General features: G+C 40.8%; 52 protein-coding genes and 1 pseudogene (2 of these 53 only partly in view). 8 read left to right on the top strand and 45 right to left on the bottom strand.

Annotated elements, in window-relative coordinates:
• From ACIRUQ_RS15050 to vanR, 5 genes are all read right to left on the bottom strand, one after another.
• Positions 1-1130: the 5' portion of an ABC transporter permease subunit gene (locus tag ACIRUQ_RS15050; RefSeq protein WP_055290347.1), read on the bottom strand. 112 nt of this gene lie to the left of the window's left edge; only the first 1130 of its 1242 coding nucleotides appear in the window; the start codon lies at positions 1128-1130; the stop codon falls past the left edge of the window.
• Between the two features lies 1 nt (position 1131).
• Positions 1132-2019, bottom strand: a complete 888-nt coding sequence (locus tag ACIRUQ_RS15045) for an ABC transporter ATP-binding protein (RefSeq protein WP_055290348.1) — start codon at positions 2017-2019, stop codon at positions 1132-1134.
• Positions 2020-2158: 139 nt separating this feature from the next.
• On the bottom strand, positions 2159-3223 hold the full coding sequence (locus ACIRUQ_RS15040) for a sensor histidine kinase KdpD (RefSeq protein ID WP_055290349.1): 1065 nt from the start codon (positions 3221-3223) through the stop codon (positions 2159-2161).
• A 13-nt stretch (positions 3224-3236) separates the two neighbouring features.
• Positions 3237-3746, bottom strand: a complete 510-nt coding sequence (locus ACIRUQ_RS15035) for a VanZ family protein (RefSeq protein ID WP_055290350.1) — start codon at positions 3744-3746, stop codon at positions 3237-3239.
• A 16-nt stretch (positions 3747-3762) separates the two neighbouring features.
• On the bottom strand, positions 3763-4458 hold the full coding sequence (gene vanR / locus ACIRUQ_RS15030; RefSeq protein ID WP_070103968.1) for a VanR-ABDEGLN family response regulator transcription factor: 696 nt from the start codon (positions 4456-4458) through the stop codon (positions 3763-3765).
• Positions 4459-4784: 326 nt separating this feature from the next.
• Here vanR and ACIRUQ_RS15025 point away from each other — a divergent pair, with 326 nt between their 5' ends.
• Positions 4785-5141 (top strand): helix-turn-helix domain-containing protein, encoded by a 357-nt coding sequence (locus ACIRUQ_RS15025; protein WP_055290352.1) that lies wholly within the window; start codon positions 4785-4787, stop codon positions 5139-5141.
• 104 nt (positions 5142-5245) lie between these two features.
• Here the strand turns inward: ACIRUQ_RS15025 and ACIRUQ_RS15020 are convergent, their stop codons facing one another.
• From ACIRUQ_RS15020 to ACIRUQ_RS15005, 4 genes are all read right to left on the bottom strand, one after another.
• Positions 5246-6967, bottom strand: coding sequence for a lysozyme family protein (locus tag ACIRUQ_RS15020; protein ID WP_055290353.1), 1722 nt, complete (start codon positions 6965-6967; stop codon positions 5246-5248).
• A 25-nt stretch (positions 6968-6992) separates the two neighbouring features.
• The gene (locus ACIRUQ_RS15015) at positions 6993-7400 is read right to left on the bottom strand and encodes a DUF6075 family protein (RefSeq protein WP_055290354.1); all 408 of its coding nucleotides are present in this window, start codon (positions 7398-7400) and stop codon (positions 6993-6995) included.
• Between the two features lie 81 nt (positions 7401-7481).
• Entirely contained in the window at positions 7482-9821 is a 2340-nt protein-coding gene (locus ACIRUQ_RS15010; RefSeq protein WP_055290355.1) for a VirB4-like conjugal transfer ATPase, CD1110 family, read from the bottom strand.
• The gene (locus ACIRUQ_RS15005) at positions 9802-10194 is read right to left on the bottom strand and encodes a PrgI family protein (protein ID WP_055290356.1); all 393 of its coding nucleotides are present in this window, start codon (positions 10192-10194) and stop codon (positions 9802-9804) included. The genes ACIRUQ_RS15010 and ACIRUQ_RS15005 overlap by 20 nt, the downstream gene beginning before the upstream one ends.
• Before the next feature lie 80 nt (positions 10195-10274).
• Here ACIRUQ_RS15005 and ACIRUQ_RS15000 point away from each other — a divergent pair, with 80 nt between their 5' ends.
• Entirely contained in the window at positions 10275-10655 is a 381-nt protein-coding gene (locus ACIRUQ_RS15000) for a hypothetical protein (RefSeq protein ID WP_055290357.1), read from the top strand.
• A 28-nt stretch (positions 10656-10683) separates the two neighbouring features.
• Here ACIRUQ_RS15000 and ACIRUQ_RS14995 read toward each other — a convergent pair whose 3' ends face one another.
• The 26 genes and pseudogenes from ACIRUQ_RS14995 to ACIRUQ_RS14870 all read right to left on the bottom strand — a co-directional run bounded on the left by ACIRUQ_RS14995 (position 10684) and on the right by ACIRUQ_RS14870 (position 34209).
• Positions 10684-11520 carry a hypothetical protein gene (locus tag ACIRUQ_RS14995; RefSeq protein ID WP_055290358.1) on the bottom strand — a complete coding sequence of 279 codons (837 nt, stop codon included), beginning with the start codon at positions 11518-11520 and terminating at the stop codon, positions 10684-10686.
• Between the two features lie 90 nt (positions 11521-11610).
• Entirely contained in the window at positions 11611-11976 is a 366-nt protein-coding gene (locus ACIRUQ_RS14990; RefSeq protein ID WP_055171589.1) for a hypothetical protein, read from the bottom strand.
• 33 nt (positions 11977-12009) lie between these two features.
• Positions 12010-13806: a VirD4-like conjugal transfer protein, CD1115 family gene (locus ACIRUQ_RS14985; protein WP_055290359.1), complete on the bottom strand. Its 1797-nt coding sequence runs from the start codon at positions 13804-13806 to the stop codon at positions 12010-12012.
• On the bottom strand, positions 13793-13996 hold the full coding sequence (locus ACIRUQ_RS14980) for a hypothetical protein (RefSeq protein WP_055290360.1): 204 nt from the start codon (positions 13994-13996) through the stop codon (positions 13793-13795). Before ACIRUQ_RS14980 ends, ACIRUQ_RS14985 begins: the two co-directional genes overlap by 14 nt.
• Before the next feature lie 26 nt (positions 13997-14022).
• Positions 14023-14997 (bottom strand): hypothetical protein, encoded by a 975-nt coding sequence (locus ACIRUQ_RS14975; protein WP_055290361.1) that lies wholly within the window; start codon positions 14995-14997, stop codon positions 14023-14025.
• Between the two features lie 5 nt (positions 14998-15002).
• On the bottom strand, positions 15003-15884 hold the full coding sequence (locus tag ACIRUQ_RS14970) for a DUF3801 domain-containing protein (protein ID WP_055290362.1): 882 nt from the start codon (positions 15882-15884) through the stop codon (positions 15003-15005).
• Positions 15859-17301: a relaxase/mobilization nuclease domain-containing protein gene (locus ACIRUQ_RS14965; protein WP_055290363.1), complete on the bottom strand. Its 1443-nt coding sequence runs from the start codon at positions 17299-17301 to the stop codon at positions 15859-15861. Before ACIRUQ_RS14965 ends, ACIRUQ_RS14970 begins: the two co-directional genes overlap by 26 nt.
• Positions 17292-17630, bottom strand: a complete 339-nt coding sequence (locus tag ACIRUQ_RS14960; protein WP_055290364.1) for a plasmid mobilization protein — start codon at positions 17628-17630, stop codon at positions 17292-17294. Before ACIRUQ_RS14960 ends, ACIRUQ_RS14965 begins: the two co-directional genes overlap by 10 nt.
• The gene (locus ACIRUQ_RS14955; protein ID WP_028087750.1) at positions 17627-18601 is read right to left on the bottom strand and encodes a DUF5688 family protein; all 975 of its coding nucleotides are present in this window, start codon (positions 18599-18601) and stop codon (positions 17627-17629) included. The genes ACIRUQ_RS14960 and ACIRUQ_RS14955 overlap by 4 nt, the downstream gene beginning before the upstream one ends.
• Positions 18602-18733: 132 nt before the next feature.
• A complete protein-coding gene (locus ACIRUQ_RS14950) occupies positions 18734-18826 on the bottom strand; it encodes a DUF3789 domain-containing protein (RefSeq protein WP_080656577.1) in 93 nt (30 codons plus the stop codon).
• 194 nt (positions 18827-19020) lie between these two features.
• Positions 19021-19320: a hypothetical protein gene (locus ACIRUQ_RS14945; RefSeq protein WP_055290378.1), complete on the bottom strand. Its 300-nt coding sequence runs from the start codon at positions 19318-19320 to the stop codon at positions 19021-19023.
• 15 nt (positions 19321-19335) lie between these two features.
• Complete coding sequence (locus ACIRUQ_RS14940; RefSeq protein WP_156330973.1) at positions 19336-20322, bottom strand: DUF3991 and TOPRIM domain-containing protein; 987 nt, start codon at positions 20320-20322, stop codon at positions 19336-19338.
• 112 nt (positions 20323-20434) lie between these two features.
• Positions 20435-22081: a P-loop NTPase fold protein gene (locus ACIRUQ_RS14935; RefSeq protein ID WP_055290366.1), complete on the bottom strand. Its 1647-nt coding sequence runs from the start codon at positions 22079-22081 to the stop codon at positions 20435-20437.
• 36 nt (positions 22082-22117) lie between these two features.
• Positions 22118-22819, bottom strand: a complete 702-nt coding sequence (locus tag ACIRUQ_RS14930) for an RloB family protein (protein ID WP_055290367.1) — start codon at positions 22817-22819, stop codon at positions 22118-22120.
• A gap of 2 nt (positions 22820-22821) precedes the next feature.
• On the bottom strand, positions 22822-24177 hold the full coding sequence (locus ACIRUQ_RS14925) for an ATP/GTP-binding protein (protein ID WP_009268661.1): 1356 nt from the start codon (positions 24175-24177) through the stop codon (positions 22822-22824).
• Between the two features lie 232 nt (positions 24178-24409).
• Entirely contained in the window at positions 24410-24883 is a 474-nt protein-coding gene (locus tag ACIRUQ_RS14920) for a JAB domain-containing protein (RefSeq protein WP_006426187.1), read from the bottom strand.
• Positions 24884-24981: 98 nt separating this feature from the next.
• On the bottom strand, positions 24982-25296 hold the full coding sequence (locus ACIRUQ_RS14915) for a hypothetical protein (RefSeq protein WP_082432805.1): 315 nt from the start codon (positions 25294-25296) through the stop codon (positions 24982-24984).
• Positions 25268-28336, bottom strand: a complete 3069-nt coding sequence (locus ACIRUQ_RS14910; protein WP_404856506.1) for a VaFE repeat-containing surface-anchored protein — start codon at positions 28334-28336, stop codon at positions 25268-25270. Before ACIRUQ_RS14910 ends, ACIRUQ_RS14915 begins: the two co-directional genes overlap by 29 nt.
• 256 nt (positions 28337-28592) lie before the next feature.
• Positions 28593-29504 carry a ParB/RepB/Spo0J family partition protein gene (locus ACIRUQ_RS14905; RefSeq protein WP_242853609.1) on the bottom strand — a complete coding sequence of 304 codons (912 nt, stop codon included), beginning with the start codon at positions 29502-29504 and terminating at the stop codon, positions 28593-28595.
• The gene (locus tag ACIRUQ_RS14900) at positions 29482-30309 is read right to left on the bottom strand and encodes a ParA family protein (RefSeq protein WP_055181152.1); all 828 of its coding nucleotides are present in this window, start codon (positions 30307-30309) and stop codon (positions 29482-29484) included. The genes ACIRUQ_RS14905 and ACIRUQ_RS14900 overlap by 23 nt, the downstream gene beginning before the upstream one ends.
• Positions 30310-30436: 127 nt before the next feature.
• The gene (locus ACIRUQ_RS14895) at positions 30437-31999 is read right to left on the bottom strand and encodes a caspase family protein (RefSeq protein ID WP_055181154.1); all 1563 of its coding nucleotides are present in this window, start codon (positions 31997-31999) and stop codon (positions 30437-30439) included.
• A gap of 20 nt (positions 32000-32019) precedes the next feature.
• Positions 32020-32532, bottom strand: a complete 513-nt coding sequence (locus tag ACIRUQ_RS14890; protein WP_055181156.1) for a hypothetical protein — start codon at positions 32530-32532, stop codon at positions 32020-32022.
• Positions 32533-32768: 236 nt separating this feature from the next.
• A pseudogene (locus ACIRUQ_RS14885) lies at positions 32769-33032 on the bottom strand (DEAD/DEAH box helicase family protein); the annotation flags it as partial.
• 179 nt (positions 33033-33211) lie between these two features.
• Complete coding sequence (locus tag ACIRUQ_RS14880; protein ID WP_242853610.1) at positions 33212-33499, bottom strand: hypothetical protein; 288 nt, start codon at positions 33497-33499, stop codon at positions 33212-33214.
• 25 nt (positions 33500-33524) lie between these two features.
• Positions 33525-33788 carry a CRISPR-associated endonuclease Cas3'' gene (locus ACIRUQ_RS14875; protein WP_021740733.1) on the bottom strand — a complete coding sequence of 88 codons (264 nt, stop codon included), beginning with the start codon at positions 33786-33788 and terminating at the stop codon, positions 33525-33527.
• Between the two features lie 79 nt (positions 33789-33867).
• Positions 33868-34209: a DUF2085 domain-containing protein gene (locus tag ACIRUQ_RS14870; protein WP_167618730.1), complete on the bottom strand. Its 342-nt coding sequence runs from the start codon at positions 34207-34209 to the stop codon at positions 33868-33870.
• A gap of 813 nt (positions 34210-35022) precedes the next feature.
• On the opposite strand from ACIRUQ_RS14870, the gene mgtE reads away from it, so the two are divergent.
• Entirely contained in the window at positions 35023-36414 is a 1392-nt protein-coding gene (gene mgtE / locus ACIRUQ_RS14865; protein WP_055290370.1) for a magnesium transporter, read from the top strand.
• 81 nt (positions 36415-36495) lie between these two features.
• On the opposite strand, the gene ACIRUQ_RS14860 is transcribed toward mgtE, so the two are convergent.
• The 4 genes from ACIRUQ_RS14860 to ACIRUQ_RS14845 form a co-directional block, all read right to left on the bottom strand.
• The gene (locus ACIRUQ_RS14860) at positions 36496-38874 is read right to left on the bottom strand and encodes a GH39 family glycosyl hydrolase (protein WP_207642780.1); all 2379 of its coding nucleotides are present in this window, start codon (positions 38872-38874) and stop codon (positions 36496-36498) included.
• A gap of 165 nt (positions 38875-39039) precedes the next feature.
• Positions 39040-43227 carry a glycoside hydrolase family 3 C-terminal domain-containing protein gene (locus tag ACIRUQ_RS14855; protein ID WP_055290372.1) on the bottom strand — a complete coding sequence of 1396 codons (4188 nt, stop codon included), beginning with the start codon at positions 43225-43227 and terminating at the stop codon, positions 39040-39042.
• Positions 43228-43508: 281 nt separating this feature from the next.
• Complete coding sequence (locus ACIRUQ_RS14850; RefSeq protein ID WP_021740738.1) at positions 43509-43706, bottom strand: DUF6472 family protein; 198 nt, start codon at positions 43704-43706, stop codon at positions 43509-43511.
• Between the two features lie 160 nt (positions 43707-43866).
• Complete coding sequence (locus ACIRUQ_RS14845; RefSeq protein ID WP_021740739.1) at positions 43867-44667, bottom strand: DAPG hydrolase family protein; 801 nt, start codon at positions 44665-44667, stop codon at positions 43867-43869.
• Between the two features lie 210 nt (positions 44668-44877).
• Here ACIRUQ_RS14845 and ACIRUQ_RS14840 point away from each other — a divergent pair, with 210 nt between their 5' ends.
• Both ACIRUQ_RS14840 and ACIRUQ_RS14835 read left to right on the top strand, forming a co-directional pair.
• Positions 44878-45609, top strand: a complete 732-nt coding sequence (locus ACIRUQ_RS14840) for a response regulator transcription factor (protein WP_021740740.1) — start codon at positions 44878-44880, stop codon at positions 45607-45609.
• Complete coding sequence (locus tag ACIRUQ_RS14835) at positions 45593-47032, top strand: HAMP domain-containing sensor histidine kinase (RefSeq protein WP_021740741.1); 1440 nt, start codon at positions 45593-45595, stop codon at positions 47030-47032. The genes ACIRUQ_RS14840 and ACIRUQ_RS14835 overlap by 17 nt, the downstream gene beginning before the upstream one ends.
• Positions 47033-47175: 143 nt before the next feature.
• Here ACIRUQ_RS14835 and secA read toward each other — a convergent pair whose 3' ends face one another.
• Positions 47176-49740, bottom strand: coding sequence for a preprotein translocase subunit SecA (secA, locus tag ACIRUQ_RS14830; RefSeq protein WP_044964958.1), 2565 nt, complete (start codon positions 49738-49740; stop codon positions 47176-47178).
• Between the two features lie 529 nt (positions 49741-50269).
• Here secA and ACIRUQ_RS14825 point away from each other — a divergent pair.
• Both ACIRUQ_RS14825 and ACIRUQ_RS14820 read left to right on the top strand, forming a co-directional pair.
• The gene (locus ACIRUQ_RS14825) at positions 50270-50527 is read left to right on the top strand and encodes a TIGR03905 family TSCPD domain-containing protein (protein WP_022035578.1); all 258 of its coding nucleotides are present in this window, start codon (positions 50270-50272) and stop codon (positions 50525-50527) included.
• A 1293-nt stretch (positions 50528-51820) separates the two neighbouring features.
• The gene (locus ACIRUQ_RS14820; RefSeq protein WP_022035579.1) at positions 51821-52678 is read left to right on the top strand and encodes a DegV family protein; all 858 of its coding nucleotides are present in this window, start codon (positions 51821-51823) and stop codon (positions 52676-52678) included.
• 169 nt (positions 52679-52847) lie between these two features.
• Here ACIRUQ_RS14820 and ACIRUQ_RS14815 read toward each other — a convergent pair whose 3' ends face one another.
• The 4 genes from ACIRUQ_RS14815 to ACIRUQ_RS14800 form a co-directional block, all read right to left on the bottom strand.
• Positions 52848-53165: a YbjQ family protein gene (locus ACIRUQ_RS14815; protein WP_022035580.1), complete on the bottom strand. Its 318-nt coding sequence runs from the start codon at positions 53163-53165 to the stop codon at positions 52848-52850.
• Between the two features lie 97 nt (positions 53166-53262).
• Positions 53263-54105, bottom strand: a complete 843-nt coding sequence (locus tag ACIRUQ_RS14810) for a hypothetical protein (protein WP_022035581.1) — start codon at positions 54103-54105, stop codon at positions 53263-53265.
• Positions 54099-54797: an ABC transporter ATP-binding protein gene (locus tag ACIRUQ_RS14805; protein ID WP_022035582.1), complete on the bottom strand. Its 699-nt coding sequence runs from the start codon at positions 54795-54797 to the stop codon at positions 54099-54101. The genes ACIRUQ_RS14810 and ACIRUQ_RS14805 overlap by 7 nt, the downstream gene beginning before the upstream one ends.
• On the bottom strand, positions 54787-55164 hold the full coding sequence (locus tag ACIRUQ_RS14800) for a GntR family transcriptional regulator (protein WP_022035583.1): 378 nt from the start codon (positions 55162-55164) through the stop codon (positions 54787-54789). The genes ACIRUQ_RS14805 and ACIRUQ_RS14800 overlap by 11 nt, the downstream gene beginning before the upstream one ends.
• Before the next feature lie 339 nt (positions 55165-55503).
• Here ACIRUQ_RS14800 and tig point away from each other — a divergent pair, with 339 nt between their 5' ends.
• On the top strand, positions 55504-56448 hold the full coding sequence (gene tig, locus ACIRUQ_RS14795) for a trigger factor (protein WP_055290373.1): 945 nt from the start codon (positions 55504-55506) through the stop codon (positions 56446-56448).
• A 358-nt stretch (positions 56449-56806) separates the two neighbouring features.
• Here the strand turns inward: tig and ACIRUQ_RS14790 are convergent, their stop codons facing one another.
• Positions 56807-57671, bottom strand: the 3' portion of a protein-coding gene (locus tag ACIRUQ_RS14790; protein ID WP_021738389.1) for an MATE family efflux transporter. It continues 500 nt past the right edge of the window; the window shows 865 of its 1365 coding nt (coding positions 501-1365); the start codon falls outside the window, past its right edge — the gene reads right to left on this strand; it ends in the stop codon at positions 56807-56809.

The following is a 57671-nucleotide window of genomic DNA, read 5'->3' as shown; positions in this document are numbered from 1 at the left end:
ATATTCAGGTAATTGAAATCTGCAAGCTGAGAAAGGAAATTGTTCTGCATACCAATTCCGGCAGATGGAAGTATGGTAGAGAGCCATGTTGCTCCCATCGCCACATAAGCAAAAAGCGGCATGAGAAGAACTACAATAGAGATCAGCAAAACTGTCAATGTGTCTTTACATTTTGCAGACAGGAACAACGTACAGCTAACCGTTGCTAATACAGAAAGTAAGCCCGCTGCTGCGAGAATTATCTGCAACTGCCCCAGATTGATGTTTGGCAGATTAATGATAGAGTATCGCATCTGAAACGATGTTTTTAAGCAATCCGTCCCGAACGCTGCATCTAAAATCAGAATGTGTACCGTGATCCCGACAAGGAAAGTAACAACGAAAAGTGTAAATGCCGCCAGAATTTTGGTAATTGCTAATTGTTTATGCCCATATTTGGTGGTTCGCAGGATGCTATCACCGCCCGTTTGATATTCTCCGGCGAAAGTAGGTGCTGCGATTGCCACACACAAAATAGCAAGGAACAAAATATAAAACTCAATATAATCAAATGCATCTTTAGAAATTCCAGAATGAAGATAAAATGGCGTATCAAGTTCTGAATATTTTTCAAGAGCTTTCTGCTGTGCGGTTTCGTTTTCTCTTTGCTCATTCCGCATGACATCCTGTAAATGTTCTGCGCACTTTTCGTAATAGGCTCCGTCAATGTCATTCGGGTCAATATCCATTAAATCAGCACCAATGCCTGTTGATGGATCAGCAAACGCTTCGGACAGACCCATCAGCAAGTGACGGAACGGGACGATTTTTTCAATATATACCGTCAGAGGAAAGCCATCTTCCTCGACCGGCCCATATTCTCGAACGCAGCTTTGATAAGTTTCCAAAGCCGATTTGATCCTATCCGGGGTCACTTCACCAGCGGATGTTTTATATAAATCTTGTTTGTACTTGATAGCTGCCAAGCCATCTAATTCTGTAACCGTGCCATCTTCGTTTGGACGGTTAATACCCTCAAATGAAATAGGCAGGTATGCCATGGCTACGGAAAGCAAAAGTGCGATTGCAAGTAAAATCATGGTACGCCGTGACTTCAAAATACGTTTTAGTTCAAGTCTAAAGAGCCGCATATTATCTGTCCTCCTTTTCCAAGTCTGTCTGCGGGAACAACCACAGATACAGATCTTCCAATCGTGGCTCCGTTGTAACAGACCCATCAATTTCCGAATGTTCGGACAGATAACGAATAGAAACCTGATTGTGATCTTCGCCTCGCTGATTGATAATGCGCAGCCGCATTTCACATTCCGGCAGCTTTGAGGTCGGAATTATGCAATTCCAAACCTTGCCCTCAATCCGCTTGACAAGTTCTGCGGTAGTTCCGACATCAACAATTTCTCCGGCTTTCATAATTGCGTTGCGCATAGAAATATATTCTATGTCAGATACGATATGGGTGGAAATCAACACGATTCGATCATGCGAAAATTCGGAAATGAAATTCCGCAGACGCACGCGCTCTCCGGGATCAAGTCCTGCTGTCGGTTCGTCCATGACAAGTATCTCCGGGTCGTTCAACATAGCCTGCGCAATACCAACACGACGCTTCATGCCGCCTGACAGATTGGAGATTTTTTTCTTTTTCACATCGGAGAGCGAAAGAATGTCCAACAAATAATTGATCTTTTTGGTAGTTGCCCTTGTAGGAATATCTTTCAGCGCAGCCATATACTCCAAATAATCTTTGACCGTAAAATCCCGGTGATACCCAAAATCCTGCGGTAGAAAGCCAAACTTGCTTCGGTAGACTTCACCTAACTCTCGAATGTCTTTTCCGTCATAGTAAACCGCTCCGTTGGTTGGTGTCATAATATCAGCAATCATGCGCATGAGCGTGGTTTTCCCTGCACCATTCGCCCCCAAAAGTCCCCAAACGCCGGGAGTCAACGTCAGATTGACATCATTTACTGCTGTTTTGTCTTTGAACTGCTTGCTTAAATGCTCTATTTTCAGTTCCATGCTTACACTCCTTTCTTTTGCTTCAGCTGAACAATAAAAAGCCCTTGTTCGATATCATTGTACCGAACAAAGGCTTTTCAATCTCAAAAATCACACGCTTAAATTCCTAAGTAATTCCTAAGATCACATTCTTATTTTCCTAAGCGGAAAGGGGTAATGTAATCACAAAGTCTATGGTTTCATTTTGACTGGATGCAGTAATCTTTCCACCATGTAAATGTATAATTTCTTCCGCAATAGAAAGGCCAAGCCCCGCACCACCTGTATTAGAAAGCCGAGCATCATCCAAGCGATTGAATTTTTCAAATATACTGTTAAGCTGTTCCTGTGGAATTGTTTTTCCACGATTTTCAAAATTGATCTGTATATCATGCTCTAACCGTTTGGCGGATATAGTAATCTCTGTCTGCGGGTAGCTATATGACGCTGCATTTCGTAAAAGGTTACTGAAAACTCTCGCCAGCTTTTCGGGATCAGCGTTCACAGATAAGTTGTCCTCCGCAGTAAATACCGCCGTGTTGCCATTTGCAGAGAGTGTCGGGTATATTTCATCTATTACCTGCGCAATCAAACAATGTAAATCTATATTTTCTTTTTTGATAATGACCGTATGTGCATTGTACTTGGTAATTTCAAAAAGTTCATTGATGAGCTTTTCAAGGCGTTCTGCCTTATTCAACGCAACTTTTACATACTTTTCCTTTTGCTGTTCAGGCATGTCAGGGGCTTCATGGAGCAGGCTCAAATAGCCGATTACCGTTGTGAGAGGGGTGCGTATATCATGTGCCAGATACATAATAATTTCATTTTTCTTTTCTTCTGCCTGCTTTGCAGCCCGTTTGCTCAACAGAACAGACATTTTGATTTGATTGAGTTGTGCCTCCAATTCTTTCAGTGGGTCAGACAATGATACGGTATGATTGTTCTGCTCATAGACCGTTTGGGTCGCATCAATTACTTCATCCAGATAGCCCCACGGCTTTTTCCAATAGTAATTGAAAATACATACAAAGCCGATCATCAGATACAAAATAAAAAGCAGATCGAGCCGCCAGTAGAGCCATGCAAAAATACCGTTGTCAAATTTTGAAAAGATGTAGTCCAAGATAAGGGTCAAACCATATCCAACAACGGTATAAACCAGCAATGATAGGTATAAGCGCACTTTAAGGCGCTTTTCTGTTGTCATTTCTTTCTTCGACATGAGAATACACCTCCTACCGATTAGCAAACAGAAGACAGCCAAGTAGGCCAATCACGACAACACTTACTATGCCTGCCAGAATGGAAAACAGTCTGTTTGCTTTTATTCTATTTCCGATTAACCGGGCTGCCATCGAATATACAGCAAGCCCCAAAAGACCACCTGCCGTATTTGTGAGTACATCAGTAATATCAGAACGTCCGACTGCTAAGATATACTGCATAGTTTCCAATAAAAAACTTGTTCCAGCAATCAGCATGAACTTCACATATAATTTTGTTCTTGGCAGAAGCATTTGAAGATAAATACCCATAGGAACAAAAATCAAGAAATTTTCGAGTACCTCTGTTAAGTGAAATGCTGCTCCAATTTCCTTGTCATAGTGAAAAGGAATAAGGTTTATACTCCTTACTTTATCCAGATCACTGATTGAAAACTGTAGTTTGAACAGTATGATCCAAACCAGAAGTGCCAGATAAATTAAGAATAAAATAGTTGCCAAACAATTTGATTTTCTCTTCATAGCGTTCTCCTTTCGCTTAAATTTTGTAGCCGACACCCCAAATCGTTTTAATATACTGCGGAGTATCGGAAGTATCGTTCAGTTTCTCGCGCAGATGCCGGATATGCACAGTAATTGTGCTGCTGTTTTTAGAGTAGTATTCATCTTTCCAAACCGCATGAAACAGTTCCTCAATGCTTACAACATTTCCAGCACTTGACAAAAGGACGTGGAGAATAGAAAATTCTGTCGGGGTTAGAGAAACAGGTTCCCCATCCAACAAACATTCGTGGGTTTGAACATTCAAGCACAATTTGTTATAGGAAAGTTCCGATGGAACTTTCTCTGTGATGATACCGGGCGAATATTTCTTGTAACGTCTTAACTGCGCTTTCACTCTGGCAACTACTTCAAGTGGGCGAAAAGGTTTTGTCACATAATCGTCCGCGCCCAATGTCAGCCCCGTTATTTTATCCGTTTCCTCAATTTTAGCCGTTAGCATTATGATTGGATAAGTGTATTTCTTTCGGATAAGCTGGCAAAGTGAAAAGCCGTTCATATCCGGGAGCATAATATCCAGAATGGCAAGATCAATGTCACCGCTTTCAATACACGACAGGGCATCCGTTGCGCAGTAAAATTTATAAACGACGTAATTTTCGTTTTTCAAGTAGACCTCCAACAGATCCGCTATATCTTGCTCGTCATCTATAATCAATATCTTTTCAGACATATTTTCAACTCCTTTGCTCATATATCCAATTAAGTATAGCAAATACAACATCTAAATTCACAATGGATTGCCTGAGAAATTATTAAGGTTTTCCTAATTTCTGAATTTAGACAACAAAAAAATCACTGAAACTTATTTCATATTTGATGTTTTTATGCACTATACATCCTCTAACATAATACATTATAGTTCTCTACTTATTGCAATACAAGGTTAGCAAGATTATTCCTCAATATAAATCGGTATAATTAGTCCTTATATCCGGCATGATAAGGTTATTCCTTTGTATAAACCGGAACGATACAATATTATTGAGGTGAACGATTATGCCGATTGATGATTTAACTGCTTTAGGGCAGAAAATGCGGGAAGCCCGAAAGAATAAAGATCTGACGCAGCAGGAGCTTTCTGATCTGAGCCATGTTTCTGTAAAGCAAATCGCCAATATCGAAAAGGGGAAAATGAATCCTTCTTATTTGATTTTAAGAGCATTGGCAAAGGTCCTGCACATCTCTTTAGATACGCTTATAAATCCAGATATTTCTCTGGAAGATGAAGGTGTCAATCAGATGAAAATGCTTTATTCCAGCTGTCCGCCAGAAATGCGTGACACCCTGTTACATCACACACAGGAAACGGTGAAAGAACTGACAGAGTTGTCCGAAAAATTTGAAACGAATTGAGCCAGTGAGTGAAATTTAACGATTCTCTCACTGGTTCTTTTCATTTAAAAAAAGAGATTTACTTTTATAAATATCTCCGCTATTATTCCAAACAACATTTTTCTCTAATATGCCGGAACACCATATCCATAAATGTTACTGCTTCCGATACTGTAACTTCGTCTCGCCACTTTATCCCCACTATTGCCTTCAATGGTATTTACAGTTCCACCACTGACGCTCTCTACAATTCCAACATGGTCAATCGTTCCATTATTTCCCCAGTCAAAGAAAATAATATCTCCTGCCACCGGGGTATAACTTCCGTCACGGAACCTACCTTTACTTTCAAACCACTTCACACCGTCCGAACAAAGAGAAAATTTCGGAATGACTCCACTCTGAATATAACCGCTCTGGTCTGCACACCAGGACACAAAGCAGGCACACCACTCTACCCTGCCTCCAAATCCATACCAACTCCAATAGGTCGTTCCGCCTTTTCCTTCCTGCGATGCTGCCACCTGAACGATTGCCTGATTACCGATACCTGTCGGGATTCTTCCAAATGTATAATACTGAAGCACATGTGGTACATACTGCTTGTCCCCATAGCTGCTCCAGCCCATTCTCTGTGCCATCATATCGGAAAATTCTGCTGCATTCGCAAGGGTATATCCACCTCTGGCTTTCGCCCATTCCAGATATCCATTTCCGTAGTTGTAACTTTGCAATGCCAGTTTAATATTTTCCATATCCAGAGGATTTTTTACTCCTGCACGTTCCAGACAGCTTTTTATCTCCTGCACTCCGCAAGAAATCGAATACTCTGGATCAGTGATTCCATTCGGCTGTTTGGGGTATTTTGTATTAAAGCTCCCTTCTGAACACTGCATCGGGTCAAGTCCTCTCCCACCGGATTCCTGCATCATAATCGCTTTGATCAGTTCCACATATTCTCCAATACCATATTGATTTGCATACTGACGGATTAGTGGTTCGTATGCTTCTACTTCTGCACTAACCGAAGAAACCGTACTGGAATTATCCCCACCTGTCATGCATAGAAATCCACCAAATAAAATGACGATAATCAAAATCATAACCGCAATCCAACCGCCTGCAGTCAATGCACTCAGTAATGCTTTTGTAGCTTCAATCAACGCTTTTATCGCATGTGTTACCGCTTTTGCTGTCTTTTTCACTGCAATCGTGGTATCTCGTGCTGTCTGTCTTGCTGTCTGCACTGCTTTTTCTGCCTTTTTCATGGAATAATGCATTGCCTGGACATAAGCATTTGCTGTCTGCTCCGATGTTTTGATACTGGTCCTTGCCGTTTGTTCTGCAGTCTTGACCGCTTTTTCAGAAGTCTTGATAATACCTTTTCCGGTATTCTTTACAACCTGTTCCGATGCTCTCCCGGTCTTGATGGTTCTTTTATCCCGTTCAATGGTCTTGATTTTTTTGACAGCAAGTTCTCGCCCCTGTTCCTGTGCCTTTTCTCCGCCTGAAGGCGATACTGGTCGCATTTGTTCTTTCGGCTGGTAAACAGTTTCTTCGCCTGCCGAAGAAACAGAAGCTTTCTCTTTCTTCCGTTCAATAAGCTTTTCTGCCTGTCTGCGTACCTGATGCCCTGTTTCGTGAAAGATGCGGTCAGCATACTTGCTGGCCGCATCTTCTGCATACCCTACCGGATTATTCTCTCTATCACTAGATTTCTCCGTCGATTGCATGATATTTTCTTTTGTTCTGACATAGGACTGCTTGACATGGTCTGTCACTGTAACTGTCTTATCTAATACTTTAATATCCTTATGGACTTGGCGTGTTTTTATCTTACGATCCATCGCTTTCCTCCATTTGAATCTTTATCTAGCGTTCATGATTAGTTTCTTTTTTATTCACCTGTGGCAGTTCCCGGCAGTATTCTGGATACTTTATGCGGATTGCTTCATAAAAATATGGTGCATGACCGCAATCAAACATCTCGTATGGGGTAGACAGACTTTCTTCTCCTTTCTCCACATATCCATTCCACAAGTTAAATGCCAGTCTCGTCAATCGTGCCGAACCGCCTGTCTGCCACCCTTCATGCAGTGCTTCCGGTTTAATCAAACGCTCCTTAAAATCAAACATGCGGTCAACATGATTTCTGGTATCTTCAGAAATTCCCACACAATAGAAAAATGAACTGTAATAACTGTCGTGCTTTCCGCATTTTGCTAACATCTGATAAAAAAACCTTTCGTGTTCCTTTGATGAAAATCTGATTTCTGACATATTTTTCTCCTTTTCCGGCACTAAAAAACGCCACAAATTGTGACGATTTCCGGTGCCATTCTCTTAAATTGATTATTGAAGTTACATTCTTCCCCGGTTGATACTGTCCTCTCCCGGCTTTGTGGTCATCAGTTTATACAACCTTGTATTGGTTGGGAATCTATTGACGAACGGTACAAGCGAACTTCCGTATTTCACCAGACCACAACCGGCATCTGCATTTGTGATATATCCCATCTGTTCTGTGGAGATATTTAGTAGTGTTGCCAGTTTTGCTCTGTCCGGCTCTGCCTGATTAAGCATCACGATATACTCACTGTTGGAAATCATCGTACTTGCAAGAACAGAATCTAACAGATATTCCACGTTCTGTGTGATTGCTGTCGGGAATGCATTACGCTTACGAAATCTTCGCCATGCAGAGTTAAAAAATGCTCCGGAATACTCATTTTCAAATACTACATGAAACTCGTCTAAGAAAATATGGGTTCGCTTTCCCTGTTTCCAGTTCTCCGTTACCCGGTTCAACATTGCATCAGTGATTACCAGAAGTCCCATGGTCTTCAACTGCTTTCCCAAATCCAGAATGTCGTATACCATGATACGGTTATTCACATCAACATTACTTTCATGTGCAAATGCGTCCAGACTTCCATTTGTAAATAACTCTGATACCAGTGCCAAATCCTGTGCTTCCGGTTCTTCCTGTTCCAGAAACTTTTCACGCAACACCCGTAAAGTCGGCACTGCTCCGCCATGCTGATATTCCTCATAGACTTCCCCTACACATCGGTCAATAATGGAACGTTCCTTCGCATTGATCCCTTTTTTATCCAACTGCTCAAACAAAGATAAGATAAACTGTGACTTCTCAATTACCGGATCACCGCCATCTCCATATCCGTCTACCATATCCATTGCATTGATATGGTCCCGACTTCCTGCAGCAATGCGAACCACTTCTCCGCCCATTGCTTCAACTAATGATGCATACTCTCGCTCTGGATCACAAATCAGGATATCGTCCTGCGTTGCCAGTGCTAGGAATACAATCTGCATTTTTGCATTAAAGGATTTTCCACTTCCCGGTACTCCTAAAAGGAATGAGTTTGGATTTAACAGTTTTTCTTTATTACACATGATTAAGTTATGGGAGATTTCATTTTCACCGCAATAGATTCCTCCTGCGTCCATAATCTCCTGCACCCGGAATGGCATCAACACTGCTACACTCTCCGAAGTCAGTGTGCGGACTGCCGGAATCTTCCGGTGTCCGATGGGTAGTGCTGTATTCAGTCCGTCCATCTGCTGAAATTTCAAAACTGAAAACTGGCATAACTTTTTCCGTCCAATGGTCAGAAGTGTTTCCGTATCTGCGTCAAGCTGCTTTTTCGATTCTGCAGTATGCACCATAGTCAGTACACCGAACATCATACGCTGATCACGTGTAGTCAGATCGTCCATGAACTCTTTACTTTCTTTTCTCTGCTGTTCCAAGTCATAAGGAATCACTGCGGAAAAGTTATTGTTGGCATTCTGCCGTCTCTGCCAGTTTGTGATATTCGTCTCCACACCAAGCAGACGTTTTTCCACTTCCTGCACTGCTTCATCAGTAGGAACAGGAATCACATCAATGCTCAACATCAGATTTCGATTCATGTCGGTCAGTTCTGCTATCATATCGTCTTTAATGTAAGAAGCATACTCCCGAAGAAAGAGTACCCTTCCGTAACGCTCTCCCATGCGGAAATAATCTTTTTCAAATTCAAAGGTATCCGGACAGATATAATCTTTGAAGCTGTGTCCTTTTCTCATATTCTCCTGAATATCAAAATGGAAACCAGATTCTTCTCCTGTACGGTAAAAATCATGCAGAATCCGTAACTTATCTTCTCCATTTACCTCTGCACATTTGGAACCCAATCTTGCAAAATGGCTGTTCAGCTCTGTTGTCACTCGTGCAAAATAGGTTCTCGCTTCTTCGATCGTTTTCTTATAGCAGGATACTGTCACGTATTTTTCCTGTACCATACTGTTAGAACTGGTTGCCTTATTTAAAAGCATGTTATTGTACTCTTTCCGATATAAATCCAGTCCGTCCTCTTGCATTGGGATCAGGATTGCTTTCTCAAAATCTACCTTATTTAAACGGCGGTTGTTGATCGTTATTTTTGTTGTTCCACCGCAATCGAAGGAATTTAACAGATCCATATATTCCAGGAACATTGTTTCCTTATCTACTTTGCTTGCCACCGCATAGTTAATATCTGTAAATTTATAAGTACGTGCAAATTTATTTCTCCCGATTTTAAAAATCCCGTCAGACCAGATGGTCTCGATGGGAATTACCTGCTGTACGCTTCTTGGAATTACAAATTTTTCTTTATCCTGCTTGAAAATATTACTCAGCGTTTTTATCATTTTTCTTGCGTCCCTCCTTTTTCAGACTTTCTTTCTCACATTTTTTGATGATTGGTTCTACCGCATCAAAATAAAGATTTTCTGACCGGAACACCAGTTTTTTCGGCATCAGGATTTCCGATTTAATCCATGCCCAGATAAACTGCTCCGCTGTCATTCCATGATATTTTACAAACCCGAACACTACACATGGGGCAGCTCCCAGTACACAAATCCAACTTACTGTTTCCATACTCATGTATGGGTGAAGCAAAAAATAAAGCCCAACGGCAATCCCGCAGGCTAATCCTGAAAAGATAAACTGTCTTAGGGACAATCCGAAAAAGATTGCTTCCGTGTAATCCCTGATTTCCTTGTTAATTTTTACTTCCAAAACGATACACCTCCAAATCGCACATTTGTTATTTTCCCCTATTCTGTTATACTTGGAATAAATGAAAGGGGGACTGACCTATGCCAATCACTGTTATGATTTCACTTGTTGTTACTGTTGCTCTATTCCTGATTTCTCTGCTGTTTCGGATTGCTGCCAGATTAAATCTGACCTTACCGCTGTTATACTTTCTTGCTGTTTCCACAATTCTGAATCCATGGGCAGCAACTCATGAGAAACTTGCATTTGCAATCCTCTATCTGCTGACTGCCTTTTCTGTTCTCAGCTGGATTTTTGCTCTGCGACGCAAATGGCAGGAACATCAATACTACAAAGCTATGAAAGATGATATGTCCTTCCAGATTTCTCGTGCCAGACAGAGAGGGCTTCCTTTAGATTCTGTTCATTTTGATTCTCAGGGGAATATGCGGTATAACAATAGCAACAACATTGTAGAATAAATTTTAAGGATGCTTTCGGGCGTCCTTTTTACAATCCCATCATTTCCCTCACTACCCTGTCTGACATCTTCACTGCTCCGACCAGTACAAGCATATTGAAAATCAATTCTCCAATATAGCTCCACACCATAGTGACTGCAGCTGCGTCCGGATCGACTACTGGCGGTGATGATGCAAATAATGAAAAAATAATGCAGGCAAGTACCACGATTGCTCCCTCCAAACACACTGCTGCGTATGATTTCAAAAAACTTCTTCCGATATTCTGGCTCGGCTCTCCTGCGAAGGAAGATAACGGAATCGGTGCAATGGCAGTATAAAGGTACAATCGAAAAAATCTTCCATATACACTCATAATCATAATGAAACTCAACACTGTAATAAACAGTCCGCCTATTAACGTTACTGCCCATAGTGGGATACTTTCAAAAAATCCACAATCTTCTACCGCTTCTATGATTTCGTCCGGTAAAACAGTATCTTCCGTACTTCCAAATCCTGCGGTCTGCATGATCGTACTGGTCACTCCCTGTATGATATTGAATAATGCCATCATCAGCTCCAGTCCATACGTGACTACGCCTTTTGCAATCGCAAAACGTATAAAAATTTTCAATGCATGTTCCGGTCTTTTTACCTCTGTAAAACTGCCACAAGTTTTGACCACTCCAACTACAAAGAAAAGCACTAACAAGGCATAGCCGATTGCCTGCAATGCTCCATGGATCTGCACAATCACCTGCCAGATACCTCCACCCTTAAAGGTCTCCGGCGACTGTGTGAGTATCTGCCAGATTTCCGCAAGTTTACTGTTCCAGGTGTCCAAAGCATTTTGCAAGTTCTGTACTACCCAGTTATCTGACACGTTCTAAACACCTCCTGTCTTAGTCGGGACAGTGCGGTTCCATGTGGCCCTGCACAGTCCCGTTTTCTTACTCCTTGTTTTCTGTTCTGCTTAACCTGTAATCAGATTCAGGATTTCTTTTGCGAATGTAATGATTACACCACCTGCTAATGTTAAGAACCCATTGGCTCTCTGGCTTGGATCGTGAGACTTCAGTGATAAACCAACCTGCACAATTCCAAATCCCAGTAAAATCATGCCGATGGCACGAATCAGTCCAAAGATAAATGTGGACAGATTATTGATAACGGTCAGTGGATCGTCTGCCGCAAATACGGTACTTGCTCCTGCTGTCATAATCAGTACCATTGCAATATACACTGCAATGGCACGTTTCATTTTTGCTGTCATTGGCAGCTTCTTCGTTGATTTTGTTGTTTCTTTCTTCTCCTGCTTCTTTCGCATATCTAACTTCATTTTTTAATAGCCTCCTATATATTTTTCTTGGATTTACACATATTTCTGGATAATTTCTTCCAGATCTTCATCGGATAATAATTCGTAATCTTCCGATTCCAGTGAATCGTCTGTGAGTTCACCTTCTAAGCTGTCTCCCAGTGAGATACTTGCCACTGCCCAGTCAACTGCTCCATGCAGATACGGCTTTCCATTCCCGTCAGTTGTAAGTCCCACATTGGGGTGTTTTAAAATATCGAATTTCTCGTCTAAAATTGGTCTTTCTCCACGAATAAAAAGAATCGCATATCGGTTATCCAACATGCGAACTTCATCGGGTGTCATCAGCTCCCGCCCTGTATTCTGATAATTGGTGGAATAATTCCCGGAATGTCCCGTTGACTTTCCATAGGTGTTCGTGTCAATCGTTGCCTTTCCCAGAAGTTCGCTGACATATTTATGCGTCCCCTGCTCGTTGCCACCTAAATATAAAAATTCGTCACAGTTTCCCATAATGCTTTCCCATTGCTTTTCAAACAGTGCTTTTAACTGTGCTAGATTCTGCAAAATAATACTGACTGACACTTCTCTGGAACGCATAACGGACAGAATCTTATCGAAGTCATCCGGCAGTGAAACATTTGCAAATTCGTCCATGAGGAAATGCACATGAACCGGAAGTCTCCCTCCATATTTATGATCTGCCAGATAGAACAACTGCTGAAATAACTGGGTATACAATATTGACACCAGAAAGTTATAACTGGTGTCGTTGTCCGGGATTAACGCAAATAAAGCCACTTTCCGCTCTCCCAGTGATGGCAGGTCTAAATCATCTGTTGCAGTCAGTGCCGCCAGACTGGATAAGTTAAATTTCTCAAGTCTTGCTGCGAGTGTAATTTGAATGGACTTTAATGTCTTTGCACTACCAGAGTGATAATCTTTGTAATACTTCACTGCAATGTGTTCTGGATTTTTCATTTCCAACCGCTCAAATAATTCATCAAGTGGTGACTGATACTGGTCATCGTCTTCTCTGACTTCTCCGGCACGTAACATTTCCATTACCATCGGAAAATTCTGTTCTTCCTCTGGTGCTTCATACCGTAAATAGAAAATCAGTGCCAGCAACAGCATGGAAGCTGCAGTATCCCAAAACGGATCGTTTGACTGACTTCCCTTGGGTGTAGTCGCTTTGAATAGGTTCGTTACCAATCTCTGCACATCGTTATCGTCCTTCAGATATACAAACGGGTTATAGCAATGGCTCTTTTCCATGTTGATCAGGTCAAGCACTCTTACCTCATATCCTTTTTCTTCCAGAAGATACCCGGTATCTCTCAGATTTTCCCCTTTTGGATCAAGCACCACAAAAGAGGTATTTGCCTGCATCAGATTCGGCTTTGCAAAAAATCTGGTCTTTCCTGAACCGGAACCACCAATCACAACCGTCAATACATTTCGCAAATGTTTCCGCATATTGTAGCTGATTCGTACATGCATGGTCAGCAACTTATTTTTTGTAAATCGCTTCTCCCTGTATCTGCGATTGATTTTCTTCACATTCCCCCATTTTGCAGACCCATGTTCTTCACCTCGTCGGTAATGTTTCTTGGTAGAAAGATAAATCCCAATTCCCATACCGTAAGACAGCAAAAAAATAAGGACAGTTTTTACACTGTCCCCACATAACTGAATGGAAAACGGATGGTTCATCGCTTCCGGAACTCCATCCAGAATCCCCATAAGACCAGACGAAAGATAAGGTGCGACAAGTAACGCAAACCAGATAACCGGGATAATTCCAATCACTTCTAGTATCAAACCACTCTGCTCATCATCGTTCTTCATGGCTTCTGCGTCCTCTCTTTCCTTTATCCGGCGGTACTTCGATTTTCTCTATGACTTTCATTAAGACGTCATCGACAAGCTCCGTATCTTTTCCCTCTTTCAGCATCTGATTCCGCTTGTCCTTCAGGGAATGGAACACTACACCGCTCTCATATTTGTCCAGTTCTAACGTAATCGTATCACTGCTCATTTTGTTTTCTCCTTTCCCGGATGTTCTTAGCGTGCCATACCACGGTCATGCTCCTGTGTTTTCTGTTCGCCTGTTTTTGCTTCAGATTCTTTCTGACCATTCTCTGCTCTTCCCTGCTGACGCTGGTTCAGATTTTTATCCTGTTCCAACACTTTCGCCATTCTTCCGGAAATTGCATTGGCTGCATCTCTCGCTTTGGAAAGTTCTCCTCTTACCTCCTGCGGTTCCATATTTTCAAAAAACTCCGGTGCATGGGTAAAATCAAACTGGCTGATATCCATTCCATACTTTTTAGACAACATATAGGACGCACAATATGCGTGGAACGCATCTTCACTCCTGTCATAGTCCGGATTGCCTTCTGCATATCCTGCAAATACCAGTTCCGGCACAAGGCTCTGAAAAATTTCCTGTGCGTCCATGCCCTTTCTTACATAGATGCATTTTTCTTCCGGTTCAAAATATGCCCCCTTTTCATCAGGCATCTGATCAGGCTCTGCTGCAACAATATTTGCCGGAGGATTGCTCACTAATGCCCGGATCAGGCTTCTCTCATCATACTGATTTTCTTTTGCCGTCTTATCCGTCATCGTTGTCTGGGAAATATCATACAACTTTTTCGCATTGTAATACGTTCCTATCGAACCGTCTTCACGTTCATAAGTCTTTCCCGGCTCCATGATCAAAATTGGATTTTGACGCTCCATACGTTTTACATAAGTTCCATGGTCTCTCCAATATCCATAATCCCCTAATCTCTGTGCATCTGGTCTCTGTGCAAGAATCAGAAGTGCATTATTTGCCGTATAACGGTCAAAGGTACTCTGCACGTCCAGATATTTCTGGAACATCTGACCGTCTGTCGCTACCTGTGCGGTTACCTGTTCTGACAACTCATAGCAACGATTCCGGTTATTCTTACTCTCTGCGATAAATGCCTGTACCTTATCGTCCTGTGGTACGGCAGATACATTTAATAAAGAATCAAAACTGTTATCCATAAAATTTACCTCTCTTTCCCTTTTCTTGGTTTTCGTTTCTGTTGTGGCTGTTGGTGGCGAATCTGATTCCGGTCTTTATTGCCCTGATTTCTCACCGGATCATTTCTATGCTCACGCCGCTCCGCTTCTTTCTTCCTTGCATTCTGTATCTCCCGAAGTTCCTTTCTGACCGATGGTCTCTCTGGTTTTTCCGGAGCGTATAACTTAGAAGTACCCTCTGCGGTTTTCTCTTGCTTCTTTGAGGTAGGCTCGGACAGACGGGATTTGGTTGTCTTTGCCAAAGAGGGGTTTTGCTCCTTACCCTCTTTCTTCACCAGCTCTCCTAACAATTCGTCCATAAGCTGATCCTCCTTGGATTTCTGTGGATAATCTTTCTCCGGCTCCGCCTGTCCCTGTTTTTCCTGCTGAGTCTGTACCTTTTCCGGTTTCTTTTCCTGCTTCTCCGATTTTCTGGCTTTCGCTTTTTCTGCACGTGTCCGTTCAATTTGCGTCTTAATCTTCGCCGCTTCTGTAACAGATGCGAACTGGAATCTGTCTACGATACGGTTGATTCTTGGTGCATCTTCTTCCTTTACAATCACATCTACCAGTCCGTCACTGCTTCCTTTAGGATTTCGGACTGCACAATACAACACGCCATATCGTTTTGCTTCCTGCACAAACTGCTTCAGGTCACTTTCTTTCACTGAAAACACCGTCAGTGGTCTACCCGATTTGACCAGTGTCTCAAGTCTTGCCCTGCCTTTTGTCTTTTTCTTCTCTTTTAAGACTGCATACAACATCACTGCCAGATGCTTCGCACCTGTACCGCTGATTTTCAATGCAGCTTCACCGACTTCCAGAGACATTCGTACCACCTGGTCAGCGGCTTCGCCTGATGTGTTCATGGCTTTGTTCCTCCTTCTTCTCTTTTTCTTCCCGCACCATCTTAAATTTTTCTTCAATCACCTTGGAACGTGCGGCAATCCCATCGCAAAGCACCACCTCCTTTCTGAGCGTTCCAATTTCTTCTGTCAGACCTTTTATCTGTTCTTTCAGGTCCTGTATTTCTTCTTCCGGTCTGTCCGCCCGGATCTTATAACGCAGGTGCTTCCGTTCCTCCACGCACTGCTCCATTTTCTTCTGCAACCTTTCTTTCAATGAAAAAAGCTTCTCTGCAGTATCTATGTGATAATGGCAGAGTAGCTTCGCCTCTTTTGAAATAGTATTCAGTTTTAACAAATCCTCCCGGAGCAAGACATGCACTTGTTTGGAAGATATTGACGGGTGGATCTTTGGCAGGATTCCCAAAAGATAACAATAATGTAAATATAATCCCCGAAGTCCTCCAATCTTCCTTGGCTGATAGGAATTCCCGGATATTCGAATCCGGTAATGCCCTAGAATCGGAAGTTTTTTCTCGGCGAGTAATTCATTTTCTTCCAGAATTCGAACCCGGATTGCTTCCAGTGAATAATTCTCTCCAAAATTCCGCTTTAGCTTCAGACCTCGCTCCCGCCCTTCCGGGCGAATGGTAATGTCTTTCCCGAACTTAAAAGAATATCCTTTTTCCCGCAAATAAAAAAAGAACTGTTTTTCAGTCCTCGCTTTTCGGATTGCTTCATCAACATCTGCTTTTACCATGCTGTGATAACTCGGCTTTCCTTCCTGTTCTGCCTGCCACTCGGCATAATGTTTTCCTTTTCCCTGTTCTGGCTGTTGCACAACCGATAGCTGATATTCTTTACATAAACGGTCCGACACCATTCGCATATCACGATAATCCTGATTTGTCCTGTGGTATCTTTTTCCGTCAAGGAATGAAACTGCGTTCACCACAAAATGATTGTGCAGATGATTTGCCTTATCCAAATGGGTTGCAATCAATACCTGATACTGACTGCCCCACAATTCTTCTGCCAGCTTCTTTCCGATCTCATGTGCCATTGCCGGATTACATTCTCCCGGTGCAAAAGACTGGTATCCATGAAATGCAACAATTCCGTCCTCTTTTCCAAAACGCTTTTTGACTGCGATCATTTCTTCTCTGGCGGTTGTCGGTGCACAATTAACTCCAGATACATACTGTTCCATCAGTTCTTCCGATTCTCCGACAAGTTCCCTTTCCATAGATTCAGATTGTCCCCGTCTGGTCTTTTCAGTATTCACCGCATAGGTAATTACATCCTCTAATCCCTGTGTGGATTGTGATTGATTCTCAGATATCTGCCCTTCATTGTTCTCTTTCGTCTTGTCCGGGTTCTCCGCATACTTAATTACTTTTCCTATCCAACCTTTGATACTCCAGATTGATGTCACTGCCATGATTCGTTTTTCTCCGGAAGTATTACTGCTTCTGTAATCTTACGGACTGCTTCATTGAACTTCTGCACTTCCTGATCGTATCGCTGCATATCTACCACATTTAACACATGTGCTTTCTGTGCAATCTGATTTAAGTTATTTCCAATTTTGTGAAGTTCCCGCATCATAGAATAATAATCTGGCGGCGGTGCATCTTTGGGAACAACACCGGAGATTAACTGTCTCAGGTACGCTTCTCGGTTCAGTCCGCTTTTCTTTACTTTCTTATCCAATACCTCGGCTTCCTTTTTGTTCAACCGAAAAAGAATTGCTACATTACGTTTTCTCAACGCTCCATCTCCTTTGCTTTCTGTATAGAATCTGGTTCCTGGCGAATCTGGTGTTTTTCTTTATCGTATCTGTAAACTCTGTCTGAGAGAACCTCCTCACGCTTAACCTCTGCCCGGTTTACTTCCCGCACCATTTCGCCCAATCTTCTTGGTTCAACTTCGCCATTATCCGGTACAATCAAAACTTCATGGACTGATGACGGAAGAACATAAAATCCTTCTGGAAAAAGCTGATTGAGTTTATTTAAAACCTCTGGTTGAGTAATCATAGATGCTCCATACTGGTTTTCCATATTCGTAAGTACATAGGCTGTTTCATGCGAACTAAGTCCAAATTCCGTTGTATTCTCATCTAATAGATTCTTTACACATGCGTCTTCATCAAAAAGGCTTTTCCATGTTCCAAACATTGTCTGAAGAACTGGTGTATTTATCGGCTGTGTGTTTGCCCTTGCCTGTTGAAACAACGCTTTTTCATCAATATTCCAAATACTGAGATATTGATTTCTTATCTCCATAGTCGCTTTTCCTTCTCTAGAATCTACTGGGAAATCCACATAGCAGATAGCAGATAAATCTTCAATATTTTCATGAGGCATTTCCTGCAGCATCTTTCGATTTGCCTGTGTGTTCACAAGTTTAATTGCCAGATGCTCTTTTAACGAATCATAGTTTGTCAGATCAATCCCGCTATTCATAAATGGAGCCCGGCTCGATTTCTCTATACAACTTGCAATCCTGTTCATTACACGCTCAACAGGTTCCCCTTGTCGGATTTCATCAAAGAATTGTTCCATATAAATAATCGGACTTGCATTTCTTTCCGGAAGATTTACCTGTACTCCTATTAACTGAATTCCATTATTTTTATTTTTCTGCACGACCTGAAAATCTGCATCTTCGTACTCTGGTGGAAGATAATTACGAATATCCTTTGCCACTCCTTCCGCAAATACTTTTTCTGCTATCATTTCTTCTGTTCCCCTTTCTTCTGTTCCACTTTCTTTTTGCCCAACTTCTTTAAATACGCTTCATACCGTTTTGCTTCTTTTTTCTTATTTCTAATTGTCAAATCAATACTTGCCATTTTCTTTCTCCTTCACTTATTTTCTGTTCACCTGTAAAATGCACATTGCAATTACACCGACCGCACTTCCTACAAATATTCCTGCAACAAATAAAATCATTTTCTTCATGTCTCCTGTTTCTCCATATTGTAAATTTTTCTAAGGGTTTCAGGGATTCTCCCTGACAAGCTGCCGCTGGACTGACAGACAGGAAACCTGTGTGGCAATCCAAAGGCGTTGCTTGCTGGTATTGTGTATTCTTCTGCACCCGTCTCACGGTTCCGGGTATCAGAAGATTTACTTGCCGAAAAGCAAATGTTTTTTTATTCTTTCAGTTCACATATCCTGCAAGTTTCACACTCTGTGCATCGTACATTTTCATCAGTTGCCATGCATTCTTCACTCACCGGGCAATACTTTTGACAACTTTCACACTGCTCCGTACAGTCTTCTTCTGACACTTTCTCAGCAATAATTCCAAGCAATTCATTCTGTTCTTTTTCTTCTTTCACCTGTGTTTCCAGAAAAATCTTCAACAGTTCTTCACTGTCCACATCATCTTCCATCGTCAAAATCAACTCTTTCTTATGCACAACCTTCAGCTCATATCTTGCAATTTTCATATCTTTTTTCACCTTCTATCTCTCATATTTTTCATGACCAGGCATACTCTTTTTCGTGCTTTTTTCCCGCTTTGTAATTGCCAGATTTAACTTGATACAGAGCAGATCGTTATAATCTTTTCCTTGTTTTGGCGGTACATCTTTTACCTGATATTGCTTCGGAAGTACTGTAGAAATTGCTTTTGTGGCAAGTCTTCCAATACGGTCATTGTCCAAATGCAGAACGATTGTCTTCACCTCTGGATGCATTTTTAGTGCTCTCGCCAACGCTGCAGGGACTTTACTTTTTTCAATTTCTTTTGCTGGCTGATAGACACCTGCCAGTGACAATAAATGTTCTCTTCTCCACTCCTTCCCCTCCAATTTCTGCAATGTTGCATAAGATAGCAGATCAATGGCTGACTCAAACAGATGCACCGTATCATTGGGTTTCTCTGTAAAAATGGAAAAAGAGTAATTCTTATCGCTTCCATTTGCTTCTCCGATAAAACTGGTTCCGATTCCCCTAATAGCTGCATATTTCGGATTTTCTTTCTCATCCATCCCTACAAACACCGTATTGTGATGAAATTCACTTTCATAAACTCTTCCGGACTCCAGACAAAACTGAATGATTTCCTTATCAATCCCACGTCCTGAAAGATACACAATCACTTTCTGATCATCTTGATTTTTCTTTGGCAACAGTAACTGTTTTTCCATCGGAACATTCTCAGATACAGAAAGTGGCGGCTGAATATTTGCCCGTTCTGCAAGCAATTCAACCGCCTCTAAAAAACTGTATCCTTTTACTTTGATCAGATAATCCAGTGCTGATCTGCCACCGGTTCTCTGACTCCACCACATCCATTTCCCATTTGATATTTTCAAACTATCGTGTGTTCTGGTAGTGTAGGTGTTGCCAGAAAAGTGAACTAATTCGTATGGTTCATAATTTTTCAAGTACGTAAGCAAATCCATCCGCTTGACCTCCCGCACGACCGATGGTGGTATATATGGCATAATTTTCATCTCCTTTCTTGCCTTAGATTGATATTATTGGGGATAATATCCGGGCATGAAAATAGCCAGGTGATTCCTTGAGTTGGAACCATCTGGCTATGTAAATTTACTTTTACTTTTTTACTATCTCCTCAATCAAAACATCTATTCTATGCCTTGACATATTATCACAATCTTCTTTTATTTTTTCACAATACTGCAAGAATTTTTCAGCATCTGAATGATACAAAACATACATAATATTATAACACGTATGATATCTATCCTCATCCACATTGTCTACTGGAAAAGAAATTTTATTATACAAATTGTCTATCTCTGATATGATAATATCATGATAATAACTACTATCAAAATTATTTCTAAGTTTATATGAATACTCATAAGCCTTTTTCCCATGAGTTGTTTTTTTCAAATATCCCACATATATCTCTATTAAAAATTTCATCATTTCTTTATTTTCTTCTTGATATATTCTTTTTGTCTTTTCCGATGACATGTGAAACAAATCATATGAATACGATAGCATTTCCTCTTTCCCATCTAAAACAGTTTTTTCCAGCATTTCTTCTAAAATATTTCTATATTCTGATAAAACACTTTCATTATTTTCCTCTAAAACATCACTCCAAACAACGTACGCATCTGCAAATTCATTTAATTCTGCTAAACTCTTTGCTTCAAGCATTTTCTCTCTTAAAATAGGTAATACACTCCTTATTTCCTCATCTGACTTATAATAGTTAGGCTTATCTCCTGAATTAAGAAATAACTTGTATTCAGCCTCCAATTGTTCTTCATTTAGTACCCCTTCCTCATAATATTTCAGTATCATTTCTACCAAATTTGTACTACACTTTATTCCATAAAGATATCTGCCAATTCTATGCTGAAGCATATTTCCAATCGTATTTGTCATTTTTTCTACAGAATCAGTATTAGTATTATCAGAATCAATTTCTTTATAGTACAAGTTTTCTATACTCTCCACAACAACAGCAAAGCATATTAACCTTAATTCTTCTTTAAATTGCTCACTCATGTCACTATTACAAAACAATTTTACATCTTCAAAAAAACGTTGCGCCTTTTCGAGCGTCCGTAAATTTTTGACTTTATGGATTTCCAAGAATTTTTCAACAAAGTCTGCATGGATATTCATTTTACTCCATGTCACTTTCTCTGCACGTTCTGTAATATGATATATTCTTTCAATGACCTTTTCATTATACTTTTCAAATACAACTTTTTTGTCCGATTGTATTTCATCTGTATTCGCAATCACAATAACTTTTACATAATTACATTGCTTGAGTTCTTCTATAATTCCAAATATATCTTCCAAATTTATGTCATCACTCATTCTTTCCAAGTCATCTATTACAATAATATGAACAGAAGTAAACTCTTTTGACAATAATAAAAACAATTCTCTTTCATTGGCAATGCTTTGTACTACTTCCTTTGCCTGACCAACTTTATCCCAAATTTTCGATAGACCATCTAAAACATTATTAGCAATTTCACCTATTTTCCCACCAATATTATTCTTTAAAGCCAATTGAAATAACGCTTCATGATATATTTGTTTTGGGTCTTTTAAACCAAACATTGATATTTTACAAACATTGGGATTTGCTTCTAATGCCTCATTTACCGCATAAGATTTTCCAATTCCCCATGTTCCATCAAATAAAATTGCTCTATACGGTAGATGATCTATGTCACTGATTATATTTTTTATATTATCTGCTTTCATACTGTATCTTTCCATCCCTATTTTTCATCTAACAACTTATTTTCCATCATCATTCCGAATATCATCAATAATCCGACCAATATTACATGTAATCTGTCCCTTACACTGATGAATATCCTCATTGATTTTCTTTTCCTGCTCAATAGCAATCTCTATATTCTTCGCCAGTTCTCCAATTGCAGAATTCTTTTTGGGATTGATTCCTGTTCTGGCAAGTAACAGCTTATAGATAAATGTCTGATGTCCATCTTTTTCATTCTGGATAATCTGTTCAGCATTCGGCTCAATATCATCTTCATATGAATTTTCATAATGTAACAGCAGGAACAATTCAAATGCTGGATTGCTAACCGCTAATATATTATTCTTTTCACCTTCTGCTACTAGTTCATCATAATCAAGTACTTTTTCTTCAAAAATATCTCCATCAAATACAACAATCATCTTATCCCGTTCTTTATCAAACGCTATTTCCGGATTTTCTTTCTGATTTTCTGCAAATTCAATCAAACGTCTTGGAAATGAAATGTCCCTGTCTCCCTCTGTTTTTTCAAGTAACCGGATATCGATCAATGGATGAATATTTAACTCTTTTCGGATATCAATTAACTTTTTGAAATACCATGTTTCAGTATTTGCACCCTCACATATGAAAAAGTACTTACGATAAGGCTCAATCTGTTCTTCTTCATCTGTAGTTCTGCTATTCCAATTCGTATAACTTCTTACTGGAGCCAAGGCTACTCCTCCTCTCTAAAGTCGAATGTTGAAAATACCGGTATCGCACCATATCTTCCTTCCAGATATGCCTTGCTCAACACCTTATCATACCTCTCCTTGAAACGATCTAAGGAATAAATAGAGCTTGCATTTTCTGCGTTACGTTCTACAAACCAGATTTCATCCCTTCTAAAAATAGCCTGATCCATAATGGATGATTCATGTGTAGTGAACAATAGCTGCATACGCTGCTCATCATGTAGCTGCATAAACAATTGCAAAAATCGTTCTGTCAGCTTCGGATGTAAGCTTCTCTCCAATTCATCCACAACATAAAGAACATCTTCTCGTTTATTCAACAGCATATCCATCAAATCGAATAATCTTCTTGTTCCATCAGACTCTTCATCAAAACCGAACTCATAAAATGACTTATTATGATGCAACCGGATTGTTGTGACCTTCGGTTCAGAATGTCCTTCAACTTCGATATTAAAGAAAGTTTCCTTCGACCTCATCGTCATTCTGAATGATGGTTCTTCCTGCTCTTCCATTCTATTTTTTACATGCTGCATCATCTTATCAAATACTGATTTCGGCAATGCATTTGATAACTCATCCAATGTAATTTCTTCAATTTTTACCTGGCTGATACCCGTATCAAATGTTTTGATCAATTTGTTAATCAGCTTCAGCGAATTATCATCATAATAATATTCCAAATCAATCAATGGCGTATCCGGTGTGATAATCGAAATATGATTCTGAATCCAATCATATACATCCCGGAAGAATAATAATTTAGATCGTGTGCTATATTTTTTTCCACGATTCATTTCTGTCAGGAACAAAGATGTTTCATTTCCTTCAAAATCATCTGCATAGGTTTCAAATTTATTTTTTTCTGTGTTTGTCAGCGTAATACCATCATTTAACACCGGACGTTTACTTCCTTCTCGTTCAAAGAGACATTTTGCTGAACCATTCTGATATAATTCATATAACCATTCTCCGGTTACTTTTCGTCTGCTTAAAACTGCAGAAAAACCATAGGCATAAAATTTGTCACCTACAGTAATCTGAATTTCAAAACTACTTTCTCGTTCTTTATTCTCCTGCCGATTCTTACAAAACATCTGTGTAGCTTCTATCGGAATACCATTGCAGACACTATCTTTAAAAAATTTAAAGAACAATGCCAAATTGGTCTTTCCAGATGCATTTGCTCCATAAACTACTGCATATTTTAATAACTGGGTACTTTTTATCTTTAACCTGTGATTTGCATTTGTTCGTATTTTATTTGAGGAAATCATTGTCAGCTCTGCTGCTTTATCAAAAGATTTAAAATTTTCAACACTTACTTTTACTAACATTCTTATACACCTCCACCTTTATTATATGTTTTACTCTTCTCTCAGTCAATGTAAATTCTCTTATTTAGAGATTTTTTCGTTATATATTGTTTCTTTTTCTATTTTTAACAATTTTATTTTGAGTTATGCATATAATATCAATGTATAAGTCAGCTTTTTGTAGCGACACTATTTTACTAATGCCGCTACATGAAATATTACAATAAATAAAAACTTCTAATTCTTTTTTCTTCTATCTCTCCCAATCCATCCTTCCTGTCACATTCAACATCTTTTCTTCTCGGAAGCTGAGCATCTTTCCATTAGTTCCACCGACAATGATATGATCCAGCAATTCTATCCCCAGTAGCTGTCCGCACTTCTGCAGCTTTCTCGTAACAATCATATCCTCTTTTGACGGTTTCACATTGCCACTGGGATGATTATGAAGTCCAATGATTGCAGAAGCATTTGCCAGAATACTGCTCTTAAAAACTTCTCTGGGAATTACCAAAGATGCATTGATTGTTCCAACACTGACCAGATTCATATTGATTACCTGCCCATTATTTTTCATATTCAGGATGCAAAATACTTCTCTGTCATATTGCGATAACTCCTTCGCCATCAATTCTACAACAGCCTGTGGACTGTCCAACGTCTGCTCACTATAAAGAGACGGCTCTTTTACCAGACGGATATTCACAACTTCCAATTCATTCTCCATCCTTCTGATCTCCTTTTGGAAATTCTACAACCAAAAAAATATTACTCTCTGAAGATTCCACATATGATTTCAATTGTGATAATGTCATTTCCAAATATTTAGGTTGTTCCACCATAATCTGCTCCTTTCGTTTCTTCCTTTACTTCTTTTTTTCCTGACAAATAGCTTATCACTTTGTTTGCCTTAATGCTTTTCTGCAGCTCACTGATAATGCACAGATCTGCTACATTCACTCCCGGCAAAGCAAGCATTTCATCCATCGCCATATTGACAATCTCTTTTTCCGTTCCGTATCCGGCATCAAATAAACGCTGTAATACTTTTATTGCTTTCTGATTTTTTCCCATTTCATCATCAAAGGGCAGCTTATCGCCGCCCTCTGTTTTACTCCTCCTCTTCTTTCTTTTCTTCAATTCCTAATCTCTTAACCTGTTTCTTTTTATTCCAGATACGAACTCCTATGATTCCGGCTGCTGATAATACCAGAATAGCTATCCATAAAATTGCATTTGCAGTGTCTCCTGTTTTCGGAGGGTTACTGGTTTTTGTAGTAGTACCCGGTGTCTCTGGGGTTGGTGTTTCCGGTACTTCTTTGATGGTTACAGTCTGACCTTCATCGTTGATTTCCTTATGCTCTGTTACCTTTTTCGGTTCTTCCAGATTTGTTATATCATACAGTTCTTCAAAGGTTACAAGCTGTTTTCTTCCAAGAGTGCTACCATCGAAAGTAAACTCAATCTGCACTTCCATGTTTTCCTTGTCCGCTGTAAATTCATAATCATTGGTAACTTCTTTGCCATCAATGATCAGCTTTGCATTTTCTTCCTTAATCATCTGCCAACCAGACAATTTATACTTTGTACCGATTTCCAATCCTTCTAATGTAACTGTATCCACAATCGTCAGATCTTTTCCGGCTTCAATTTCTTTCTTACCGTTCTTATCCGTTGCTGTGGTATGAATCGAAATCTTTCGCTCTGTAATCAGGACTGTCTGACCTTCATCGTCAATGTCCTTATGCTCTGCAACTTTTACAGGTTCTTCCGGATTCTTCAGGTCATATAATTCTTCAAATGTAACCAGATTCTGTCCGCCAAGTTCTGATGCATCAAACGTATAAGAAACTTCTACTTTCATTTTCTCGCTGTCAGCAACAAAAGTGTAATCACTCTCCACACGCTTTCCATCAATGAGCAGTTCTGCATTTTCCTCTTTCAACATCTGCCAGCCTTTTAACTGATACTTTCTGCCTTCTTCCAGACCGTCCAGAGTAACTGTATCCACAATCGTTACTTTCTTTCCTGCAACAATTACTTTTTCGCCTGTTTTCTTGTCTGTTGCAGTTGTATGAATGGTAATCTCTTTTTCATACTCATCAGTCAGTGTTCCAAGGTCGATAGTTACTTTATTTCTGCTCACAACAACTTCAAATGCCGGAATCAGCTTCATGCCTTTGTTGGATTCACAAGATAACTCCTCAATCTCATAAGTGTCATAAAGTAATGCACCTTTGCTATCGTCCGGCTCAGAAATTCCGAACCAGATACCGTCCTCACTGGATGTTCCGGCATTTGTATTTTTCTTATGAGACGCCCAATCGGAAGCAGTTGAAAACTGACCGTTTTTATCTGTTACTACGATATGGCTCTCTCCGGTTGTTTTGCTCGTAATCTTAAAAGGAACATTGGCAAGTCTCTTATGTGTGCCTGCTCCAATCTTTACTCCCTCCAAATCTCCACGTTTAATCTGGTTGTAAATGGAATGGCTTTCGCCTGTTAAATCCACTATTTTTCCATTTTCCGTAATCGAAAATTCAATCGCTTTTGCCCCGTCAGTCAGATAACCTTCCGGTGCTTTGGTTTCTTCCAGTTTGTATTTACCATATGGAAGTAAATCTGCCGATGTTGTTGCTACTCCGTCAATTCCTGTCTGAATTGTCTTAACTGTCTCATTTTTCTTGTACAGTTTTCCTTCTACCAGAACCGGATTCTCGTTCAGAGAAATAATTGCAAATGCTGCATCTTTTAATGTGGCACTTCCCTGTGCCTTAGTGTCTTTTGTCTCCATATCACGTTTCTGAATCTTCACACCACCTCGGATTACCTGATCAGATACGGAATACTGGTTGCTTCCGGAAAGAACTGCAAGTTCTCCGTCCTCTGTGATCTGTGTCAGATACATTCCTTTGATCTGCTCTGTACTGTCTCCTGCCTGCATATAAGCTCCGTCCAGTAAATATCCGTCTGGTGCTTTGGTTTCTTCAACAGTCAGTGTTCCAAGTGGCAATACGCTTTTTTCATTCTGGGTGTAAAATGTATCTCCTGATACTTTGTAAGCATCTGCCAGTTTTGTCACATAATGAACAGTTCCATTACTGTCTTTTTCAGCTACCGTCTTTGTAACCCAGGTACATGTTGCTCTCTCTGGTAAATTGTCTTTTGTATAAAGTCCGTCATAATAATGCCAGGTAAATTCTGCTCCTGTCAGTGCTGCATTACCCTGTGCGGTTGCTTTTCCCGTCTCCATATCAATCTTGAACAGGTCTACCAGTGTCTCTGTCACTTTCGGAACATCGGAAACATTTAATACGGCTGTTTTTCCGGCTTCAACCTTCAGACTGTGTACTGTCGTATCCAGCTTATATCCCTTCGGTGCAGAAAGCTCTTTGATGTAAACATTCCCTGCAGTCACTTCAACCTCATTTGTCTCACCATTCTCATTTGTTGTAAGTGTTCCAATCTGATTGCTGCAATTCTGGTCTGAGAATATGCCAAAGGTTGCTCCGGCAATGGTATACATTGCATTTCCATTTGTGACAATCTCATTTGCGGTTGTCTTTTTTACTTTTGCATTTCCGACATTCAGTTCTGCCCAAAACTGTCCGAGATCCTGTCCCTCTCCAGTATAGATATATCCTCCACATTTATACCGACCTTTGTTCGCCTGTACAAATGCTCTCGCTCCTGCATACACTTCATTCTGAATATCCTGTGAAATCTCAGAATATGCAGCTCGTACATTATCACACTGCCAGCCTAAATATTCACTCAGTCTCTGCCATACTACACACTGTTCCAACAGATATCCCTGATTCGCATTCAGGTTGCTGTGACTGCCCCTATACTGCTTTACATACTCCAGTGACAATGCCACATCTTCGATCTGTGCAGTACTCATACTGGCACTTGCATCGTGTCTGGTTTTATATCCATTTTTAAATCCGGTGTTAATATCTACACAATAGGCTGTTTCGCCCTCTACTTTCATGTGACCTTCATTGAATGTCGAATGAATGGTTCCATCATTCATCACATGTTCAATATATCCGACTCTCTCTGAGGACTCTGTCCAATACTGTGTTTCTGCTGCGTAAACCGATGTAGTCGGTAATGCAGTTAAAATTGTGGTCAGAGCAAGAAGCCCCGTACACACTCGTTTCCATATCTTCTTCATTTTCTACAATTCCTTTCTTTTCAATCCAATAAAAAAAGACGTCCGTCTGGAACGCCTGCTGTTTACTTCCTGCTGTCATGCAGGGTATGGGAATCTCTAACCTGCCGAAAGAGAAGATGTTCCCGGCTCCTTATTGTCTTTTCGGCTGGTAATCTGCTGGTAAACCAAAGGGGTAGGGTGTGGGGAGGGGAAAGCAGAAAAAGGATGATTTCTCATCAAACCAAAAGGATAGACTTCTCCCTTGGTGTCAAAATGCCTATCGTTCTCTGCTTTTCTCCCTTTTCCGGTATAATTCCAGTGCTTTGATAATGGTTTCTTCCATTTTCTGCTGTGAAGTTCCCGATGGAAAGTATTTTTTCAGTCGGTTCTTCGGGATTTTCCACTGCTCTACCTGATTTGGCTTTTCTTCTGACATAATCGACAGCAAAACATCTTCATTCAACCTGCCTTCTGCGGAGAATCTTCGGATTTTGATTGCCTGTGCATGACTTGGGGTACAAGCCTCCGACTCCATGGTGTCGTACAATACCTCCTGTTCCTCTTTCGGCAAATAAGACAGCTCTACCGCCGGACGCATAGAAATCTTTTTGTCATCGACCATTTCAAGGATTTCCGGTATCAAATAGGTTAATCGAATATATCTTCTGATTTGGTCTTTACTTTCTCCAACCTGCTCACCTAATAATTCATCAGAGCGTTTCCCTTTCAACTTTGTCGCCAGTGGCGACGAAGTTAAATCGGTTCTTTGTCCCTGTCTTTTCATTGCTTCTAATTTCATTTTGTAAGCAAATGCCTTTTCTGATGGTAAGATTTCTTCTCTTTGAAGATTGCTGTCAACCATGACAATGACTGCTTCATCATCACTAAGATTCCTTACTATACAAGGCATATTCTCAAATCCTGCCAGTTCACTCGCCATTTTTCTACGGTGTCCGGAAATCATTTCATACCCACCTGTTGGCTTTTCCCTGACAAGTGCTGGAACTAATACGCCATGATTACGCACGCTTTCGATAGTTTCCAACATCTTATCATCCATTTTTACCTTAAACGGATGATTCGGAAAATCTGTAATTTCATAAATAGAAATATCTTTTACATATTCCTGATTCTTCTGGTCTCTTTCTTCCTGCGTCGTAAAAAGGTCATCTACTGAAGGAAGATTCATGTTTATTTCTCTGCTTTTCGCCACATTGAATCACCTCCCTCGTAAATTCTGCATACGCCTTTGCAACAGTTCCATTCTTGTCATACTCATAAATGCTCTGTCCTGCTGCACTGCTTTCTGCTGCTGTGATAGCCACTGGAATAACAGTTTTGAAAATCCTAATATGCTTTCCATAATTCTCTCTAAGGCTAGTCTCTGTTGTCCTTGCAAGTTTTGTTCTCATATCTGCAAGTGTCAGCAATACTCCATCAATCTTCAGATTAGGATTTAGCTGTCTCTGTACCTTACCGATTGTTTTCATTAACTGTGTCATGCCCTTTAATGGAAGATAATGAGCCTGAACTGGAACAATTACACTGTCTGCGGCAGCTAATGCATTGATAGTCAACATCCCCAAGCTAGGCATACAATCAATCAGGATATAATCATAATCTTTTTTCAAATCTGCCAGATACAGCTTTAGTGTCTGCTCTCTGCTCATTGCATTTACCAGGGAGATTTCCATGCCCGATAATTCAATGTTAGTTGGAATAATGTCAACTCCTTCTTTATGGTGTAAAATGCCTTCATTATACACAAATGGTTCATCTTGTAATATTTTCTTCATCTGTGTATCCAACGTAATCGGAAGATTATCTGCATTAGTCCACCCCAATGCGGTTGTTAAGTCTCCCTGTGGATCAGCATCGACCAATAATACTTTTCGCCCCTGATGTGCAAGACCAATTCCCAGATTTAATGTCGTTGTGGTCTTGGCTGTCCCTCCCTTCTGATTTGCAAGGGCGATTACTTTACACTTGGTCATATGGTTTCCTCCTTCCTCGATAAATTTAATAGCCAATTCTTTTTACGGAACTGGCTATGTATAAAAATAGGCATGAAAAAAGCCGACTGACTCATAATTTGAATCAATCGGCTATGTAACATCTAACTTAAATCTTTTCAATTTGCATAATATCTTCCCACTCTTTTAATGTCTTGTAATAATTTTTCAGTTCCAATTCTATGCAATCTTTCAAATTTTTTTCATTACTATTTTCCTTTTTATATGAAGCGCTTATAAAAACAAGACTTCTCGCATTTGTAACCAGCTCATAACTTTTATCATGAAATTTTTCATATTTACTATATGGCATAGGAAAACATGCATCATCACATTGATTATATACTGCTTGCAACTCGCTATAAATTTCATTAGAATGCTTACAAAATTGATTAATATCCATATCTCCAATCTTATAAGAATGATACTCTCTGTCAAACTGACTAGTTTTTCTTATAACTATTGCTATTTGATTTTTCCAAAAAGAAATAAGTTCATCATCTGTAAAAATATATTGAAGCCTCATTTTTTTCAAATATTGATATAACGAATTATAATCCCATGAATAATATCCTTCTTTATTGATTTTTATTACATTTTTCTTATGCCAATTGTAATCATCATACAATGTCCATACCGCCAAGTATTTGTATATATTTGCTTTATAATCGATATAATCACTATAAAATAATATATACACTATCTCAATTGGGTGATTTTTTAGGAGAATCTGATTTTTAGAACTCAATGGCAAATTAGCACCTTTAAGTGTTTTTACTACTTTTGAAATTTCTTCCACAATTGTTTCTTCCGTAATATTTTTTTTCATCACAACTTTTATGCTATAGTATTTTCTATATTGTTTATTTTTTCCTGTTTTACAATCATTTTCTATATCTAATATATCTACTTCCCGTGTCTCAATAAAATATTTTTGTTTTTTTCTCTTTTCCTTAAGAATCCGTGCAGGTAAAGTTAATGTCCCTATCATGCTTGTTCTCATAACCGGTGTTTGTTCTTCTCCTGGATGTTTTCGATTATAATTTTGTGCATAAATTGAAACCATATTTTGTAAATCATTAAAATATACTACATTATCTCTAATTAAATATTCGCTTTTTAGAGATTCACATAAAAATTTTGTAAAAACACTTATTTTCCCATCTTCTGTCGTTGACTCTTCCCACTTTTTACACGCACAGAATACAGTAATACCCTTTCCATAAAATTTTTCAACAACTTCCTCTTCATCTATGGGTGGAATGAATTTATCACCTACATCTGAATGACAACAATCTAAAATAACTACTTTTGATTTTGCTTTAGAACAATTTAAAAAGTTAATAATCTGATCTGTATATACATATGTCGACTCATTCAAACTATTAGTCATTAGTAAAAAACTATCGTCATGTTCGTCTACTCCGCCGTGTCCAGAATGAAATACAACCAAAATATCTTCCTCTGAAGATGCGTCACAGAATTCCTTTAATCTCTTACAATATTCCGTATTACTAATTTCACCGTCATCTGTTGCAATTGTAATATCTTCTTGGTTTATAATAATGTTTTCTTGAAATGCACTACAAAATTCTCTAGAATCATTTACACAAAAGTCCAAATTAATAGTACCTCTATATTCATTTACTCCACACGCAAATACTTTAACCATTTTATCCTCCATCAAATTATTTATTTTTGAATATGTGCCGTATTTTCTAAACTCCCTTCCAATGAATCAACTTGTTCATTAGCATATTCCGCTCTCTTTTTCCATGCCTCTAATAGCCGCTTTCGTTCATCTTTCTGTCTTTTTTCAATCTGCTCATAAGATTCTATCTCTTTACTAAAATTGGCGTATTCTTCTAAATAACTCAAAGTAACCAAATCTTTCTCTTTTGCAAATTGATTTGTTATATGTATAATTAAAAAAATTATTGATGCAGCTAATAATACAACTGCCAAAATTCCAATCCAACTTTTATCAACACCAGGCACATTGATAATAACTGCTAACGTTGCAATTGCCATAGATATAAACGGAATGAGTATAAGAATCCACTTATCCAAATGAACACTCCTTCCCTTTAGTTTTACCTTTAATTCAATAATTTCTTTTGATGATAGTTTCTTTACTTCATTTTCTGCTTGATCAATTCCTTTGTTACAATTTTTAACTATTCTTTTTATCTTCTTTTTATCCATATAGTATTCTGCTTCCAATCTCTTTCCTTTTTTATTTCTATTATACCAGCACTTCAACCACTATACACCGCTTTTCTCAAATTATATAATCAAAAAGCAGGCGACAAAAAGTCACAAACCCTCTTCATCCACCCGCTTTTCACCTATGCTCTCACCACTACCAATTCCACAACATCTGGATGTTCAACCACACACATACCACAAAATACCACCTGTTTTGTGACTTTCTCATGCTAGGAGACAAAATATTCCACTGCGTTGTGTGGAAAAAATTCCTTCATCTCCCCGTAAAGCTGCGCCGCCAACGTCTTATTGTGTGCAATGATCAGCGTCGGTTTGTTCAGCTGCTGAATAACATTTGCCATGGTAAATGTCTTACCGGAACCTGTGACTCCAAGCAACGTCTCGAACTGATTGCCTTCCTTGAAGCCTTTGACCAGTTTTTCGATTGCCTGGGGCTGGTCTCCTGTGGGTTGGTATTCGGAATGAAGTTTGAAGATTTGTTGTGAATCCTGCACAAAAGCACCTCCTAGTTTTTATATCAAAAAAGTTCGTCTATCAGGCAGAAATTCGTCGAAGCACATTCTCCGATTTCGCCCAAATATGCCTCTTGACGAATTCTGTTCACCACCTGACATTTTATAGACTTATAAAAAGTAGTAAAACTAACGTGGGCGAATTAACACTCAAATGTAAGAGCTATTATATCATGGAAATATGGATTTGTATACGCAAAGCGAACATTAGTTCTATGAGATTCTTCTACATTTATCAGCGTATCCAAAACATTTTCTATATTATCCTTCTTCTTTTCCGGTAATACTTCTTCCATATAAGAAAGCAATTCCGGTGGAATCTCCTCAGCTATAATATTTCCATTATCTCCATATACATCCATGGTTATCAACTCTCTTGCATCTCCCATCAACTTGGCTACTGCCTTAGGAGAGAAATTATTCTTTAACAACAGAGTGCAATATATACTTCTCAGATCATGCCAGCGAATAGCAGGAAGTCCTGTCTCCTGCAGTAGCATGATCCACCCTTTCATTTGTATTCTCCTGTATTTTCCTCTGAAATTCTTTAGAATATTTTCCGATATCATGCAGCATTCCACAACAATATCCCCATTCCCTTTTACCAAACTTCTCTGCAAATTCTCCTGCTCTTTCTGCTGTTCCTCTGCGAAATATCCGCTTCTCCATCCCATTTCTACGTACCATAATCTCCGTATCCTGCACATGATAATAATTCATAAAATATTATTCACATTTCATCCTATACAAATCATCGGATCAATGATATAATTTACTTGTTTTAATGGTTACAGATATATTAAAAGTATTGTGGTATATGCAGGATTGTCATTGTAATCCCTATTCCGCTAATAATACCAGTAATACATCGCCGTCGATTGTTGCTCAGGATACCAAATATATATTGGGCAATTCCATCAATAACAGTCGGGCATATCATAACAAATGATATCCACAGTGGAAATATCATGTTCAACCAAACATGTGCTACCAGATACGTTATAAGAATACTGGTAATTAATGCAAAACAACGCCAGCAGACAGGAAAACAAAATTTTCCTAAATGTGGCGCGGTATCCGGTTTTTCATTGCAAAATGGTATTTTTCCAAAATTTTCTTTTATATATCTGATTGGTTTCATATTCATAAACAAAGGAGAATTATATGCTATACATTTTATTAGTCATCATTGCCATTTTAGTAATCTGTGTATTATGTAAACATCTTAAAAACTAAGACTACTATAACACAACCCGTTTTTTCATACAATAATTGAAAAACATAGTCTCAAATAAGGATTCTAATGCATCACCATATTATATAGGATCCTTATTTTTCTGTAAATTTTTCGTAAATTATCGTTTTTTTCTTGACGAATCTATTTTTTCGTATTAAACTAGCCAAGGTTTTGAAGCAAACAGCTGAAAACAATTCAAATTTACAATAATTCAAATCCAAAACTCTTTTACAAAAGAGTTCAAAACTTTTCAACAGGAGGTGTGATCATGGACAATTGTGATAGTACAGGACGAAGTATGATCTGCGGTGGCAGACAATGGAAACTGAATATGCAGCTGTTCCATGTGATTCACTGATTCCTGCATTTTCATTTCCAATTGAAGATAAGATTGTTATAAAAATATTCGAAAAAACAGTTTGTTTATATATTTAACGGATTCATTCGCTCAATAGAATTGTTCATTATTTCCCATATTTTTATTTCATTCATTTTCCCACCGTATACGATCAGTTCATATGTAATTCGTTGTAATTCGTAAATGAACTTTAAGAATTCCTATACTGCACAGTCTGCAACTGTAACATTAGCTTTCGGAATTTCGTAAGCGGTGATTTTTTATGCCCTTTTTTCAGAGGTACACTATTGCATAACCATTCTGCCTTTAAAAGATGACAAATGTACCTAAGTACCTGAGGGCTGTCAGGAGGAAATGAGATGAAAAAAACATTAAAAAGACCAAACTATGCAGAAGAATTACTGAAAATCATTCAGAGCCCGTTAAAAAATGAAGTCCTGCTGGATCGGCTGAATGACTATCATGAGAGAGATATTGCGGATGCGCTGGAACTGCTGTCACCACAGCAGCGCAAAAAACTGTACCCGGTACTCGGTGCCGAAAGGCTTGCAGAGATTTTTTCCTATCTCGAAACACCGACACAGTATCTGTCTGAGCTCAGCATCAACCAGGCTGCAAAGATCGTATCCTTCATGGATTCTGACGATGCGGTAGATATTCTGGAACAGATGGAAGCATCCGCAAAAGAGAAAATCGTAACACTGCTGGATGCAGATTCCAGCCACGACATCCGTCTGATCCTCTCCTACGACGAGGACGAGATTGGAAGCATGATGACTACAAACTTCGTAGCCATCCGCAAAGATCTGAGTATCCGCCAGGCCATGCGGGAACTGGTGACACAGGCTGGTGAAAATGATAATATCTCCACGGTTTACGTGGTAGATGATGCGGATAAATTTTACGGTGCCATCGATCTGAAAGATCTGATCATTGCCCGCGAAACCGATGAACTGAATGGCATCATCAGTACATCCTATCCGTATGTAACAGATCATGAAAAAATTGATAACTGCATCGAAACCATCAAAGATTATGCCGAAGATTCTCTGCCGGTTCTGACTGACAACGGAAAACTGATCGGTATTCTGACTGCCCAGGATATTGTGGAAGCCGTAGACGATGAGCTTGGTGAGGATTACGCAAAGCTGGCTGGTTTGACCGCAGAAGAAGATCTGCACGAAAAAACATCCACCAGTATCAAAAAACGTCTGCCATGGCTGATCATTCTGCTGTTTCTCGGCATGGCGGTATCTTCTGTGGTCGGTGTATTTGAGACAGTTGTTGCCGTACTGCCCATTGTTATGTGCTTCCAGTCCCTGATCCTTGATATGGCAGGAAACGTTGGTACCCAGTCTCTGGCTGTTACCATCCGCGTTCTGGTAGATGAGACACTGACTGCAAAGCAGAAATTCAACCTTGTTTTGAAAGAAATGAAGGTCGGATTCCTGAACGGACTTTTCCTTGGAATCCTTTCCTTCATATTTATCGGACTTTACATCTGTGTATTAAAACATTATCCAATGGGACATGCATTTTTGATTTCCGGCTGCGTTGGATTTTCCCTGATGGTAGCCATGGTAATTTCCAGTATGGTCGGCACTTTGATCCCAATGTTTTTCCACAAGATCAAAATTGATCCTGCAGTTGCTTCCGGTCCGTTGATTACAACCGTCAATGATCTGGTTGCCGTTATCACTTACTATGGACTCGCATGGCTGCTTCTGATCCATGTGCTGCATATGATTTAATTTACAGACAAAGACAGCTGTATCCGAAACAACACGTTCGATATACAGCTGCCTTTTTAATTGCGATCAGTCCCCTATCACCTACATAACACTTAACCGGATCAGCCGGACTTCAAATGGCTCGAGGTGTTCGTACAGACAGATACTTCCATCTTCCTGACGATTCACATAATCAGTCGTGTGAAGCGGCTGATTCTTTTCGTTGATATAAACAATATCCGCAGATGAAATCCGCGCTGCTCTTCTATAATTTTTGCAAAATCCATACGGATTTCCATTATTTTCATTCAGCACACTCGTTGCTTTCAGATACGTCCGCTCTTTTGCATGTTCCAGACAAATTTCATAAGTCAGATCATGTTCTGGCTCCAACATCCCCGGGATGATTTCATTCTGATCCAGCTTTCTCTGACAATATGCTTCTGACAGGTGCAGATAATTATATAATAAAATCTGAATTTCCCCGTCCTCTGACTTCGTGATCAGGTAGTTTTCCCCTTTTTTGATAAAATAGGAACCCATTTTTGCCAGCATCTCATACACATAGTAAGAAGGTTTTTTAATAAAATCATAGGTAAAGATCCCACGTTTTCCCTGAAAAGACCCCTGTATCATCTGATCCTCTGAAACATTTTCCAGCGGATCCATCACTCCAAAGGCAATCCCCGTCTGCCAGCAATCAACCATACTTTTTACAATATATGCCGGATAAAACATGGTATCCTGAAGGGCGTTGTTCCAGCCCAGATCGTAATTCCACTCCGCCACATACCAGGTCCTCACCTTCCATCCACAATCCTCATTATTGTTCAAAATCCTCCGTATCACATCATACACTGCATCCCTTTGCTGCATAATGCCGGCAGGCTGACGTCTCTGGATACTTTGCGGCGTATCATCCACGGTATACAGATTCATCATGACAAAATCCGGTTCGCAATGCTGCTTCTGATAAAAGGATGTAAAACTGTCCATCCACTCCGGATACAGTAAATTTACTGACATTAAAGCCGACGTACCAACCTGAAACCGCTCATCGATTGCTTTGATCACCTTCCAGGTAGACAAATACAGACGATAATAATTTTCACGCTGCAGTGCAGAATAATTGATCCGCGGATTATCCGGCGAATTCCACACACAAAATTTCCATTTCAACACCTGACTGCGGCCATACCGTTCCACCATATGTTCCACCACATGGTATACCAGCCGATCCCATTGCTGCATATCCGTCGGCATATCGGAGATAGAATTGCGCATCAGTGCGTCTTTATTTACATTCTCCACCATAAGAAACGGTACAAAAGACAGTTCTACAAATGGGATCAGACCGCACTCTGCAATAAAATCAAATAGCTGATCCATCCGGTAAAAGCTATAATGCGGTCTTCGATCCCTTTCTTTTACATAAATTTCCATATCATCATGAAACAGTTCATGAAAATAAATACCGGTAAAATGTAATTTTTCCGCAAGCTCCCGCACCATCTTACGCACTGGATGAAGCAACAGATAGCTGGCTTTCCGAATCGTCAGAATCCCTCCGGGCTGATCCAGACTGACAAATTCATCCAAATCTACTCCGGTAATCAGCTGTTTTTTCCCGGGATGTCTGATCAGTTCTGCCCCGGCAAGATCCGCTTCCAGTTCCTGCAGAAACGCTGCCAGTTCCTGCTCCTCATCTGCCTGCAGCCGTGCAGGTGCTTCCGTCTTCTGCTGTCTGCGGTATTCACTAGGCAGAATCTGATAATACTCCCGAAATTTGGTGCTGAAAGATCTGGCATTTTTAAAACCGCTCTCCTCTGCGATCTGGTCAATGGTTTTCCTGGCATCCCGCAGCTGTCCCGCTGCATGCAACAGGCGAATCTCATTGATATATTTCAGAAAACTGGTGTCCAGCTTCTCCCGGAACATTTTGGAAATATACGAACTGCTGACAAAAAACTGTTCCGCCAATGCCGCCAGAGTCAACGCTTCCGTATAATGCTGCGAAATGTAAAACAGCACATTCTGCATCATCGGGAACTCTGTGTCCGGTATCTCTGTCTCAACCCGGAAGTCACGCAGCAGATGCTCCAGAAGCTGATAAGACCATTTCATTTCACGGACATATGCACACACATTTTCCTGCTGTATCTCCTGCACTAGATGTAAGATATCGCAGATTACTTCGTGATACCGTTCTTTGTGGAGTTCCATGACAGAATTGCACTCCAGCCTTCCCGGCGCCGCTCCCTGCCCCGACATCAGCTTTGTCAGGTCAACCCCGCAGAGCAAACAGCTCCCGGAAACATCAGACAAACTGAAATACTGAAAGGGTTCAATCATTACAACATCCCCCTTCTTCAGTTCCAGAATTTTCTTTTTCAAAAAAAGCTTCACTGTCCCGGACAGCGGTATCAGAAAGCTATAATCTGATGACCACTCCGGCTCCTGCCGTCCTTCTTTCCTAACCATAAAATGAACCATTTTCATTCTCCCAACATGTTATTTCTTATCCCATGTTTTCTTTTATCACATTTTATTTTACTGCGCAATTGCCTGCATGTTATCTCCGTCTTTTTCACGATTGTACAACAAAAACCGGGGGAATAAAACCCCCGGTTCTGTCACGCTCTATGATCAGAATACTACTTTTCCGTTTACTACATTCCACCAGCCATACTCATTTGCTGCACGGCCTGTATAACCGAAATCGATTTTTCCACCATTTACATACCACCAGCCGTACTCATTCGCTGCCAGTCCGGTGTAATTAAAGTTGATACTTCCATTCTGGACATACCACCAGCCATACTCATTTGCTACAAGTCCGGTGTAATTAAAGTCAACTTTTCCACCCTGTACCATAAACCATCCATTTTCATTAGCGGCAAGTCCGTTGTAGCTGAAATTAATGCTTCCATTCTGGAGATACCACCAGCCATACTCATTTGCTGCAAGTCCGGTGTAAGCAAAGTTGATACTTCCGTTCTGTACCATCCACCAGCCATACTCATTTGCTACAAGTCCGGTATAGCCAAAGTCCACCATGCCGTTTACAACCATGAACCATCCCTGGTCGTTTGATGCAAGTCCGGTATAAGTAAAATCAACTTTTCCGTTCTTTACATACCACCAACCATAAGCATTTGGAGCAAGGCCGGTTGCATCTGTGGCAACTTTACCATCGATATAATAGTTCCAGTTTCCATTTTCGTCTGCCTCATTTGCAAGTCCATCTGGAATCGTCACACCTGATGTTACAAACTGGATTCCTTCCACTCTTGCATTTGCATTTTTAAATACCAGATATACGTTATGAACACCTGATGCACCGCTCAGATCAGTAGAGGCTGTTGTATAACCAAGCTCTGTGTAAGTTCCGGCATCCACGCCATTTTCCGAAGTACGTGCACTGGTAACAGCTTCTGTTGCACCGTAGTTTACCGAACCGATCAGTTTTCCGTCCGGAGCATCCAGACGAAGCTCGATACCATTCTGAGCCTCTGTGGAAGCAACATTCAGGACAGCCTGTTTTACCTGATTCAGATCCACGTTCAGAAGTGCTGTGTATGCACCTGCTTTTTTTGCCATAACTGCAAATATCTCATCGCTGTCTGCTGCTGCGGCTTCTGCGGTATTTCCTTTGGAATACTCTACATATTTTACATCAGATGCTGTAAAGGAAGAGGACCATACATTCAGTTTTTCTGCAGTATCAGCGTTGCTGAGTGTACTTCCGGATACTTTTACTTTTTTGCTCAGTACATTCTCACCCTTCAGATCAGAAGAATGTGCCGCATACAGCTGGTAAGTACCGTCTTCTACCACATACTCACCTGCGTTGACATCCCATACTTCCAGTGCGGAAGCGTCTACATGAATGTCTACATTTGCAGATTCTCCTGCTTTCAGAGCAACCTTTTCAAAACCAACCAGTTTTTTCTGCGGTGCTGTATCACCATAAGATGAATCCGGATTCGATGCATAGATTTCCACAACATCAGAAGTATCTACGTTTCCTGTATTTTTTACAGTTACAGATACATCGATATTTCCATCTTTATCTGCTTTTGCATTCATACCGGAGTAAGTAAATTCTGAGTAAGACAGACCGTATCCAAACGGATAAGTCACATCTTCATTATCTGCATACATATAAGTCAGATGTGTCTGCTCCATATCTGTCTCTGTCATATCTACGGTCACATTATCGTCAATGTCATCCAATGTCAGACCTTCTACCAGATCCGGTCCGATGTTTGCCATGGCATTCTCCGGAAGTGCATATTTATCAATAGCCGGAAGTGCATCCTTGGATTTATACCAGGTACTTACGAGACGTCCGGTTGGTGCTGCCTCCCCGTAAAGGACATTTACAAGTGCGGTTGCATCATACTGTCCACCGAATGCGTTAAATACGATGGCAGATACATTTTCATCATTCTGTAACGCTTCTGCTTCCACCGGATATTCGGTATTGATGATAACGATGGTCTTTTTACCCTCTTTCGCATAGTTTGCTGCAACGGTAGATACCATGTCCATCTGATCCTCACTGAGACTCAGATATTTACGGTCAATACCCTCACCGGAAATACCGTTGTACGGCTGTCCGATAACTACAATGGCATAATCCGTATCTGCTGCCAGTTCTTCGGAATCCGCACCAGCCTCTTTTATCGTTTCTTCTTTGAAAGTATATGGTGTCTTATCTTCTGCACTTTCAAATGCTGCGATACCGGTTGCCAGATTTCCTCCGAGAAGGAACGGAAGGTTCGGTCCCTGAATCGGCTGTGCATCACCATTTAATTCTACTTTTCCATCCTCTGTTGTCTGCAGATACCAGCCTAATTTATCGCTGAGTGCCCAAGTGGTAGAAAAATCAGTATCATTGTATTTATCACCCATTTTCAGGTAATAATTTCCATCCTCATCCGCTGCACGTTTTGACAGGAAAGTCGGCATGTTGCTGACTGCAGTTGCCATTCCGGCACTTGCTTTCATGCTGTAAGATCCGTTATTGGAAACTGCCGCATCATACAATCCCATGGTATTGCCCGGCAGAGAATTGTTTTTCACACCTGCATTGATCCATTTCTGATTTGCCAGAGAAAGCAGACTGAATGCATCCTGTCCCCAGTCCGCATACTCAAATAAATACTTAGACTGATCTGCTGCCTGTGTGCCCTCTTCCGGGTTGGAAACTGTGAGCTGTGCACCGTTCTCATCCTCGGTGGCTGTTACATATCCACCGGCTGTCTTGTACGCAACCACGCGGTTTCCGGTGGAATAAGATACATTATCGCTGCCAATCTGGCTCTGTACTGCCTCCACTATATTATCGCCTGCGCCCTGTACATAAGTATTATATTTCTCATCATTGACATCCAGTTCGGAAGAATACTGTCCGTACTGCATCGTTTCTGCCATCACACCATAGACACCGGCTTTGGAATCACTGGATAACGGAAGCGTATGATTTTCATTTTTCAGCAATACCACAGACTCTTCAGCCATCTGAAGCTCTGTCTCCTGGCTTGTTTTGGAAGAATGATCTGTCTTGATATCCGTATACGGATAGTAACGCGGCTGACCGTTTTCATCTCGTTCATCCAGTGCGCCGGAACGTGCCATGGTTACAATTGTCGGACGTGCTACTTTATATACATCATCCTCTGTCAAACCTTCCACATGATTCTCCACCGCGGTTTTGATCGTCTGTGCAATGTCAGCATCTGCAATACCGGTGGTTCCTCCCTGAATATGACCAGCCAGAATCATGGATGCGGTACGATCCAGAAGGGAAGAAGAATACAGCTTATCATATCCGTTGGAAAATCCGGATGCATTCAGTCGGTACTGCTCGTCGATATAACCATACTCAGCCATAAAATCACAACCTGTAGTCACACCGTCTTTGCTTATTTTCTGTGCGAAATCATGGATAAATGTGGATGTCGTCGGTACACGGTTCATGTTTCCGTAAGAAGACATATAACCGGTGATCGTTCCATCTGAAAATGGCTTCTCAGCCGCTTTTCCATAATACTCATAGAATGTACGAGTACTTACGTTGTTGCCGCCCTGCAGACGGAAAAACTCGGAGTTGTACGTGGTCCAGTGCTTTGTCTGCGGAATGGATTTCATATAAACGTCAGACTCATCGCCAACCATACCGCCGGCCCAGGCGTCTGCCATCTCTCCGATCATAAATGCATCTTCACCGTATCCCTCATCGTAACGTCCGGATAACGGATTCATACGGGCATCAATCTGTGCCGCATGTGCGCCCACTGCTGTGGTTCCAATAGATGATGTCGCATATTTAGAACGCATCTCATCGCCATATACCGAACCGGCCTGTTTCAGCAGATCTGTATTCCAGGTCTGTGCCTGTGCCAGCTGATTCGGCCACTGTGTCTCTCCATCCAGACCCACATCTGCCGCACGGTTTACTGTAATCGGCACATTGTATGTTTTGCTCTCTCCATTCTCATCGGCGTAAGTACCAACCGGAGATTTGCCTGCCAGAATACTGATCCAGCCATCCACTCCGATCTCGTCCATGATCAGATTCACATAATCATCCAGATCCTCTGCATTTCCGTTGTACAATGGCATTCCCTCATAGCTTACATCGCCATCCTGATATGCGGCAGATGCGCGGTTGAATGTTTTTCCGTTATAAGTAGCGGTTGCACTTCCGGCACTTTCCTGTGTCTGCACCTGTGCGGCCTGTACCTGCATGGTCAGTCCCGGCACCTGTGCACTTCCTGCTACGATAGATGCTGCCAGTAAAATGGTCAGTAATTTTTTCATCTTCATAACTACCTTGTCCTCCTTATCCAAACCTTGATATCTGCATTTTATCAAACCTCACACCATCTCATAAGTCCAAAACATGGCGAATCCAGTAGTGCTTTTCACACATTTTTCACATTTTATCCGCGGGCAATTTCATCTCAGGCAAGAAATTACACATATTTTTAATTTTTATGTGATTTTCGGTACACTCAGACAAAAAAATGCAGGAGCCACTCGTTCTCCTGCACTTTTCGTTTCTTTTTCATTCTTTTTCTGTGTACAAATCTGCACACGATTCTGGTTTACATCTGCTTTCTTACAATACTGTACTCATCTCCGGCACGATAATACGGACATTCCCGGAACTGCCCGGTGATAAACCGATACATCTCGTCCTGATCCAGATCCTGGGTACAGACATAGTACTCATAATCCTCATCATATTCGTAATTCATACAGTATTCGCAGCTGGAACCGGCACTTTTCTTCTTTTTATCCATACGTTATCTCAATCCTGTCTCTGTTTTTGCATTTTGCATTTAAGAATATGAATGTTACAGACATTCTCTGTTCATACAGCTTACTATAACATTAACTGCCGCAAATATCCACAGGTTACATGGAAAAAACAGAGACTCCGTTCAGACTGCGCGGATCGAACTATAATACAACCGGACCATTTTCTTTGATGTAACGCCATCCCTCAGCAGTTTTCTCTACTTCCAGGCAGCACTGTACATTCTGTGACGGATCCGGATGATTTTTCCATAAATCATATAATTTCGGTAAAAATACCGGCCACTGACTTGCTTCAAAATCCTCATGTTCGGTCAGAAAGTTCGGTACGATCTTCGCATTCGGATCTTTTTTCAGGATATCAATGATAAAGGCCGGCGGTGCAGATACTTTGGAGTTCTGTACGGTTGCTGTAATATGCACACAGCCACCTTCTACATCTTCCCACATATGAACCGTAGAATCCACCAGTTCACCGAGATCGTTGTATACACCTTCGCAGATCACATGTTTCAGACATGTGGTGAACGGGAAGAACTCTTTCAACGCAAGTCTGTGGATTTCAACACCTTCGCCACCAAATACAGCTGCACCCGGTTCACATGCTTCGGAGATCATATGAACGGAAGCTTCCATACCGTACTCTACCGGTGTCTTTACCCATGTAAATTTCTTGTGAGAGCCCGGAGCCCACAGATAATATCCTTTTTCCATATTTGCCCAGAACCAGTCCATCATCTCAGATGTTACCCCGGGAAGAAAATGCTGTTTCTGTGACGGAAGTACATATCCTTTGTCAATGGCATCCTGATTCAGCTCCAGCTCAGGCAGTAATGGATTCGGTTTGGCCGGTTTCTCATAAGATGCAAAAGGTACCTTTACATTATCCTGACATGGCTGGTAAGTCTGTCCTCCGTTTGCCACATATGTTATATGTTCACTCATAAATAATCCTCCTTTGATCCAGCTCCTCTATGTCAAACTCTCTTTTTTGGTCTGCTGGTCTTACCTAATTTTCATTGTAATAGTTTTGCGATTCTTTGTCCAGAAAAAGTTCGCAAGACGAACTTCTTTCTGAATCTTTCTTAAGAAAACATGCTACAACTTCATAACTATGCTATGATGTGAGTGATAAACGTTAATTTACAAAAATATATGGAAAGGTTCGTTATCATCATGGAACAAGCAGCCATTTTAATCGCAGACGATAATCCCGAAATCCGGGAGATCATACAGATTCTCCTCTCCGGAGAAGGTTTTCAGGTACATGAAGCCGCCAGCGGAACCCAGGCTCTCGGCATGTTAAAAGAAAACACCTTTGACCTGATCATTCTGGACATCATGATGCCTGGTCTTAATGGTTATCAAACCTGTCTGGAAATACGCAAGAGTACAAACGTCCCGATCCTGTTCTTAAGTGCCCGCACCCAGGAAAGTGACAAAACGCTTGGTTTTTCCAGCGGCGGCGATGACTACCTTGCAAAACCTTTTTCTTATGCGGAACTGGTAAGTCGAGCCAAAGCCATGATACGCAGATATCAGGTGTATCAGGGAAAGCCAGCGCAACCCTCGCAACCGGACAAAATCACTTATCACCAGTTACAGTTGGATGAACTGACGCAGGAAGTGACCAAAAACGGTCTTCCTGTGGAATTAACAGATACTGAATACTCCATTTTGCTCCTGCTTCTGATGCATCCTGGACAGATTTTCTCCACAGAGCACCTTTATGAATCTATCTGGAACGAACCATATTACTATGGGGCGAACAACGTCATTATGGTGCATATCCGGAATCTGCGCCGGAAGATTGAGGACGATCCGAAAAATCCGACACTGATCAAAACTGTCTGGGGAAGGGGCTACCGCTGTGACAAAGAAAATTAAACACAAAGAATTGCGTTCCCACACAAAACATTTTACTGTCCTCTGTGACAAAAACCCCCTTTGGAAAATTCCACGGATCCGCTTGCAGTTTCTTGTCACGATCCTGCTTTCCTTCATGCTGGCCGTTGGTGGTTTTTCTCTCACCTGGCATATGATGCCCTGTGCATGGAAAATTGCCCGCCACATTCCCGGTATGGATCTGGACCGCGAGACTCTTAAGACAGAGCTCACAGAACGTGCCAAAAATTACGACCTGCCTTCTTCCGAAAATAATAAGCAGGAGCAGGCAGCGTTCAAACCATTTTTTGACTGCCTGGATTCTTACACTGGCATCGCAATTTACAGTGGGTCTGAACGTTACTTTCGTACACAGCATACCGCCGACATCGTTCACAGCAAGAACTGGAACTTTTTTACCAACATGATCTTTCAGATCACATACAGTAATTACGCAAGCGTGTTACCTCTGAACGGAATCGAAGATTATTTTCAGATAAAAGTAGAATTTAAAAACGAAACCGGCGAACTGTATGTCTCCAGTTTCCACAACTCCAAACTGACCATTCCGTGGTTCCTGTTTTCCATCGGAGTTGCACTCTTTCTGTTGCTGTTACTGCCACTTTTGTTTTTGCGGAAAAAAGTACAGGACATCGGCATTCTAAAAGACCACATTTTGCAAATGTCTGGTGGGGATTTAAATCATCCCATCGCTTCCATGGGAAATGATGAGCTTGGTGTCCTCGCACGGGAACTGGATCAGATGCGCAATACCCTGTACACCAACATACAGCAGGAAGTGGAAAGCCGTCGGGCCAATCAGGACCTCATCACTGCCATGTCCCATGATCTGCGCACACCACTAACCATTTTACATGGTTATCTGGATATTCTGGCACTTGGCCGCAATCCAGAGCAACAATCTGAATATGTCCGGCGCTGTCTGCAAAAAACAGAAGACATCCAGCAGCTGACCGACCGCATGTTTGAATATTCTCTGGTTTACGAACCCCCGCAATCCCCTCTTCTGGTTCCGGTTCCTCTGAAAAATGTACAGCACATGCTCTCCGAGCATCTGGATTTTCTCCGGCTTGCCGGATTTCAGACATCAGAAACCATAGCTCCATTGTACGGACAGATCGAAGGCGATGAAACATCCCTGAAGCGGTTGTTTCAAAATCTGTTTTCTAATGTTTTGAAATATGGGGATAAATCGGAACCAGTGACTTTACAGATTTCTCAGAAAAATGATATTTTCCAGATCATACTTTCCAATGCAGTAAAAAAAGACCTGACCGGCATTGAAAGCAACCGCATCGGATTAAAAAGTGCGGAAAAAATAGCCAAAATGCACCATGGAACCCTGACTTTTACGCAGAAAGATAAAACGCTTTTTCTTGTCGAAGTAACGTTTCCTTTGCCGTAATCCTCCACGACATAACGAAATTATTTTCGCTGTATATAAAAGATATTTTCTGTCAAAATTAACATCTTTTCACCCAAAAATGGCACCTGACGATATCATCGTTCAGATGCCATTTTTTTATTTCATATAGTATTTTACACTTTCTATGCCTTTCTTCCGCAGCACTGTTTGTATTTCTTACCGCTTCCGCATGGGCACGGATCATTTGGATATACTTTTTTAGTTTCCCGTGTCTTCGGTGCTCTCTGCAGGGAATCGTCTTTGTTTGTTCCGGTTACTTTGGCAACCTCCTCACGTTCAACCTTCTGCTCTACTTTTACATGGAACAGCAGGCGGATGGTTTCTTCCTGAATGTTTGCCGTCATCTCATCAAACATTTCAAATCCGGCCATCTTGTACTCAACCAGCGGATCTCTCTGACCATATGCCTGAAGACCGATGCCTTCACGGAGAATCTCCATATCATCAATATGATCCATCCACTTACGATCAATGGTTTTCAACAGAACGACACGCTCCAGCTCACGGATCATCTCTTCCTCCGGGAACTCTGCTTCTTTTGCCTCATATAACTTCACTGCACGCTCTTTGAGCATATGTTTCAGTTCGTTTGCGTTCAGACTCTGAACCTCATCGTCCCCTAACGGCTGCATCGGAATGACAGGGATCAGCAGTTCATTTAACTCCAGGACATCCCACTTCTTACCTTCTTCATCCGATACACAGTGATCTACGGTATCTTCCACACGGTCTGTGATCATCTTATAAATGGCACTGCGCATGTTCTCTCCATCCAGGACACGACGGCGCTCGCCGTAGATAATCTCTCTCTGATCGTTCATAACCTGATCGTACTCCAACAGGTTTTTACGAATACCAAAGTTGTTACCCTCGATCTTCTCCTGTGCTTTCTCGATTGCACTGGAAAGCATCTTATGCTCAATCTGCTCACCATACGGAACACCCATTGCGTTGAACATATTGATCAGTTTTTCAGAACCGAACAGACGCATCAGATCATCTTCCAGAGAAATATAGAAACGGGATTCACCCGGATCTCCCTGTCGGCCAGAACGTCCACGCAGCTGATTATCAATACGGCGGGATTCATGACGCTCGGTACCAATGATTTTCAGACCACCGGCAGCTTTTGCCTCATCATCCAGTTTGATATCGGTACCACGGCCTGCCATGTTAGTTGCGATCGTTACTGCACCATGTACACCGGCCTGCGCTACGATTTCAGCCTCAAGTTCATGGAATTTCGCATTTAATACGCTGTGCTGAATACCTTCTTTTTTCAGCATTCTGCTCAAAAGTTCGGAAGTCTCGATCGTGATCGTACCAACCAGAACCGGCTGACCGGTTTCATGTGCTTTCACAACTTCCTGTACAACTGCCTCGAATTTCTCCTGTTTTGTCTTATATACAGCATCTTCTCTGTCGATACGTGCGATCGGACGGTTGGTCGGAATCTCGATAACGTCCATGCCGTAGATATCACGGAACTCTTTTTCCTCTGTCAGGGCTGTACCTGTCATACCTGCTTTCTTTGCATATTTATTGAAGAAGTTCTGGAATGTAATAGTTGCAAGCGTCTTGCTCTCACGTTTTACTTTTACATGCTCTTTTGCCTCAATTGCCTGATGAAGTCCGTCAGAATAACGACGTCCCGGCATAATACGTCCGGTAAACTCATCAACGATCAGGATCTCATCATCTGCAACTACATAATCCTGATCACGGTGCATCAGGTTATGTGCACGCAGTGCAAGGATGATATTGTGCTGGATCTCAAGATTCTCAGCATCTGCAAGGTTGTCAATCTTGAAAAATTTCTCGACTTTTTCCACACCTTCCTGTGTCAGGTTGATGACTTTATCTTTCTCATTTACGATGAAATCACCGGTTTCCTCGATTTCAATACCCATGATGGCATCCATTTTGGAAAATTCCTGACTTGCCTCACCACGTTTCATCTGTTTTGCCAGAATGTCACATGCCTCATACAGCTTGGTGGATTTGCCGCTCTGTCCGGAAATGATCAGCGGTGTACGTGCCTCATCGATCAATACAGAGTCAACCTCATCGATGATGGCATAGTGCAGATCACGCTGTACCAGCTGCTCCTTGTAGATAACCATATTGTCACGCAGATAATCGAAACCAAGTTCATTATTGGTAACATACGTAATATCACACTCATATGCTTTCTTACGTTCATCATGATCCATATCATTCAGAACCACGCCTACGGTCAGTCCCAGGAACTCATGTACTTTTCCCATCCATTCAGCATCACGTTTTGCCAGGTAATCATTGACGGTAACGATATGAACACCTTTTCCTTCCAGTGCATTCAGATATGCCGGAGATGTGGAAACAAGTGTCTTACCTTCACCGGTCTTCATCTCTGCGATACGTCCCTGATGAAGAACGATACCACCGATGAGCTGTACCCGGTAATGCTCCATGCCAAGCACACGTTTTGCAGCTTCACGGACAGTTGCAAAAGCTTCCGGAAGAAGATCATCCAGAGTTTCTCCTTTTGCAAGTCTTTCTTTATATTCTTTTGTTTTACCACGCAGCTCCTCATCAGACAATGCCTGCATCTGAGGACGATAACTTTCGATTTTATCCGCGATCGCATAAACTGATTTCAGTTCCCGCTCGCTGTGGGTTCCAAAAATTTTTTCTATAATATTCATGTAGTTCTCCTGTACCTTTCCTTCTTTGCGGCTATAAGCCGCTAAACATAATCTATATTTTACCACTGAATAAGTCATCGCACAATACACAAACCGGTAAACGATTTGTGAACTTTTTATAAACGAAGAACTTTTTCTATACACCTCTTTTCAAAGTATGCTATACTTAATTCTTGAAATCAAATTTTCCCGGAAATCAGATTTCATCTCAGTTTTTACTTTCAAGTCGAACGCACGTGAGACTTGGTGCGTGATTCTGGTCAGCGAAAGCTGACATATTCTTCTCAGAATCACTGCACTCTACACTTCGTTTCGGTCGGCGCAAAACCATTGTCTCCCAGACAATGTGCGCCCTCGCGGAGCGTTTATCTCAGTCGGAGATTGTACTCCCACTGAGAAAGACTTGTTATTACTCACCACTTGCAGAAGTGGGAGTCTTCTCGACTGAGATAAAACATGGAAGAAACATGCACGCTCGAAATCTATAAAGAATTCTGAGCACACACAAACACAAAAGGAGGATTTTATCATGAGTTATTTATACAAAACAAAAGGCACCTGTTCCACAATGATCGAAGTTGAGCTGGATGGACATATTGTAAAGGATGTCAAATTTACCGGCGGATGCAACGGTAATCTGAAAGCCATCCCAAAACTGGTGCAGGGTCTGACGGTTGAGCAGGTAGAAGAAAAGCTTTCCGGCATCTCCTGTTCCGGACGTCCTACGTCCTGCGGAGATCAGCTGGCAAAAGCCTGTCGTGCTGCCCTGGAAGCACAGAATGCATAGCTGATGCATGACTGATAATAAAGAAAAAGGATTCGAAGCATCTGTACCTCTGTGTTCCATGTACAGATGCTTTTTCTTTCTCTATCGGTCGTAATTATCTGATAACTTAACATTGTATCTCGATCATTTCTGCCTATTCTTATTTATTTAAAATATTTTTTCACTTTTCTATTGACATATCATGTTTTATCTGTTATATTGAGTACAACAAATAAAGAACTTACAGTTCTTACAAAATTAAAGAAAGAGAGGTACAGTCCACCGGAAACATAATTTAAACTTCAAAAAACGATACTAAGCATAGGAGGTACGGTCCAATCTACATTTAAATTTTATCTTCATTTATTATAACGAAAGAGGTACAGTCCAATGAAATAGTTATTCGTTTTCCATCAATTTAATTTTTCGAAAACGAGGTATGGTCCAATGAAATAATTATTCATCTTTCATCATTTAAATTTTTGAAAACGAGGTACAGTCCAATGAAATAGTTATTTTCTTTTCATAATTTAAATTCTTGAAACGGAGAACAGACCAATGGACAGGTAAATGAATTAATTTAATCTTAGAATACATAGTTGGAGGTACAGTCCACCAGAGATTAAAGTAATCAGCAGTTTTTCCTGATACCAGAATTGAATACATGACAGATACCATAGTAAATCAGAAAATCAAGGTTCAGATGGCAACGTTCAGATATGAATCGGATTTAAAAGGTCATGATAGAAGGAGATTTGAAAACGTAACGGGAAAGGCTCAAAAGAAAATTGAATCAAAAAATTGTATAACGAGACATATCGAAAGATTAAGGAGGAAAAATCCCTTGGAGAGTATATGTTATTAAGGCTACATTGATATCTGTAAAAACAGTATTGATGTAGCCTTTTCTAGTACAGTGTTTCTGAAATAAGTAGCATATAGAACGCAGGATGTTTTTACAAGTGTGTGATTCCAAAAATGCAGGCGTAGCGGGCTACGCCGAGGCTTTTGGAATTGCGCAATTGTGAAAATAGACAAGTTATATGTGGTACTTATTTAGAAATCGCTGTACTAGTACCGTGTTTCGTAAATAACTGTACCAATGCCTGCTTTTTGCATTTCCTTCCCTCTTCTACTCCCTTTCTGCTCATCTTCAAAAATACTCTTTCTTTTACATCATACACGTTACTGTTCGCAGATCCGCCGGTTACCTTTCCCTGATTTCTATTGACACACTTCTCTTATAGGTGTAATCTAGTATTGAAAACTAGATGTTGTCGTTTTAGCAGACAACAAGAAAGGTATACAACTGAAATGAGAGAGATTATTATTTCCACTGAAAGTGGCTCCGATCTTCCGGAAAACCTTGTAAAAAAATACGATATAAAAGTCATTCCCATGCATATTGTCATGGATGGCACTTCCTATGCTGACGGAACCATCAGCGTAGATAAAATTTACGAATACCATAATGAGACAAAAAAAATCCCGACAACTTCTGCGGTAAATGTCGGCGAATACATTGATTTCTTCACACAAATCCGCAAAGAGCATCCGGACTGCGTTATTATGCATCTGGCTTATTCCTCGCTGGCATCTTCTACTTATCAGAATGCAGAGATTGCCATCCGCGAATTTGAGGATATCTATCTGATCGATACAAGAAACGTATCCGGTGGCTGTACGGCACATCTTGCAAAAACATATGAGATCGTTCAGGCGAAAAAAGATACTGTCACCGACTATAAAGCATTGGCTGATGAAATCGAATCCTGGAACAAAAAAGTCTTCTGTTCCTTCATTCCGGGAAATCTGGACTATCTGAAAGCTGGTGGACGAGTGTCCAATGCTGCATACCTGGGTGCTACACTGCTCCGTCTGAAACCACTGATCGAGATCGTGGACGGACAACTTCTTGCCTCCAAGAAATACCGCGGCTCTATTGAAAAATTTGTGGATACCTATATGGAAGAATATCTTGCGAAACATGATGTTTCCAGAAAATGTCTGTATCTGATGTATTCCAAAGGACTTTCCCAGGTTGCCCTTGACCGGATGAAAGAAAATGCAATCCGCTTCGGCTTTGAAAGCTATGAATATGTCATGACCGGATGTGTTATCAGCTGCCATAGCGGTCCGGGAGCAATCGGACTTGCCGGATGTTGTGAATAAGATTTTTTACATGTTTTTTAAAAGATAAATTCCATTCAAAAAATCCCATATTTTTCATCTCGCAGGCTAAAACGCCTTACTCTGATGAAAAATATGGGTTTTTTCTTTACATTATGGGCATTCTTTTGTAAAGCAGACATTCGCAATCCGCTTTGTCTGCTTTCTCTTTTTACTTATTTACGAATTTGACAGCCGTACCGTATGCAATGACTTCGGCCGCTCCCTGGATGATAGCTGATGTCGCAAAACGAATATTTACCACTGCGTCTGCACCAAGTCCTTCGGCTTCTTCTACCATACGCTGAATCGCCAGATCTCTTGCTTCGTTCATCATCTCGGTATAGGCTTTCATTTCTCCGCCTACCAGATTTTTGAAGCTTGCACCGATATCCCTGCCAATATTTTTGCACTGAATGGTACTTCCTTTTACCATTCCAAGCATCTCCAGTTCTTTTCCTGATATATAATCTGTGTTTACTAATACCATAAGACTGTTCCTCCCATTTTTCGCCGTTTGTCAATTATGCAAGCATATTGGCTCACTTACGCTCATTATATCATAGGGTGTATGAAATATGTCATTTTTACTCCAAATTTAATTTATTTTTCAAAAACCATGTCGTCACAAAGAAGAAGATGACACTGTAAATGGCATCGGTGATGCACTGTCCCGCCAGAAGTTTGACATATCCGGCTACGACCATACCTTTTCCTGCATCAGCATGAACTCCGATACCGGCATTATCCACTGCCATGGAACCGTTGAGCATCTCAATCAGATTAAAGTTTGTCAGCGTACCGATAATTGCAATAATAATCAGAATTACGATAAAGGTCAACACACTGTAAAATACTTTATGTCTCTTTGCAGCAGCACCGATTGCCATAGCCGTATAAACCAGCAGAATGATACGAACAATCTGAATCACCGCAGTTACAATGGTCAGAATGATTTCTCCCGCACTTTCCTGAAAAAATTTGAAGAAATCTCCCCATGGAAGGGAACACCAGTCAAGTGCAAACAGATTTCCACTGCCAGCCACACTGGTCAGCACAAGTACAAACACAGATACGATCAATGTTATGATACTCAGCAAAACCCAGATCAGAGAACTGATGGTTTTAGATGCAACCAGCATCCATGTAGGAACCGGAAGGGTATGCATCAGATAACCTTCTCCTTTCAGCAGATTTTTATAAAATCGCTGAAGGATCATAACAACCGTCACGATCATCAGTGTCATGATCAATAGTGTATAGATCAGACCGCTGACTACAACTGCAATTGCATTCCCCTGTGTCGCCTGCCAGATAGTTCCTCTGGCAAGGAATCCAACTATCGCTGCCACGATCAAAACAGCCAGATACAGCACACCCATCAGCCTGCTGGTCGATTTCAACTCATACTTCAATAATTTTCCTAACATCTGAATACCTCCCTGAACAACTCATCTACTGATTTATGTTCTGTTTCACGAATTTCATCCACACTGCGATGAAAAACAATATTGCCCCGATTGATAAATACTGCCTCGTCCAGTACACGCTCAATGTCTGAAATCAAATGTGTAGACATTACGACCAGTGCATCTTCAGAATAATTCCGAATGATAGTATTTAAAATATAATCTCTTGCCGCCGGGTCTACACCGCCGATTGGCTCATCCAGAAAATAGATTTCTGCATTCCGGCTCATCGCCAGTATCAGCTGTACTTTTTCTTTATTACCCTTGGATAATGTTTTTAGCCGGTCTTTCTCCCGTAAATTCAACTGTTTTAACATTTCCTCCGCTTTCTTCCGGTCAAAGTCTGCATAAAAATCGTCAAACATTCCTACCAGTGCTTCCACATTCATCCAGTCCGGCAGATAATTTGCATCCGGCAGATAAGAAACGAATGCTTTTGTCTCCGGCCCCGGTTTCAAACCGTTTAACAAAATTTCTCCGGATGTGGGCTGAAGCAGACCATTTGCCAGTTTGATCAATGTGGTCTTTCCGCTTCCATTCGGTCCAAGTAATCCTACGATTCTGCCACTTTCTAACGTCAGATTCACATCACTCAAAGCCATTACATTTCCATAATCTTTTGTCAGATTCTTACATTCCAGTCTACTGCTCATGACACGCTCCCTCCTTGTCCTCTCGGATCAAATCTATAATTTCCTCTTTTTCAAACCCCATATTTTTCATCTGCTGTAAAAATGTCTGTATGGTTTCCCTTGCTGTCTCACGTTTCATTTTCTGAATTCTCCCTTCATCATCTGTCACAAACCTTCCACTTGTTCTCTGCGAATGAACCAGTCCCATCCGTTCCAGCTCTGCCAGGGCCTTCTGCATTGTATTCGGATTCACCTCCGCCTCACTGGCAAGATCCCGCACCGATGCAAGCTTGCTGCCCGGTGCATAATATCCGGTTGCTATTCTGTTTTGAATAATATCAACCAGCTGAAGATAGATTGATTTGTCATTTACAAAATTCCACGCCATATCCATTCTCCATCCTTTCTTTGTTTCTCTGTGTATCTCTATGCATCGTTTGTATTATTGTACTGTTGTATTACTTGATTAATACAATAATACTTATGAATCGTTTTGTCAATAGAAAAAAAGAATTTTTATAATATTGCTATACGGTGTTGTCACTTCTGTGCTATGATATCTTTATTCAACAATGTGGTGGGCATTTGCAATCGGATTCCGCCACTTACTTACGAAAACAGTATTTCAGAAATATAGCCAGTACATCGTTTCGTAAATAACTATACCGGAATGACACATTTAAAAGATTTCAAGAATACACAAAAATAACATGGAGGGTTTACTCTTATGAGATTAGGAACATACAAGGGCATTCATATGACACGCCCAAATACGGAAGTGACCAAACACGAAGTCCTGAACGTTTTAAAAAAGAAACAAAAGGAATATGCCGTTGCCACAAACATTGATGACCGCAGCGCACAGGAAGGCGATCAGGTAATCCTTGATTTTCAAGGCATGTATCATGGACAGGACATCCCGCATGGAAACGGTTCAGATTTTGCACTGACCATCGGTGCCAAAGCTTTTTTACCGGAATTTGATGACGCTCTGATTGGAAAAAATATCGGTGATACCTTTGATATCAATGTTACATTCCCGACAGATTACCGCATCAGCACTATGCAGAACCGCTCTGTTGTATTCCACACAACATTAAAAAAAATCCGTCTGATGGACTATCAGCCGATTGATGATGAGTTTGCAAAGGATTTTTCTGAATATACAACACTGAATGAATGGGAAAATGAAATTTTTTCCCATCTGCAGGCTCGGCGAAAAACTTCGGTACAGGAAAAATTGACCCGGGAAGTAATGGCAAAAATCATTGCCGATTCTGATATCCCGATTGATGATGACATGAAGGAAGAAATAACACAGATTTATTATGATGACTTTCTGGATGAACTGGAAATGAATCAGATCCCACTGGAACTTTACTGCAAGCGTTCCGGTCATACCGAAGATGAAATCTATGCTGACAAAGAGCAGGAAGCTATTAAAACAATTCAGGCACAGAGTGTACTCCATGCCGTTGCTGCTGCAGAAAAAATCAGCATCACGCAGGAAGAACTGAATACGGAACTGCAAAATATTGCACAGGAAGAGGAAGAAGATCCGGAGGAATTCATGGCAACACTGGAAGAGGAAGATGTAGAAAATATAGCCGATCAGCTAACGATGGATAAAACGATGGCCTTCATATTGGACAGCGTAGTTTGGGATGATTAATAGGATGATCGTCATATTTGGCAGCGTGATTTAAGTTCATAAAAGGAGAAGAACTCAGATGAGTACTTCTCCTTTTTTACGTTTTCAAGTCGAACGCACGTGAGACTTGGTGCGTGATTCTGGTCAGCAAAAGCTGACATATTCTTCTCAGAATCACTGCACATCCTCGCGGAGCGTTTATTTCAGTCGGAGATTGAACTCCCACTGAGAAAGATTTGTTATTACTCACCACTTGCAGAAGTGGGAGTCTCAACTCAGACTGAGATGAACACGCGGTCGCTATTCCGCCCATGAGCTGCAAGCAGTACTGCTCTACGTTTTTCCTTTTTATGTTATACACACGCACACGAATCACTAGTTATACGACTTTATGGTCAAGCCATTTTCTTCTGTGGAACCGGATTGTAAACACAATACTCCGCACGGTCCAATCGGTAAACATTCCGATCCACACTGCGATCGGTCCAAATCCCTGTGCCCGGCAAAGATAGATGCACAGGCTCACTCGGAAGATCCACATGGAACAGGTGGACAAAATCATGGAAAATTTGACATCTCCGGCTGCACGCAGTCCATACGGCGGGATAAATGCCGGAACCCAGACGATTGGTTTTACAATCGTGATTACCGTCATCATATAAAAACACATATCCGCACTGGCTGGTTCCATACCTGCGATCATTGTAATCGGCTTCGTCAATCCCCAGATGATGAGACAGCAGATGATAACAACCACCTCGGACAATACGGCAAGTTTCTTGATATAATACACGGCCTGTTCTTTTTCACCGGCACCGATACACTGACCGACAATGGTCATCAGACCAATTCCAATACCAATTGCTGCAATACCGTTTAAATTCTCTAATATGATCGTCATGGCCTGTGCTGCAATGGCGGTAGTTCCAAGTGTGGACACTGTGGACTGGATTGCCAGTTTACCAAACTGGAACATACCATTTTCAATACCGGACGGGATTCCGACAGAAAGAATGATCAAAATCAGTTTCATATCCGGACGGATACTAAAATAATCACGGATCACAATCTCCTGCTTCGGCACACGCTGACGGCAGATCATAATGATGGACATCAGAATCCGGGAAGCAAGTGTGGAAATTGCCGCACCGGCTACCCCCATATGGAATCCAAAGATCAAAACCGCATTTCCGGCAATATTTACCAGATTACATAATGCAGAAATCGTCATCGGCAGCCTGGAA

This window comes from Eubacterium ramulus, assembly GCF_045002895.1.
Lineage (GTDB): Bacteria > Bacillota > Clostridia > Lachnospirales > Lachnospiraceae > Eubacterium_I > Eubacterium_I ramulus.
This window is presented reverse-complemented; position numbering and strand designations above follow the sequence as displayed.

Excerpts from the sequence above, each read along its gene's own strand:
- ACIRUQ_RS15045 (WP_055290348.1), bottom strand. The coding sequence starts at position 2,019 with ATGGAACTGAAAATAGAGCATTTAAGCAAGCAGTTCAAAGACAAAACA.
- ACIRUQ_RS15040 (WP_055290349.1), bottom strand. The coding sequence starts at position 3,223 with ATGTCGAAGAAAGAAATGACAACAGAAAAGCGCCTTAAAGTGCGCTTA.
- ACIRUQ_RS15035 (WP_055290350.1), bottom strand. The coding sequence starts at position 3,746 with ATGAAGAGAAAATCAAATTGTTTGGCAACTATTTTATTCTTAATTTAT.
- vanR (WP_070103968.1), bottom strand. The coding sequence starts at position 4,458 with ATGTCTGAAAAGATATTGATTATAGATGACGAGCAAGATATAGCGGAT.
- ACIRUQ_RS15025 (WP_055290352.1), top strand. The coding sequence starts at position 4,785 with ATGCCGATTGATGATTTAACTGCTTTAGGGCAGAAAATGCGGGAAGCC.
- ACIRUQ_RS15020 (WP_055290353.1), bottom strand. The coding sequence starts at position 6,967 with ATGGATCGTAAGATAAAAACACGCCAAGTCCATAAGGATATTAAAGTA.
- ACIRUQ_RS15015 (WP_055290354.1), bottom strand. The coding sequence starts at position 7,400 with ATGTCAGAAATCAGATTTTCATCAAAGGAACACGAAAGGTTTTTTTAT.
- ACIRUQ_RS15010 (WP_055290355.1), bottom strand. The coding sequence starts at position 9,821 with ATGATAAAAACGCTGAGTAATATTTTCAAGCAGGATAAAGAAAAATTT.
- ACIRUQ_RS15000 (WP_055290357.1), top strand. The coding sequence starts at position 10,275 with ATGCCAATCACTGTTATGATTTCACTTGTTGTTACTGTTGCTCTATTC.
- ACIRUQ_RS14990 (WP_055171589.1), bottom strand. The coding sequence starts at position 11,976 with ATGAAGTTAGATATGCGAAAGAAGCAGGAGAAGAAAGAAACAACAAAA.
- ACIRUQ_RS14985 (WP_055290359.1), bottom strand. The coding sequence starts at position 13,806 with ATGAAGAACGATGATGAGCAGAGTGGTTTGATACTAGAAGTGATTGGA.
- ACIRUQ_RS14980 (WP_055290360.1), bottom strand. The coding sequence starts at position 13,996 with ATGAGCAGTGATACGATTACGTTAGAACTGGACAAATATGAGAGCGGT.
- ACIRUQ_RS14975 (WP_055290361.1), bottom strand. The coding sequence starts at position 14,997 with ATGGATAACAGTTTTGATTCTTTATTAAATGTATCTGCCGTACCACAG.
- ACIRUQ_RS14970 (WP_055290362.1), bottom strand. The coding sequence starts at position 15,884 with ATGAACACATCAGGCGAAGCCGCTGACCAGGTGGTACGAATGTCTCTG.
- ACIRUQ_RS14965 (WP_055290363.1), bottom strand. The coding sequence starts at position 17,301 with ATGGCAGTGACATCAATCTGGAGTATCAAAGGTTGGATAGGAAAAGTA.
- ACIRUQ_RS14955 (WP_028087750.1), bottom strand. The coding sequence starts at position 18,601 with ATGATAGCAGAAAAAGTATTTGCGGAAGGAGTGGCAAAGGATATTCGT.
- ACIRUQ_RS14950 (WP_080656577.1), bottom strand. The coding sequence starts at position 18,826 with ATGAAGAAAATGATTTTATTTGTTGCAGGAATATTTGTAGGAAGTGCG.
- ACIRUQ_RS14945 (WP_055290378.1), bottom strand. The coding sequence starts at position 19,320 with ATGAAAATTGCAAGATATGAGCTGAAGGTTGTGCATAAGAAAGAGTTG.
- ACIRUQ_RS14940 (WP_156330973.1), bottom strand. The coding sequence starts at position 20,322 with ATGCCATATATACCACCATCGGTCGTGCGGGAGGTCAAGCGGATGGAT.
- ACIRUQ_RS14935 (WP_055290366.1), bottom strand. The coding sequence starts at position 22,081 with ATGAAAGCAGATAATATAAAAAATATAATCAGTGACATAGATCATCTA.
- ACIRUQ_RS14925 (WP_009268661.1), bottom strand. The coding sequence starts at position 24,177 with ATGTTAGTAAAAGTAAGTGTTGAAAATTTTAAATCTTTTGATAAAGCA.
- ACIRUQ_RS14920 (WP_006426187.1), bottom strand. The coding sequence starts at position 24,883 with ATGGAGAATGAATTGGAAGTTGTGAATATCCGTCTGGTAAAAGAGCCG.
- ACIRUQ_RS14910 (WP_404856506.1), bottom strand. The coding sequence starts at position 28,336 with ATGAAGAAGATATGGAAACGAGTGTGTACGGGGCTTCTTGCTCTGACC.
- ACIRUQ_RS14905 (WP_242853609.1), bottom strand. The coding sequence starts at position 29,504 with ATGAATCTTCCTTCAGTAGATGACCTTTTTACGACGCAGGAAGAAAGA.
- ACIRUQ_RS14900 (WP_055181152.1), bottom strand. The coding sequence starts at position 30,309 with ATGACCAAGTGTAAAGTAATCGCCCTTGCAAATCAGAAGGGAGGGACA.
- ACIRUQ_RS14895 (WP_055181154.1), bottom strand. The coding sequence starts at position 31,999 with ATGGTTAAAGTATTTGCGTGTGGAGTAAATGAATATAGAGGTACTATT.
- ACIRUQ_RS14890 (WP_055181156.1), bottom strand. The coding sequence starts at position 32,532 with ATGGATAAAAAGAAGATAAAAAGAATAGTTAAAAATTGTAACAAAGGA.
- ACIRUQ_RS14875 (WP_021740733.1), bottom strand. The coding sequence starts at position 33,788 with ATGAATTATTATCATGTGCAGGATACGGAGATTATGGTACGTAGAAAT.
- ACIRUQ_RS14870 (WP_167618730.1), bottom strand. The coding sequence starts at position 34,209 with ATGAAACCAATCAGATATATAAAAGAAAATTTTGGAAAAATACCATTT.
- mgtE (WP_055290370.1), top strand. The coding sequence starts at position 35,023 with ATGAAAAAAACATTAAAAAGACCAAACTATGCAGAAGAATTACTGAAA.
- ACIRUQ_RS14860 (WP_207642780.1), bottom strand. The coding sequence starts at position 38,874 with ATGGTTAGGAAAGAAGGACGGCAGGAGCCGGAGTGGTCATCAGATTAT.
- ACIRUQ_RS14855 (WP_055290372.1), bottom strand. The coding sequence starts at position 43,227 with ATGAAGATGAAAAAATTACTGACCATTTTACTGGCAGCATCTATCGTA.
- ACIRUQ_RS14850 (WP_021740738.1), bottom strand. The coding sequence starts at position 43,706 with ATGGATAAAAAGAAGAAAAGTGCCGGTTCCAGCTGCGAATACTGTATG.
- ACIRUQ_RS14845 (WP_021740739.1), bottom strand. The coding sequence starts at position 44,667 with ATGAGTGAACATATAACATATGTGGCAAACGGAGGACAGACTTACCAG.
- ACIRUQ_RS14840 (WP_021740740.1), top strand. The coding sequence starts at position 44,878 with ATGGAAAGGTTCGTTATCATCATGGAACAAGCAGCCATTTTAATCGCA.
- secA (WP_044964958.1), bottom strand. The coding sequence starts at position 49,740 with ATGAATATTATAGAAAAAATTTTTGGAACCCACAGCGAGCGGGAACTG.
- ACIRUQ_RS14825 (WP_022035578.1), top strand. The coding sequence starts at position 50,270 with ATGAGTTATTTATACAAAACAAAAGGCACCTGTTCCACAATGATCGAA.
- ACIRUQ_RS14820 (WP_022035579.1), top strand. The coding sequence starts at position 51,821 with ATGAGAGAGATTATTATTTCCACTGAAAGTGGCTCCGATCTTCCGGAA.
- ACIRUQ_RS14815 (WP_022035580.1), bottom strand. The coding sequence starts at position 53,165 with ATGGTATTAGTAAACACAGATTATATATCAGGAAAAGAACTGGAGATG.
- ACIRUQ_RS14810 (WP_022035581.1), bottom strand. The coding sequence starts at position 54,105 with ATGTTAGGAAAATTATTGAAGTATGAGTTGAAATCGACCAGCAGGCTG.
- ACIRUQ_RS14805 (WP_022035582.1), bottom strand. The coding sequence starts at position 54,797 with ATGAGCAGTAGACTGGAATGTAAGAATCTGACAAAAGATTATGGAAAT.
- ACIRUQ_RS14800 (WP_022035583.1), bottom strand. The coding sequence starts at position 55,164 with ATGGCGTGGAATTTTGTAAATGACAAATCAATCTATCTTCAGCTGGTT.
- tig (WP_055290373.1), top strand. The coding sequence starts at position 55,504 with ATGAGATTAGGAACATACAAGGGCATTCATATGACACGCCCAAATACG.